Origin of the sequence: Robertmurraya sp. DFI.2.37 (assembly GCF_029211245.1) — a bacterium.
In the GTDB taxonomy this organism is placed as follows: domain Bacteria; phylum Bacillota; class Bacilli; order Bacillales; family Cytobacillaceae; genus Robertmurraya; species Robertmurraya methanolica_A.
Genome location: NZ_JARGEJ010000011.1, coordinates 1 through 57,671 on the forward strand (window position 1 = coordinate 1; position 57,671 = coordinate 57,671).

General features: G+C 39.9%; 59 protein-coding genes and 1 pseudogene (1 of these 60 running past the window's edge). 13 read left to right on the forward strand and 47 right to left on the reverse strand.

Translation table 11 applies throughout. From position 1 onward, the window contains the following. Positions 1–146 precede the first annotated feature (146 nt). The 3 genes from PZE06_RS08105 (at position 147) to PZE06_RS08110 (ending at position 1,449) form a co-directional block, all read left to right on the forward strand. A complete protein-coding gene (locus tag PZE06_RS08105; RefSeq protein WP_150914226.1) occupies positions 147–674 on the forward strand; it encodes a lanthionine synthetase C family protein in 528 nt (175 codons plus the stop codon). Further along, positions 667–786 (forward strand): class III lanthipeptide, encoded by a 120-nt coding sequence (locus PZE06_RS30080; RefSeq protein ID WP_151025744.1) that lies wholly within the window; start codon positions 667–669, stop codon positions 784–786. The genes PZE06_RS08105 and PZE06_RS30080 overlap by 8 nt, the downstream gene beginning before the upstream one ends. Before the next feature lie 228 nt (positions 787–1,014). Beyond that, a complete protein-coding gene (locus PZE06_RS08110; RefSeq protein WP_150914228.1) occupies positions 1,015–1,449 on the forward strand; it encodes a DUF5391 family protein in 435 nt (144 codons plus the stop codon). A gap of 124 nt (positions 1,450–1,573) precedes the next feature. Here PZE06_RS08110 and PZE06_RS08115 read toward each other — a convergent pair whose 3' ends face one another. After that, positions 1,574–2,029, reverse strand: a complete 456-nt coding sequence (locus tag PZE06_RS08115; protein WP_150914230.1) for a hypothetical protein — start codon at positions 2,027–2,029, stop codon at positions 1,574–1,576. 331 nt (positions 2,030–2,360) lie between these two features. Here PZE06_RS08115 and PZE06_RS08120 point away from each other — a divergent pair, with 331 nt between their 5' ends. Further along, positions 2,361–2,501 carry a helix-turn-helix domain-containing protein gene (locus PZE06_RS08120; RefSeq protein ID WP_225310594.1) on the forward strand — a complete coding sequence of 47 codons (141 nt, stop codon included), beginning with the start codon at positions 2,361–2,363 and terminating at the stop codon, positions 2,499–2,501. A gap of 306 nt (positions 2,502–2,807) precedes the next feature. Here the strand turns inward: PZE06_RS08120 and PZE06_RS08125 are convergent, their stop codons facing one another. The 6 genes and pseudogenes from PZE06_RS08125 to PZE06_RS08150 form a co-directional block, all read right to left on the reverse strand. After that, positions 2,808–3,248, reverse strand: a complete 441-nt coding sequence (locus PZE06_RS08125) for an SMI1/KNR4 family protein (protein ID WP_150914232.1) — start codon at positions 3,246–3,248, stop codon at positions 2,808–2,810. Further along, positions 3,248–3,699, reverse strand: a pseudogene (locus PZE06_RS08130) (LXG family T7SS effector ribonuclease toxin YxiD); the annotation flags it as partial. The gene PZE06_RS08125 and the pseudogene PZE06_RS08130, both read right to left, overlap by 1 nt. Before the next feature lie 326 nt (positions 3,700–4,025). Then, positions 4,026–4,475 carry an SMI1/KNR4 family protein gene (locus tag PZE06_RS08135; protein WP_150914234.1) on the reverse strand — a complete coding sequence of 150 codons (450 nt, stop codon included), beginning with the start codon at positions 4,473–4,475 and terminating at the stop codon, positions 4,026–4,028. A 14-nt stretch (positions 4,476–4,489) separates the two neighbouring features. Then, positions 4,490–6,184: a T7SS effector LXG polymorphic toxin gene (locus tag PZE06_RS08140; protein WP_150914236.1), complete on the reverse strand. Its 1,695-nt coding sequence runs from the start codon at positions 6,182–6,184 to the stop codon at positions 4,490–4,492. A gap of 334 nt (positions 6,185–6,518) precedes the next feature. Continuing rightward, complete coding sequence (locus tag PZE06_RS08145; protein WP_225310595.1) at positions 6,519–8,408, reverse strand: S8 family peptidase; 1,890 nt, start codon at positions 8,406–8,408, stop codon at positions 6,519–6,521. A 230-nt stretch (positions 8,409–8,638) separates the two neighbouring features. Beyond that, positions 8,639–10,033, reverse strand: coding sequence for an N-acetylmuramoyl-L-alanine amidase (locus PZE06_RS08150; RefSeq protein ID WP_150914240.1), 1,395 nt, complete (start codon positions 10,031–10,033; stop codon positions 8,639–8,641). 153 nt (positions 10,034–10,186) lie between these two features. Here PZE06_RS08150 and PZE06_RS08155 point away from each other — a divergent pair, with 153 nt between their 5' ends. From PZE06_RS08155 to PZE06_RS08175, 5 genes are all read left to right on the forward strand, one after another. Further along, a complete protein-coding gene (locus tag PZE06_RS08155) occupies positions 10,187–10,843 on the forward strand; it encodes a hypothetical protein (RefSeq protein ID WP_150914242.1) in 657 nt (218 codons plus the stop codon). A 230-nt stretch (positions 10,844–11,073) separates the two neighbouring features. Further along, a complete protein-coding gene (locus PZE06_RS08160) occupies positions 11,074–11,562 on the forward strand; it encodes a sigma-70 family RNA polymerase sigma factor (RefSeq protein WP_150914244.1) in 489 nt (162 codons plus the stop codon). 228 nt (positions 11,563–11,790) lie between these two features. Beyond that, a complete protein-coding gene (locus PZE06_RS08165; RefSeq protein WP_150914246.1) occupies positions 11,791–12,027 on the forward strand; it encodes a hypothetical protein in 237 nt (78 codons plus the stop codon). Positions 12,028–12,042: 15 nt separating this feature from the next. Next, positions 12,043–12,225 carry a hypothetical protein gene (locus PZE06_RS08170; RefSeq protein ID WP_150914248.1) on the forward strand — a complete coding sequence of 61 codons (183 nt, stop codon included), beginning with the start codon at positions 12,043–12,045 and terminating at the stop codon, positions 12,223–12,225. A gap of 25 nt (positions 12,226–12,250) precedes the next feature. Next, entirely contained in the window at positions 12,251–13,774 is a 1,524-nt protein-coding gene (locus PZE06_RS08175; RefSeq protein WP_191963142.1) for an ATP-binding protein, read from the forward strand. Between the two features lie 125 nt (positions 13,775–13,899). Here the strand turns inward: PZE06_RS08175 and PZE06_RS08180 are convergent, their stop codons facing one another. The 6 genes from PZE06_RS08180 to PZE06_RS08205 all read right to left on the reverse strand — a co-directional run bounded on the left by PZE06_RS08180 (position 13,900) and on the right by PZE06_RS08205 (position 20,813). Further along, positions 13,900–14,607 carry a DNA alkylation repair protein gene (locus PZE06_RS08180; protein ID WP_150914252.1) on the reverse strand — a complete coding sequence of 236 codons (708 nt, stop codon included), beginning with the start codon at positions 14,605–14,607 and terminating at the stop codon, positions 13,900–13,902. Positions 14,608–15,126: 519 nt separating this feature from the next. Beyond that, complete coding sequence (gene galU, locus PZE06_RS08185) at positions 15,127–16,023, reverse strand: UTP--glucose-1-phosphate uridylyltransferase GalU (protein ID WP_150914254.1); 897 nt, start codon at positions 16,021–16,023, stop codon at positions 15,127–15,129. 218 nt (positions 16,024–16,241) lie between these two features. After that, positions 16,242–16,799: a hypothetical protein gene (locus PZE06_RS08190; protein WP_150914256.1), complete on the reverse strand. Its 558-nt coding sequence runs from the start codon at positions 16,797–16,799 to the stop codon at positions 16,242–16,244. Between the two features lie 126 nt (positions 16,800–16,925). Continuing rightward, the gene (locus PZE06_RS08195; RefSeq protein ID WP_150914258.1) at positions 16,926–18,197 is read right to left on the reverse strand and encodes an efflux RND transporter periplasmic adaptor subunit; all 1,272 of its coding nucleotides are present in this window, start codon (positions 18,195–18,197) and stop codon (positions 16,926–16,928) included. A 14-nt stretch (positions 18,198–18,211) separates the two neighbouring features. Then, complete coding sequence (locus PZE06_RS08200; RefSeq protein ID WP_150914260.1) at positions 18,212–18,874, reverse strand: hypothetical protein; 663 nt, start codon at positions 18,872–18,874, stop codon at positions 18,212–18,214. Between the two features lie 577 nt (positions 18,875–19,451). Next, the gene (locus tag PZE06_RS08205; protein ID WP_150914262.1) at positions 19,452–20,813 is read right to left on the reverse strand and encodes a sodium/glutamate symporter; all 1,362 of its coding nucleotides are present in this window, start codon (positions 20,811–20,813) and stop codon (positions 19,452–19,454) included. Between the two features lie 871 nt (positions 20,814–21,684). Between PZE06_RS08205 and PZE06_RS08210 the strand changes: the two genes are divergently transcribed. Both PZE06_RS08210 and PZE06_RS08215 read left to right on the forward strand, forming a co-directional pair. After that, a complete protein-coding gene (locus PZE06_RS08210; RefSeq protein WP_225310597.1) occupies positions 21,685–23,316 on the forward strand; it encodes an SWIM zinc finger family protein in 1,632 nt (543 codons plus the stop codon). Beyond that, complete coding sequence (locus PZE06_RS08215) at positions 23,309–26,110, forward strand: DEAD/DEAH box helicase (protein ID WP_150914269.1); 2,802 nt, start codon at positions 23,309–23,311, stop codon at positions 26,108–26,110. Before PZE06_RS08210 ends, PZE06_RS08215 begins: the two co-directional genes overlap by 8 nt. A 102-nt stretch (positions 26,111–26,212) precedes the next feature. On the opposite strand, the gene PZE06_RS08220 is transcribed toward PZE06_RS08215, so the two are convergent. Both PZE06_RS08220 and ssb read right to left on the reverse strand, forming a co-directional pair. After that, positions 26,213–26,392 carry a hypothetical protein gene (locus tag PZE06_RS08220; protein WP_150914271.1) on the reverse strand — a complete coding sequence of 60 codons (180 nt, stop codon included), beginning with the start codon at positions 26,390–26,392 and terminating at the stop codon, positions 26,213–26,215. Next, entirely contained in the window at positions 26,389–26,748 is a 360-nt protein-coding gene (ssb, locus tag PZE06_RS08225; protein WP_150914273.1) for a single-stranded DNA-binding protein, read from the reverse strand. The genes PZE06_RS08220 and ssb overlap by 4 nt, the downstream gene beginning before the upstream one ends. Positions 26,749–27,081: 333 nt before the next feature. On the opposite strand from ssb, the gene PZE06_RS08230 reads away from it, so the two are divergent. Beyond that, a complete protein-coding gene (locus tag PZE06_RS08230; RefSeq protein ID WP_150914275.1) occupies positions 27,082–27,510 on the forward strand; it encodes a YwpF-like family protein in 429 nt (142 codons plus the stop codon). 92 nt (positions 27,511–27,602) lie between these two features. On the opposite strand, the gene PZE06_RS08235 is transcribed toward PZE06_RS08230, so the two are convergent. The 15 genes from PZE06_RS08235 to spoIIQ all read right to left on the reverse strand — a co-directional run bounded on the left by PZE06_RS08235 (position 27,603) and on the right by spoIIQ (position 40,351). After that, positions 27,603–27,776 carry a hypothetical protein gene (locus PZE06_RS08235; RefSeq protein ID WP_191963143.1) on the reverse strand — a complete coding sequence of 58 codons (174 nt, stop codon included), beginning with the start codon at positions 27,774–27,776 and terminating at the stop codon, positions 27,603–27,605. Next, a complete protein-coding gene (locus tag PZE06_RS08240) occupies positions 27,776–28,174 on the reverse strand; it encodes a hypothetical protein (RefSeq protein WP_150914277.1) in 399 nt (132 codons plus the stop codon). The genes PZE06_RS08235 and PZE06_RS08240 overlap by 1 nt, the downstream gene beginning before the upstream one ends. Positions 28,175–28,417: 243 nt before the next feature. Next, positions 28,418–28,690, reverse strand: a complete 273-nt coding sequence (locus tag PZE06_RS08245; protein ID WP_150914279.1) for a hypothetical protein — start codon at positions 28,688–28,690, stop codon at positions 28,418–28,420. A 300-nt stretch (positions 28,691–28,990) separates the two neighbouring features. Then, the gene (gene fabZ / locus PZE06_RS08250) at positions 28,991–29,425 is read right to left on the reverse strand and encodes a 3-hydroxyacyl-ACP dehydratase FabZ (protein WP_150914281.1); all 435 of its coding nucleotides are present in this window, start codon (positions 29,423–29,425) and stop codon (positions 28,991–28,993) included. Between the two features lie 301 nt (positions 29,426–29,726). After that, positions 29,727–30,014 carry a DNA-directed RNA polymerase subunit beta gene (locus PZE06_RS08255; protein WP_150914283.1) on the reverse strand — a complete coding sequence of 96 codons (288 nt, stop codon included), beginning with the start codon at positions 30,012–30,014 and terminating at the stop codon, positions 29,727–29,729. A gap of 13 nt (positions 30,015–30,027) precedes the next feature. After that, positions 30,028–30,870: a flagellar hook-basal body protein gene (locus tag PZE06_RS08260; RefSeq protein ID WP_150914285.1), complete on the reverse strand. Its 843-nt coding sequence runs from the start codon at positions 30,868–30,870 to the stop codon at positions 30,028–30,030. 41 nt (positions 30,871–30,911) lie between these two features. Continuing rightward, positions 30,912–31,751 (reverse strand): flagellar hook-basal body protein, encoded by an 840-nt coding sequence (locus PZE06_RS08265; RefSeq protein ID WP_137743476.1) that lies wholly within the window; start codon positions 31,749–31,751, stop codon positions 30,912–30,914. 237 nt (positions 31,752–31,988) lie between these two features. Continuing rightward, positions 31,989–32,990, reverse strand: a complete 1,002-nt coding sequence (mreB, locus tag PZE06_RS08270) for a rod shape-determining protein (RefSeq protein WP_150914287.1) — start codon at positions 32,988–32,990, stop codon at positions 31,989–31,991. A gap of 212 nt (positions 32,991–33,202) precedes the next feature. Then, positions 33,203–33,475, reverse strand: coding sequence for a sporulation transcriptional regulator SpoIIID (spoIIID, locus tag PZE06_RS08275; RefSeq protein WP_095312018.1), 273 nt, complete (start codon positions 33,473–33,475; stop codon positions 33,203–33,205). A 538-nt stretch (positions 33,476–34,013) separates the two neighbouring features. After that, positions 34,014–34,670: a 3'-5' exonuclease gene (locus PZE06_RS08280; RefSeq protein ID WP_150914289.1), complete on the reverse strand. Its 657-nt coding sequence runs from the start codon at positions 34,668–34,670 to the stop codon at positions 34,014–34,016. 16 nt (positions 34,671–34,686) lie between these two features. Beyond that, a complete protein-coding gene (locus tag PZE06_RS08285; RefSeq protein ID WP_150914291.1) occupies positions 34,687–36,591 on the reverse strand; it encodes a DUF294 nucleotidyltransferase-like domain-containing protein in 1,905 nt (634 codons plus the stop codon). Continuing rightward, the gene (locus tag PZE06_RS08290; RefSeq protein WP_150914293.1) at positions 36,566–38,236 is read right to left on the reverse strand and encodes a sodium:solute symporter family protein; all 1,671 of its coding nucleotides are present in this window, start codon (positions 38,234–38,236) and stop codon (positions 36,566–36,568) included. The genes PZE06_RS08285 and PZE06_RS08290 overlap by 26 nt, the downstream gene beginning before the upstream one ends. 105 nt (positions 38,237–38,341) lie before the next feature. Next, positions 38,342–38,644 carry a DUF4212 domain-containing protein gene (locus PZE06_RS08295; protein WP_150914295.1) on the reverse strand — a complete coding sequence of 101 codons (303 nt, stop codon included), beginning with the start codon at positions 38,642–38,644 and terminating at the stop codon, positions 38,342–38,344. Positions 38,645–38,969: 325 nt separating this feature from the next. Continuing rightward, positions 38,970–39,149 carry a hypothetical protein gene (locus tag PZE06_RS08300; protein WP_150914297.1) on the reverse strand — a complete coding sequence of 60 codons (180 nt, stop codon included), beginning with the start codon at positions 39,147–39,149 and terminating at the stop codon, positions 38,970–38,972. A gap of 296 nt (positions 39,150–39,445) precedes the next feature. Next, entirely contained in the window at positions 39,446–40,351 is a 906-nt protein-coding gene (gene spoIIQ / locus PZE06_RS08305) for a stage II sporulation protein SpoIIQ (RefSeq protein WP_150914299.1), read from the reverse strand. 179 nt (positions 40,352–40,530) lie between these two features. On the opposite strand from spoIIQ, the gene PZE06_RS08310 reads away from it, so the two are divergent. Next, positions 40,531–40,941 carry a VanZ family protein gene (locus PZE06_RS08310; RefSeq protein WP_150914301.1) on the forward strand — a complete coding sequence of 137 codons (411 nt, stop codon included), beginning with the start codon at positions 40,531–40,533 and terminating at the stop codon, positions 40,939–40,941. A gap of 84 nt (positions 40,942–41,025) precedes the next feature. On the opposite strand, the gene spoIID is transcribed toward PZE06_RS08310, so the two are convergent. From spoIID to atpD, 17 genes are all read right to left on the reverse strand, one after another. Continuing rightward, on the reverse strand, positions 41,026–42,042 hold the full coding sequence (gene spoIID, locus PZE06_RS08315; RefSeq protein ID WP_150914302.1) for a stage II sporulation protein D: 1,017 nt from the start codon (positions 42,040–42,042) through the stop codon (positions 41,026–41,028). A gap of 330 nt (positions 42,043–42,372) precedes the next feature. Continuing rightward, positions 42,373–43,683, reverse strand: a complete 1,311-nt coding sequence (gene murA / locus PZE06_RS08320) for a UDP-N-acetylglucosamine 1-carboxyvinyltransferase (protein ID WP_150914303.1) — start codon at positions 43,681–43,683, stop codon at positions 42,373–42,375. Positions 43,684–43,715: 32 nt separating this feature from the next. Continuing rightward, positions 43,716–44,462 (reverse strand): YwmB family TATA-box binding protein, encoded by a 747-nt coding sequence (locus PZE06_RS08325; protein WP_150914305.1) that lies wholly within the window; start codon positions 44,460–44,462, stop codon positions 43,716–43,718. A gap of 403 nt (positions 44,463–44,865) precedes the next feature. Further along, on the reverse strand, positions 44,866–45,102 hold the full coding sequence (locus PZE06_RS08330) for a DUF1146 family protein (protein ID WP_095312034.1): 237 nt from the start codon (positions 45,100–45,102) through the stop codon (positions 44,866–44,868). A gap of 871 nt (positions 45,103–45,973) precedes the next feature. Beyond that, the gene (gene nuoN, locus PZE06_RS08335) at positions 45,974–47,494 is read right to left on the reverse strand and encodes an NADH-quinone oxidoreductase subunit NuoN (RefSeq protein ID WP_150914307.1); all 1,521 of its coding nucleotides are present in this window, start codon (positions 47,492–47,494) and stop codon (positions 45,974–45,976) included. A 4-nt stretch (positions 47,495–47,498) separates the two neighbouring features. Further along, the gene (locus PZE06_RS08340) at positions 47,499–49,004 is read right to left on the reverse strand and encodes an NADH-quinone oxidoreductase subunit M (RefSeq protein ID WP_150914309.1); all 1,506 of its coding nucleotides are present in this window, start codon (positions 49,002–49,004) and stop codon (positions 47,499–47,501) included. Then, positions 49,001–50,869 carry an NADH-quinone oxidoreductase subunit L gene (gene nuoL / locus PZE06_RS08345; protein WP_150914311.1) on the reverse strand — a complete coding sequence of 623 codons (1,869 nt, stop codon included), beginning with the start codon at positions 50,867–50,869 and terminating at the stop codon, positions 49,001–49,003. Before nuoL ends, PZE06_RS08340 begins: the two co-directional genes overlap by 4 nt. 83 nt (positions 50,870–50,952) lie before the next feature. Further along, entirely contained in the window at positions 50,953–51,267 is a 315-nt protein-coding gene (nuoK, locus tag PZE06_RS08350; protein WP_150914313.1) for an NADH-quinone oxidoreductase subunit NuoK, read from the reverse strand. Next, a complete protein-coding gene (locus PZE06_RS08355; protein WP_150914315.1) occupies positions 51,264–51,785 on the reverse strand; it encodes an NADH-quinone oxidoreductase subunit J in 522 nt (173 codons plus the stop codon). The genes nuoK and PZE06_RS08355 overlap by 4 nt, the downstream gene beginning before the upstream one ends. After that, entirely contained in the window at positions 51,782–52,201 is a 420-nt protein-coding gene (gene nuoI / locus PZE06_RS08360; protein ID WP_019153948.1) for an NADH-quinone oxidoreductase subunit NuoI, read from the reverse strand. The genes PZE06_RS08355 and nuoI overlap by 4 nt, the downstream gene beginning before the upstream one ends. A gap of 36 nt (positions 52,202–52,237) precedes the next feature. Continuing rightward, entirely contained in the window at positions 52,238–53,248 is a 1,011-nt protein-coding gene (nuoH, locus tag PZE06_RS08365; protein WP_150914317.1) for an NADH-quinone oxidoreductase subunit NuoH, read from the reverse strand. Further along, a complete protein-coding gene (locus tag PZE06_RS08370) occupies positions 53,248–54,348 on the reverse strand; it encodes an NADH-quinone oxidoreductase subunit D (RefSeq protein ID WP_150914319.1) in 1,101 nt (366 codons plus the stop codon). Before PZE06_RS08370 ends, nuoH begins: the two co-directional genes overlap by 1 nt. A 2-nt stretch (positions 54,349–54,350) precedes the next feature. Further along, complete coding sequence (locus tag PZE06_RS08375) at positions 54,351–55,400, reverse strand: NADH-quinone oxidoreductase subunit C (protein WP_150914321.1); 1,050 nt, start codon at positions 55,398–55,400, stop codon at positions 54,351–54,353. 3 nt (positions 55,401–55,403) lie between these two features. Then, positions 55,404–55,880: a NuoB/complex I 20 kDa subunit family protein gene (locus PZE06_RS08380; RefSeq protein WP_373315125.1), complete on the reverse strand. Its 477-nt coding sequence runs from the start codon at positions 55,878–55,880 to the stop codon at positions 55,404–55,406. A 26-nt stretch (positions 55,881–55,906) separates the two neighbouring features. Continuing rightward, positions 55,907–56,281, reverse strand: coding sequence for an NADH-quinone oxidoreductase subunit A (locus PZE06_RS08385; RefSeq protein ID WP_019153953.1), 375 nt, complete (start codon positions 56,279–56,281; stop codon positions 55,907–55,909). Between the two features lie 530 nt (positions 56,282–56,811). Further along, positions 56,812–57,213: a F0F1 ATP synthase subunit epsilon gene (locus PZE06_RS08390; RefSeq protein ID WP_095312054.1), complete on the reverse strand. Its 402-nt coding sequence runs from the start codon at positions 57,211–57,213 to the stop codon at positions 56,812–56,814. Between the two features lie 22 nt (positions 57,214–57,235). After that, positions 57,236–57,671 carry the 3' portion of a F0F1 ATP synthase subunit beta gene (gene atpD / locus PZE06_RS08395; protein ID WP_095312056.1) on the reverse strand. 986 nt of this gene lie beyond the right edge of the window, so only the last 436 of its 1,422 coding nucleotides appear in the window; its start codon lies off the right edge, out of view; it ends in the stop codon at positions 57,236–57,238.

The following is a 57,671-nucleotide window of genomic DNA, read 5'->3' on the forward strand; positions in this document are numbered from 1 at the left end:
AGGCTTCCCAATGTTGATGATGATCAAAAAAGATCTCTTTTAGAATATTTCTGTCCATAAATAAAAAATACCACAGCCCTAATGACTGCGGTAGACCTTAAATTTTTATACTTTCTTATCTTTTAAAGAAAGATACTGACCAATGTATGCTTGAAGAATCTGGCTTGTATCAAGTAAAAGATGAAAATTCTAGATTTGTTCCATATTTATCTGGGGGCAGCGCTGGAGTTGGACTAGCTTTAATTGAATTACGGAATTTACTTAAGGATGAAAAATGGCAGGAAGAGCTTCTAGGAATCGGAAACACTGCGGTATCTCGTTGTTTCTATAGTCCTGGTTTATTCCGTGGCTTGGCCGGTCTAATCATTTGTGCAAATGCTCTCGATAAAGAATTTGGATTCATACATGATAGCTCTTATATAAATAAGGCTCTAACAACTATCAATTTATACGTGCTTGAAAAAAACAATCAATATTTTATTCCAGGAGACTTTACTTATCGACTTTCTGGTGATATTTTCTCCGGTTCCTCTGGAATGCTTCTTGCCCTTAGTGAAATAGGTGATTTGGGTTTTTCATGGCTGCCTATTCCAGAGGTCGCAAAAGTATTTCCTTCTTATAACAAAAATGTTAGCAAAGGAACTAACTTGAAAGGAGGTGAAATATATGTATAAGGTTTTATCGCTTCAATCCATGAAAGCTAAAAAAGAAATTGAATTACGTGCAGGTTCTTCTCTAAGTATCAACTGTAAAAAATATAGCACCATTAGTGCATTCATTTGTTAGGCAGCCCTATTGTGAAGAACCTATGTGAAGTATTTACATAGGTTCTTCACTTTATACCTATTGTTTTTTTCACAAAGAATATGGGACGATGAACTTTAAATCCCCATTTCCTCTTTACTTTTCTTATCGTTTATAAGGCAACAGGCTAAAATGACCGCTCCTATAATAACGGCACTTTAGCCAAAGTCCTTTTGACATAATGCTCATTCTTAAAAAGCGAGGATAAACATGAATAAAAGTGAACCGCAAAAGTGTGTGTTTATTGTGACTATCATTTCCTGTTTCCTATTCTGTAGTATGATCATAGTCATATCTCTTTCTCCACTAGCTAATTTAGGGAAAAACTCTAACCAATTCAACTCGATTGGAATGTGGTTAGCCGTTGGACTCGTTCTTGTTTTATACGTAATCCCTTTAATGATTTATTTTTTAGGGAATGAATTTATTAAATACATAATGGCTGTATTATGTCTTATTGGTTTATTGATTAGTATAGGGATTACTCTTTTTATCGTTGCTATTGACCATTTTGGAAAGGACATTTCAACGGAGCCCACCTTGTTAGGAAGTATGATTTGCTGTGGACTACTCTTTCTAACCAATATCATCTGGTTAATCGTAGCATTTGTTCCTATTTCAAAAAATATCGTTCTAAAAAATTAGCCTTACATTAGGGAGAAAGATTGACGATGCCAATCTATATGAAAGTGATACCCCTGGATTGAACTTCAGGGGTTCTTACTCACATTAATCATTGAATGACCTTCTTTGCTGTACCTTATCAGGACTAGTTTAAATTCAAATAGGCTGCAACTTCATCGGGCACTTGAAAATATAAATCAATAAAAGACACTTGAAGAGAAACATATGGAATATCTTTGTATGTGATAAGCCGAGCAACCTCCTGTAATGGCGAAGGATTGTCTTTTTTTTCACCCAATTTGATTGTCTTTGATTGCATGAAAACATATTCATATTGTTTTTTTGCACCTTTTGGTAAAGCCGTTACACTCTCCCACTTTTCTAAATTTTGTTGCGTTATGAACGTTTCGATTTCATCTTTTTCCGTATAAGTCTTTAATACCTTACCGTTATCCTCTTTTTCTATTTTTTGTGCCTTTGCAATCGTTTGAATATTTGCTTCTAAATCGTCCGCTACTTCTGACTCATCATCACCGCTCATATTACATCCACTTAATAATAACGCAGCTATCACCATCATATACCCCAGCGCTTTTTTCACCAGTTAGACACCACCTATTGTCTTAAATCTTTTTCGAACAAAGTAAACGTGTAACCTCTTTTTATTAATCTCTTCATTACCTCCTTCTTGAGAAAACAACAGATACATCCATTATATCCCAAAACCTAATTTTTCCATAATGACCTAATGATGTAATTTATTTTAAGTCTTAAGTCTGATCTTCATAATTTGTCCTCCATAATCAGCTTATTGGTCAACTTTACTTGCAAGCCTACTCCCCATGCATTTTCATTCCGCCTTGCGCTGCAAATTCCAAATCTGCATTTGAATCCGCTCCTTTTTCCTTACTTGTCTCCCATTTGCCCGTGGAGTGGAGTTCAATACAATCAGCCATCTTTGTTCAGTCAATGTGGACAGAGTTCACCTCTCAACATTAGATACAGTATGCAAAGTGTTAGACATCAACATTCAGGAGTTAATCAAGGTGGAATATCCTCTCTCAATAAAGTAATCGGTTTTTTGTACGTCAAAGTTGCGAAAAATTTAAAAGATAAGAGAGAAAGCGAAGATAAGTTGTAGGAAAATAAAAATGATGGTAATTGTGATTATTTATTTAACAAAATAAATAGTAAATAGGGCATACGTTTTTAATGTGTGTACGTACTATATAAATTGTAGAAACATAATCTAGGGCTTACAGGAGTCACTCATATTCTCCGTATACAAAATGAACTATTCGTCACTGGGTAGCCCCACCAACATAAAAGAAACCTTGAAAAGCATTTAGCTAATCAAGGTATGCGTATTATTATGTTTTTTAATCAACTAGTAACTCCAAGTAGTATTTGTCATTTTTTTCTATTTTTCTTAAAAATTCTTCAAGAGAATCCGCAATTTGAATATCATAATAGTAAACCGGACTGCTATTCTTTTCATTCAATTCAATTGACATTAAAGCTGATTCACTACCTTCAAAAAATATTAGTTTGTTATTTTCAAATTCATCATAGATTTCTATGTCAGGATAAAACTCAAAATCATTATCTCTTAATCGAAAATCTCTTACGGAATAAGGATCCATAATACGATTTATATTAAACTCTGAACCTTTAATAAACCCGTAGCCAACCTCTATATAAAAGTTAACTAACTCCTTAGGAAATTTTAAATTGAGTTCCTTTTCAACCTCTTTTATTTCATTTTCAGTTACTGGATAAAAACTATTTTCTTGATTTGCCTTCATAGATTCGTATCCCATTATTTTTTACCTCCTTTAAATAGTGTGTTTGCTGGTGAACCTGTTCCATAAATACCAGCTTGATGCTCATTTGGGAATTTTGCAGGATGCACATTCCACCATTCATGTTCTCCTCCAAATGTATTCTCAATTATATGATGAGCATCATACTTATCTCCTTTTTTCCTAATTATTTTATCTGTTTTTTTTGAAACAACATTTTCATTGTACTCAGGCCACTTTTGTCCAGTATTTTCTTCCCACTCTTTGATTACTTTATTTTATTTTTTACTTTATCAAATTCTGCTCTATGCTTAGCTGTTTCTATTGGAGACATTTTTTTATATTCTTTATTTCTTAAAGCTTCCTTCAACTTCTCTATTTGTTTTTTAGGTAACTCTCTGCCTGTTCGTCCTTCTATATCTCTAATATATTTTTTTATTGTATCTGAATCTATCTTATTACCCGCACCCTTCCCAACCCCATCCTTCACCTTCTGCGCAAAGTTCATGACGGAGTTTTTGGCACTGTTGACGGCATCGCCGATGGTGGCTTGTGGCATTTTGGCGCCGCCGGCCATCACGAATTGCGGGGTTGGAAGCGGCGTGTCGGCGATTTTCTTCATCAGTCCTGCAGCGGTGTTGCGAAGGCTGTGAACTATGAAATTCAGTAAAGCATTGTTCAATGTCGTCCAAAATTAAAACTCTTAACAAAAAAACAAAAACACCTGTTGCCTAATAAGGCAATCAAGTGCTTTATAATTCGCTGTATAATGTTCTTCATGGTTAATAGTTCTTTTTATTCTTCAGTATCTTCGTATAAATTATCTAAAAATTCATCAATACCGTTTGCTAAAAAATACATGTTACTCATATCATTAGGGTCTTCCGGTTCTTGTTCATGATCCCAAAAATAAATCTTGTCGTAATAAGGGTCCTTTGTCCCTAAACATATAACATTTCCCGAAGGATCATCTCCTATTGGAATAAATCCTACTGGTAACCTCTCATCCATTATCTCGATAAAATCTGTCAAATTATCATACATATCGCCAATTCCATAAAAAACATTCAAAACACTTGGTCCTTGCTCAGTTGATATCATAAATGTATTAGGTATCACTTTTCCCCCATTCCATTTTAGTAAAAAGTTAATATATTGTTCAGTTAGTTTAATATTATTTTCATTTTCAAATGTTTCTATTTGTTCTAATGAAAGATTATCATGTGAATCATAAATTTTCACCATATATATCCTCCTAACTAATTTCCATTAACAATACTTACTCCACCTGCATGAGTAAATTCTCTATGAACTTTTTTATCAACAAGGATCATTGTTTTTCCATCTTGATGATGATGCCAAGTATAACCTTCAGGAGCTTCATTTAATGAAGCAACTGGTGGGTCAGAGTCTTTGTTCAATCCCGCCTTTTTATTTGCGCTTTTATAATCCATTGGACGATTCGTTGGACTTGCAATTTCAATTTCTACCGGCTTAACAGTTGGGTGTGCATATTCAGTGAAGTCTGGATATCCATCAGGATACCTTACAGTCTGCCCCTTCTTATTTGTATATACCCAAGTACCATCTTCAACGATTTTCACTGTACCACCTTTCTTTGTCCATTTATCCGGTGCAGGAGAATATGATGGTTTAGTGGCAAGTTGCTCCTTTGTAAATTGGACTTTTAGATTACTTTTACCCGCACCCTTCCCAACCCCATCCTTCACCTTTTGCGCAAACTTCATGACGGAGTTCTTGGCACTATTGACAGCATCGCCGATGGTGGCTTGTGGCATTTTGGTGCCGCCGGCCATCGCGAATTGCGGGGTTGGGAGCGGCGTGTCGGCAATTTTCTTCATCAGTCCTGCGGCGGTGTTGCGAAGGCTGTTAAAGCCTTGTTTCACTTTGGCCAGAACGGCTTTACCCGTTTCCATCACTTTATCTGGGTTGAGGACATGCTTGATCTTATCGAGCTGCTTGCCGCCCCATTTGAATACTTTGACTCCGCCTTTGGCGATCGGACCGCCAAAGATGGCAGCTAAGAGGACGCCTCGCTCGAGATTACCAATGTCTCTGCCCGTAATAAAGTCTTTGCCTGTTAGCGCCTCGATTCCCGATTTAATGTTGGAAATGCCGGGAATGAAATCTAATCCACCCGATAGCCAGCCTCTCCAATTTGATTCCGTGTCCTGTACAGAGTCGTTAGCCGTTGCGGCTGGATTAGTCGTTAGTCCTTGTTCTTCCAAGTTAGTTTGAACGGAAGAAAGGCTGTAGGACAGGAATCGCTCGAGATTCGGGATGGGCAATATGCTTAGTTTTAGCGCCAGTTGACTTGGACGGTATTGCGATAAAACGAGTTCTCTTCTTTCGAAGAGGGTGCTGATTTCTTGGATCGTGCGATGTAATGTATGTAAGTCTTGGCTGGTTGCTTCCAAGCTGTACGAGCCGTGACGGTCGAATTCGTGAAGTCGTTCGATCGTTTCTTGTTCATGCTGTTCCGCCGTTTTCACCTGCTGGACAAAGGCGCTGTCGTTCAGTCTTGGCAAGGCGACGATATCGCTGACCGAATCCATAATGCTGTTGCCTTCTGCCGTTAGCTCTCTTGTGATCGTTTCGGCTTGCTTTAAGCCTTGTTCGACATCGTGCTCGAGAAAACTTTGGCGGATGAAGCCCTGCGGTGACGGTTCAAAGCCTCGCAAGGTGGAGATGAGTTGCTTCAGGGCGGTTTCATATTGCGCTAACGTGTCTTGCCAAAACCGCAAGAGTGGCAGGTGGGCTTCCTCGTAAAAGGAGCGAATCGAATGGCCCCCATCCCCTTTGAAGCTGTCTTCCAAAGCGATTAAAGCTTTGATGTTTTTTTCAATCGCCTCCAATTGCACGTTGAGCTGACTTAGCCCCTTGAGCGTCTCTTCGACGCCCGCGTGCAATTCTGCGGCATCTAATACCTTCATTATATTTCACCTCACAGCTTTTTCCCATTGAAAAGGCACCTAGCGAAGGAGAGAAGTCTATTAATCTTCTTCATACATTTCGACCTATTAGTCATCAATGACTAAACGTCTCCACTTCATTAGAAGTCCTTACATACACATGATAAATAACCAAAATATGTTAACAAGTGAAAAATATACCATTTAATACTAGTTCTTGAGATGCATTTAAGAAAAAAGAAAAGCGTCCCAGTTTAAAACAAAAAAATAAGAGGTGCCTAACACATAATTAGGACCTCTTATTCTCTAGGTTTCGTCTTTATTTTTAGTTAAGGCTGCAAATGTATCGTTCAATTCATCGAAAAAAATCGTTTTCCGCTCTTGCTAGAAAAACAGAAAAAGTAGCGCGAGTCATATACTCATACGGTCTAAAGGTGCCATCCGGATAGCCTAATGTTATCCCTGAACCGGCAATATTAGCTATTTCTTGTGCACCAGTCACATTCCCATTTACATCAGAAAAGCTTGTATTATGAGAGTTCGCGAGACCAAATCCTTTCGAAAGGAGAATCGCCATTTCCGCTCTTGTTACAGGCTGGTCTGGTCTAAAGGTGCCATCTGGGAAACCAGAGAGATACCCTTGCTCTGCCGCTGACTCAATATATCCTGATGCAAAATTATTTTTCCCTACGTCTGAAAATCTTGTTTTTCGCTGCGTCTTATTAAGTTCTAGTGCTCTGCCCATCATGGCCACTGCCTGCGCTCTTGTAACCTGTTGAGTTGGACCCATGAGCTGATCCCCAAGCCCCAATAGAATCGATTGAGAATTTAAGTAGATCATATGTCTGCTATACCAAAGAGAATTTGTTAAATCTTTAAAGTGTGGGGCCGTCAATGTAACCTCTGCCTTATACTTTTTACTCGTTTGTTCCATTCCATCTTCAACAGGGTAAACTGTATATTCTACATCCCCTTGTACCCCATAATCATAAACAGTAGGATTAGAAGAGTTTGAGACAATTAACTGATCAAAGCGATATAAATTGTAAGACGGATACTTGCTCAAAAAATCTTTAAGGTCTAGCTTAACGGAACCATCAGAGCCTATTACTGGTTCTGGCAAAAGATGTGCGGAATCAACTTGCGCCAGCCCGTATCCATAGAATCGATCTCGTCCTGGAGTCCCCAGATCAAGTGCATTTTCCCGTAACAATTCCCTTATTTCCACATTAGATAGATGGGGGTATTTCTCCATATACAATGCGGCAAGTCCGGAAACATATGGTGCTGCCATTGAGGTACCTGACATATACATATATCCACCTGGAACTGTGCTATAAACAGCATCCCCAGGCGCAGCAAGTTCAACGCTGTCTCCGGTTCCAGAAGTCGGCAAGCGCACATTGTTCTTATTTACCGCTGAAACGGCAATAACACTGTCAAATCTTGCTGGATATTGCACCGTGTCGGTGTCACCACTAGCTGTGCCTTCATTTCCTGTAGCTGCAATAACTAGTATTCCATTTTTATAGGCTTGATCGAGCAGCGTCTTCATCGCTGGATTGAGATTTGGTGTGGAAAGACTTAAGTTAATGATGTCGACTTTTTGACTAATTGCCCAATCTATTCCAGCCATAATTGTCGTTAATGTACCTTCCCCCTTCCGATCAAGCGCCTTTACGGCATAAATTTCCACTCCGGGAGCTACTCCTACTGTTCCAATATCATTATCAAGCGCTGCAATAATTCCAGCTACATGTGTACCATGACCGTTATTGTCATGGTATGAATTATAACAATCCGAACTGTCTAAAACACAGACTCCCGCTTTAATCTTTAAGTCCGGGTGTGTCGCTACTCCTGAATCAATAACGGCTACCTTGATTCCTTTTCCTGTTAGATCATTAGGATATTTATTTGTCATATTAAGATTTGTAAAAGCGTATGGTGTTACTTGGGCATTAATCTCCACAACACTTTCCTTCTCAATAATTTCAACAGCTTTGTTATCCTTTAGCGACTCTAACTTTGAATTTTCTAACTCAATGGTTGCCCCGTGAATATTTTCATATTCCCTTATCAGTTTAACCCCTGATTCTTCAATATCGGCAAAATCATGTTCGCCATTAAAAATGACCACATATCTTGATGAATCCTCCAATGGCTCTTGAGCTTCTGCATTCATTTCGATAGGAGCTACGAATAGAGAAAATGACATCATGATGACAAGCCATAAAAAATGCATCTTTTTCACTTTGTATACCCTCCATTTTCTCGATAGACTTTACCGTTTCCCTGTTTTCTTCGTAATAAAGGTTCTTTTCCGTTTCTGCGCCTCGTTCTTGAGCAAAGAAAAATCGTTTTAAACGATGTGATTATAATCAGCTATTCATTTATCATCCCAGCGAGATGAGACCTATTTGGCATCTTGATAGAAAAAATGAGTCCGTTTAATAACTGGACTCATTTTTTATTTTAGAAATTATAATAGGAATTGACGTTATAGCCCTTTTCTTTATAATAATCTAAAATTCCTAAGTAAATCGCTTCTGCTGCTCGCTGCCTCCATGTTGCAGAGGCTAATTTTTCATTATCGGATTTATTCGTGATAAACCCAAGCTCCACAAGCACTGCAGGCATCGTATTTTCACGAAGCACATGGTAGTTTCCATGTTTAACGCCTCTATTATTCAGCTTCCATGCATCTAGCATTCTACTTTGAATCTTTGTTGCCAGCAGCTTACTATCTTCCGATCTAGTATTTTGTGCGGCAGCATAATAATAGGTTTCTGTACCATTGGCAGATTCATTAGTAAATGCATTGGCATGAATACTAACGAAAATATCAGCATTTGCCCTCTTTGCAAAAGCAACTCTATCTTTCAACTCCACGAAAACATCTGTTTCACGAGTTAGCTTAACTTGAAAAGGTGTTTTCGCTAATAATGTCTTAAGCTTAAGCGATGTATCAAGAACAACATCCTTTTCCCTTAGGCCAAAACCAACAGCACCTGAATCACTACCACCATGACCCGGGTCAATGACAATGACTTGTTGAGCAATTGGACTTTGGTCTTGCGGTGGTGCAGGCAGGTTTGAGCCACTTACATAATCCTGATGAACGAAGCCTTCTAATGAACCAGAACGGAAATACAACCACGGTCCAACATTGTAGGCCACTTCGATTTTCGCGCCTTGCTGAAGCGTTCCTGTTCTTGCATAATTCGTAGATGGGCCTGAGCGGACATTTAAGCTTGAAGCTGTTACAGTTGCAGAAAACTTGAAGTCTACTGACGGACTCACTCTTAATTTATAATTGATCGTTCTCGCTAAGAAAACAGCAAAATCCGCTCTCTTAATCTGCTGATCAAATCCAAAAGTACCGTCTTGAAGCCCTTGGGCAATTCCACGTTGCAGAAGGGCATTAGCCGCTCCAGAACGAGTTCCCCCATATTCAAAGCCGAAAGCTTTGCTAATAAGAATTGCCATTTCTCCTCTTGTTACATTGGCATTCGGTCTAAACGTACCATCACTGTAACCTGAGAGGATATTTTGGTTTGCCATTGATTGTATGTACCCAGACGCAAAGTTTTGGCTGCCTACGTCTTTGAATTGCGTATTTCTTTTATTACCATCGACATTGAGCGCGCGACCAACCATAGCAGCGGCTTCTGCTCTGGTGACAATTCCGTCTACATTAAATCTACCAGACAGATCTCCATTTGCGATCTTGCCTTCTGCTAAATAATTGATTTCTTTCGCCGCCCGATATGTGGTTCCCACATCTTTAAAAGTTGCCGCTTGAGATTGAATTTCAGTAAGCGGTAGGAGTAAAAGAAATAGTAGGATCGTGAGAACTATTTTTTTCATTAAATGTATGACTCCCCTTCCTTCCTTTTTTCTACATTTTATCACAAATAATCTAGTATTAACTCCTCATTTTTGATTTTTTGTCGAATTTAACATTCTTGTAACCTTGTGTTTTTCTCTTCGTCTATAAGGGTAAGAAAGGAGGTAGTGACGTTGAAACGGAATTTGGTACGAGGTGCTTCCCTGATTGCGGCAGTTGGGCTAATGTTAAATATAAATAGTGCAGCAGCCGATTCGGAAAGCCCACTTGAAGAAATACGACTCGACGAGAAAGAAACAGGAGACGATCGAAACCATACCGAAACGATTTCAAAAATTCAGGCTTATATAGATGAACACGTTCCTGATACATTCGCAAGTCTCCATATTGATCGGGAAGAGAACCCATCTGGTAAAGTCGTCCTTTCTTTTACAGAAGAGATTTCTCCTGAAGTAAAAGAAGAGATTAAAGCTCTTGCCAATGATCCCGATGAGGTTTCCTTTAGATTGGTCCCTTATACAGAAGACGAATTATTGTTAAAACAGAGCGAAGTTGATAAAGCAATCTTTGGCGATAAGGTTTTTCAAGATGAAAGGTTCTCTGTATCCCATACCTCTACCGATATTATCAATCATAAAGTAGAAATCGGGATCTTACCTTTTAATGAAGAAGCAGCTCAACAAGTGAAGGATTATTTTGGTGACGAAATGATTCAAGTTGTTGCAGGGCATGAAGCACAAACCTTGACTGAAGAAAAAGCTGAAGACGATGAAAATACCGGATTTTGGACAAAATTTCTCTCCTTTTTGTCTAATCTCTTTGGACAGTAACCTCCCCTTACTAGTAGGGGTTTTTCTTTTTTTTGCACAAAACACCATTTTTTAAAACGCAGCCCCTATTTTTTCTCTTATTTGTTAAAAGATTTTTGATCCACTATAGCACCTCTTTCTTCATTTCCACATAAAGGAATTTATCGAATTAGACCTTCACCGATGTACTCGTTATGTTTAGGTTACCTAGGAATACAAAGGATCGTGCACTTTCCTGAAAGGGAAAAACATTGAAGGACTTTGCAGAATTAGAGAAGCAATACGGGGCGATGATTTGGCAAGTGATCCATTCACTGCATATATACAAAAACCAAGAAGAGTTTTATCAAACTGGGCTCATCGCCCTTTGGCAAGCAAGTGAACGTTATGATTTTAAGAAAGGGAGCTTTAGCAGCTTTGCTTACTCCTATATTCGCGGTCGCATTCTTACAGAGCTAACCAAACATCATAAGCATGAAAATCATTACGTCGTACCTGATGAAGATTATTGGAATATGCTCGAGGATCATTCATTATGTACTCCATTAGAAAAGGAAAGCATTCTCGCATATTGCCAAAATTTAACTACCAATCAAAAAAAGTGGGTTCTTTACACCATACTTGCCGATCTATCTATTAAGAAGATTGCAGAAATTGAGAACGTATCCATCTCTGCGGTTAAAGCATGGCGGAAGGGGGCTCGGACAAAACTGCTCGAGGAGGTGCGAAAAGAAAAATAAACTCCATTAAAAGGCAATATGAAGCGCTGCATATTGCCTTTTTCCTCAAGCTGTTTTCCTTTCAATTTTTAACTAGGTCGTTATTCCCCATAACACATTTATCAATTTACTTGCTAGTCGTTATAGACTATACTTTTTATATAATGTGGGTAAAATATAATCATTATAAATAAAATTGTTAGAATTATCATACAACTACTTAATAGTCTTGCATGTTTTTAATAATATATGAGATGGATATGTATACTTCTTCTTCAATCATATGATTACTTAGCTAAACAGCTGAGCCTGATTACGGTCGAATGGTTTGTCACTGTGCAAATGATGCGCACTTTAGATGAAATGATTCGGTCGTTCATCAAAGCAGCCCTTATTCATGATGAAGTTGTTTCCTTTTTTACAGAGGATATTGTATCAAAAAACTACCCCACTCATCATTTAGGTGGGACAAGTATCCCACCATAAGAAAGGAGAAGCTGTATGGCTGATTTTTATTCGATTAGTCAACTATTGAAGCATCCAACTCTAGAAGATAAAGGTGGACATATTTTGTATATGTTCACAGAAGAAGATAAATATATTGGGAATGCCGTCCACTATATTTATGAGGGCATCCAAAAGGAAGCCGTCATTTTTTTCATGGAAAGCGAAAAAAACCATTAGAATTATTCGAAAAAAGCTAGCTGCGATGGGTATCGATGATCAGCGGCTCAATTCGATTATATACGTTAATAGCTACGAGTTTTATTTAGAAGGCACTTCCTTTAACCACAATGGAGCCGCCGCCAAACTAATGAAGCTGATTAAGCCATTTTTAGACAAAGGCCAGCGTATCCGAACTTGGGGGCAGGTTCCTTTCCCATTAGAGGATCCACTGCAACACTTAATCACTTATGAGTGTTCCTGCGACGATTTTATTAACGAAAATAGAGTCATTTCTGTTTGTTCTTATAACGGGATCTCTACTCCAGCCTATGTACAAAATGAACTTTTAAAAACACATACACATTTCATGACCGATGATGAGCAGCAAGTATCCCCATTCTATCTTAAAAAGAATCATCAGTCCCTTTCGCTTGCAGAGGTAGAAAGAATTCAAAAAATTGAAGAACAAATGAAGCTGTTGCAGAAAAAAAATACACACTTGGCTTTCGAAAACCATTCAATAAAAGTAAAAAATGAAGCAATGAAAGAAAACGAAAGAAAGCTCCGCACGATTATTAATGAACTTCCAATCCCTATTATTATTCGAAATCGTACTCATATTCTCTTTTATAACGAAATTGCAGCGGAAAAATTATATATTCATAACCATCATTTTATTAAAGAAACCCCTTTTAAAGATTTTTTTGAAGAGTACCAATGTAAGTTTACGAAACCTTCAAGAAGTGAAATCCAAGAACACCAATTTATACATATAAACGGAAAAAAGAATTTTTATTTAGTAAAATCGATTACGATATTGTTCAAGAGAAAGCCTGCCATCCTTCATGCATTTGTTGACATTACGAAGGAAAAGGAAAATGAAAGTCTCTTAATTCGCTCTGAAAAAATGAATATTGCTGGGGAACTTGCGGCTAGCATTGCTCACGAATTGCGGAATCCATTGACTTCTGTTAAAGGCTTTTTTCGTATGCTAAAAGATTCTGGGGAAGGAAAAGAGCTATACTACACCATTATTGAAGATGAACTTTCTCGAATTGAGCAAATCTCAAGTGAATTATTAACGCTAGCAAAGCCGCATTCTGAAAATCGCAAAAGCCATAATATTGTGCAAATTATTGAAGAGGTCAAGCTACTACTTACATCCGAGGCTAATATGAAAAATATTGAATTGCTGCTCGAATGTACGAATCGAGAACTGTATGTCTGCTGTGAAGACACAAAAATCAAGCAGGTGTTCATCAATTTGATCAAAAACGCCATTGATGCGATGGAAAACGGGGGAAATATCGTTCTTCATGTTATGGAAATAAAAGAGTCCATTCAAATTCAAGTGATGGATCAAGGCTGCGGTATCCCTAAGGAGCTTCTTGATAAGATCGGTGAACCTTTTTATACAACGAAGGAAAAGGGAACAGGAATCGGTCTAATGGTTTGTTACCAAATCATCGAGAACTACGGTGGTATGATTGAAATGGATAGTACAGAGGGAATTGGCACAACATTCACCATTACGCTTCCAACTGCAGCTAAAAGCTTACCAGTGTAAAGAGCGCAAAATTAGCCCAGAGGGAGTGAGCGACATGCCCCTCACTCCCCCACGGCAACCTATCTCTTTGTTTTCAAAATGAATTTGATCAATCGTTTGATCTATCCGTTTAAACTATTGCTCCATTAGCATCGAACATACTTCCGTTTAAATCCAAGTCTCCCCCGATCCAATTCTTTTTGGATGTGTTCAGCAGCGTGTAAAATGCTACTCTTTTTTTCATCCCGCTTCATTTCAACCGGTCCTATGGCCTTGGCGATTTCAACCGCCTTTTCATGGCGAGGTAAATAGGAAATTGCAACTGTGTAAACAAAATTGTTCATAGCAGACTTAGTCCGTTCCGGGGCATCGTGGATCTCATTTTTCACTTTCTCGAGCATTGCCTCCATTTTATCCGCAGCAAATTCAGTATCTTTGCGATTTCCCAACAGCCAGCAATAACAACTCCAGCCTGCCGACATCTTTAACTCTTCACCACTTGCGATCCATTTATCAGCTACCTTTTGTGCGATTGGCGATTCTGACAAGGTCACTGCAACCACATAATCGGAAATCATATAAAAATATGCACCATCAATCCAACGTTCAAAGTCATCCTCCGTCATAAGCAACGGATCAGCGATAACACCAGCAAAATACATGGCGTCGTAATTACCCGTTGCATAAAGCTCTTCAGCCAATGGCTGATCTTTCTTAATTTTCCTCGAAAGCGGCTTCATCGCACCAGTCGCCACACCAAAAAGTGGCTCCTTCGCCCCGTTATTCATATATGATTTTTTCGTACGCTCCTTGCCAAGTGCTTCCAACTCTTGCATAACAGTTTCAAAATCCATGATTCAACACTTCCTTTCCAACATCATTACAGCAAACCTTTTTAATAGACTGATCATCCCACAACCTGGCACTCTTTTTCAACTATTATTATGTATGAATATGATCTGAAAATTTTGGAAAGGAATGGCGACGATCTTGTTGAAGCGTTGAAATTATGTAAAATGGCGTACGGTTTGTAGAAGAAACGCTGGGGCTTGCGGTGATTTGCGGTGTTATTACGCTTGATCGCGCCATTTTGAGGAGGATTGCGCCAAAATCACGATGACTTGCGCCGGTTGTGCCCGAAATTGCGCCGCCGATCAGCTTGTTGCGCATGGTTTACAGAAAATCTAAATTGAAGTTCAATATAGCCGCACTCCCATCATGGCCTTCGATCCGAAAAAAGCAAGTGAAGAAAACAGTCATACGTTTTCACTTGCCTTTTGGAGCGGAATTTTTCAGATAGTACATCTTAAATAAAAAACGTTTTTTGCAAAATAGTCATGCTATTACAAAGCCCTCTTTCACTAATAGATGACTTAGCTTTCATTGAGGCTGGAGACTTTTTCTTGCTCTACTAACGCTCTTAAGTATGTTAATAAGTCATCCCTTATTCCTTCATCTTGTAAGGCAAACTCTAAGGTTGTTTTCACAAATCCAAATTTCTCCCCGACGTCGTATCGTTTGCCCTCAAATTCATAGGCAAATACACGCTGGATTTGATTCAGTTTTTGAATAGCATCGGTTAACTGGATTTCTCCGCCTGAGCCCTTTTCTTGTTGATCCAAAAATAGAAAGATCTCTGGAGTTAAAATATATCTGCCCATTATTGCTAAATTAGAAGGGGCTGTACCTGGAGCTGGCTTTTCCACAAAGTTTTCAACTTGATATCTTCTATTTAATTGAGTCGATGGCTCGATAATACCGTAGCGGTGTGTCTCATTTTCTGGAACTGTTTGCACACCAATGACTGAAGAGTGCGTTTCATCATGTTGTTCAATCAATTGTTTTAAACATGGTTTTTCACTTTGGACGATGTCGTCCCCTAACAAAACGGCAAATGGTTCATCCCCGATAAAATTCCTTGCACACCATACGGCATGTCCAAGTCCCTTTGGTTCCTTTTGACGGATGTAGTGAATATCTGCAAGATTAGTAGCATACTGGACTTTATCTAGCAGCTCGGTCTTTCCTTTTTCCCGCAAGTTTTGCTCCAGTTCAAAAGCAAAGTCAAAATGATCCTCTATCGCTCTTTTTCCTTTACCAGTGACAATAATGATATCCTCGATGCCCGAAGCTACTGCTTCTTCAACAATATATTGAATCGTTGGTTTATCGACAATCGGCAACATTTCTTTTGGCATCGCTTTTGTCGCTGGGAGAAACCGAGTTCCTAATCCTGCTGCTGGAATAATGGCTTTCCTAACCTTTTTCACATGATCCCTTCCTTTTTAAAGTAAATTATTCCTATGCTAGTTGCTACCGTATCCCTAAGGGCGGGGAACGAGCACAAACAGATTCTCTTTATTTTCAGTATAGCATAGAGCATCTGTGAATGATTTTATGTTTTTGTAATTTTTCGGACCATCCCCAACATTAGCAAAAAAGGGAAAGGAGCAGATTCCTAACCCTTTACGTGATATTTATCCATTCGTTACTCTTTTCCTTCCCCTTGAAAAATCGTAACTTTAAAAGTCTCCTTGTAATCATAGCCATTGAGATAAATATCGAGATCATGGAAATAGCGATGAAGATTTCTCATCGCCTCTCGATCATCTTCTTTAGCAACGATTTCAGCATATTCTTTTATTCTATCAAAATCCATCTGCACAGCTGCGTCCATCACTTTAACGCTCTCAAGGGCCTGGATGATAAGTTCTGCTTTTTCCTGCTGTTGGGAGTAGCTAGTCGTATCGATTCGCCCCCACCCTAATGTTTCATTATAGAATTTATGCAGTTGACCGATAAAATCATGTCCATTTTTGAATCCCAGTTCATCATCTTTAAAAACAATTATCGATTCAGACACAGGCGTATTGACCACTTCGGTAGAAAAATCCTGCTCCACCTGTGTAACAGATGGATCCGATTCACTTGCCTCAGTACTTTTTGAATGATTTGAAGCTCCTAATACTGACCATCCGATCCATACGCTTAGACCTAACACGATAAACATTAGTGGGATCAACCATAGCCACAGCTTTAGTTTCATTTCTCCACTCCTTTTTCAAATACTTTGTCGGCGCACTCATTTATGCTTCTCTCTTTATTATAGAAACGGTTTCTATTTTTAAGAACCTAAAGCACGAAAAGGAAGAGATGTGGAACATTACAAAACTTATCTGCTTAATAGACCTCTTCCTACAGATTTAAAAATTTCTTTCTTGCCTAATTTTTTAAGATCGCCTTTTCTCATTTCACTAAATTCTAGTGGCGTAAAAAAGGTTGTATTGTTGCGGATATTCGATGGCTTATAAATAACGAGCTCGCCTTCTTCTGCCTCACTCGTAATTTCATAAACGCCATTGACCTTTATGCCGGTTTGCACTTGGCGTTTTTCAATCGTTCCGTCGCCTTTTAACACATAAATATTTCCAAGACGGTTCGTTTCATTCGGGAGGGTTAGTGCATCCTCGACCTCCTTTTTGATCATTTTCACTGAAACATGAGAACCTGTGTAAATCGCCTGTTCGCTGTCGTCCTCTTCCACTTCTCCCTCTTTCCCATTCTCTTCAGTGGTGTCTTCTTCGACATCTTCAGACTCCTCATCCAAGCCTTCTTCAAACTCGACAATATACTCATACTCACTCTTGACCCCAACCTTCGGATCCGCTTCCGGAGTGGAAGCTACCTTCGCAATCACTCCATCCTTTTTTCCAAATGATCCCGTCACAATAACCTCCATCCCCTCTTCTATTTCTAAGAGGTCTTCTTCCTCAAGAATTCCTTTTACATGCTGATCAGAGGAAATGATTGTCACAACAGGATTCTGCAGTTCATGGGAAATTTCCTTCACCGTACCGGAAATTGGACTTTCTACTGTTAATGTTCCTAAATGATTTCTAGAATTCGAGATCAACTCTTCGTACTTATCAATTTCCGCTTCTATTCTGCTTAATTGCAATTCTTTTTCATAAATTTGTGCTTCAATATTGCTGACAGTTGCCTGACTTGTAAAGTTTTCCTCTTCGTCTTTTACCGCGGTAGACAAACTCATTTCAATACTTTCTAGACTGCTAATATTGTCTTCAAGGGCCTCTTGTTCCGATTGCAGCCTCGTGATTTCCGCTTCAAATTGTTCAATCGCCGCTTCAAAGTCACGAGGTGAATAGGAAAAAAGAGGAGTGCCGGATGAAACTTCATCCCCTTTTTTTACGAAAAATTGTTCAAACTCCCCTGAACCATGCTGGAAGTATACATATTCCTCTTGCGCTGGTGTCACAACTCCCGCCCTTTCGGTTGTTAAAACAAGATTTTGCTTTTGTACCAATCTCCATTCATCAATATATTTCGATCTCGCAATTTCGCTGTCTTTTTTGAAAATCAAATAAAAGTTAACAGCAACAAAGAGTGCGATGAAGATTATAATCGTCCATTTTTTCCAGTTCATCTTTGCTGCCCCCTTTAAAATAACACTTCAAATTTTATATACGAAAACAGTGCTGTAAAAATCCAGAAAAATAATTGAATCGATACAATCAGTAATAGTATGATTCTCGGACTTTTTTCGGTTATAACACTTAAATATTTATATTGGATAAACATTACCCAGATAGAGAATAGTGAAATTTCGCCAAAAAAATGACTGAGTAACTGATAATCTGTGATATATTGTGCCAAGATCCCCAACGAAAACGGAGAGGATGCATGATCCAAACCAAAATAAAATTGCAGCGGGAAAAAGACGATTTTTTCTAGTAGCCATATCCCAGCAACAAAGAGCTGAACAACAACAAGCTTATAGTATTCGATGTCGGTAAATATCCAAAAAATTAAGGCTGGCAGGAAAATTAATATTGCCGTCGTTACGGTTGATTGTACAACTTGTCCAATCGCAAATAAGCCTTTAATCGTTTGGAATTCCGATGAAGTCGTGTCGTAGATCAGCTTTGATAGAGACTCATTTCCAATTCCTAAATAAGCGGATATTCCCGATAGAATGAGGGAAATCAGCAACAACCGCACCGTCCACTTCCAAATACCATTCAATTTCTCCGCTTTATTAATCTGATGCGCACTCACATAAGGTGAAGTAAGTCCCTTCCAAATTTGCACCTGGTAATACATGTGATATCCCCCAACTATTTGTCATATTCTGTCTCTACTATTTTACAACAATAATTGGGAATCGGCACGCAATTGCCGACACTACCAAAAAATAGTTCTATCTATTTAGTTGATTGTCATTTTTTAGCGAAAAAATAGGAGATTTAGAGTAAAATTATCTGTTTTTTTGTTAATTATAGCGCAGCAGATGAAGAGTGGTTTTCGAGCAGAACAATGTGGTTTTGGCCATGTTTTTGAACTAGAACGATTGGCCTGACAATTCGCGGACTGGGATTTTTCCTGTTACGGTAAACAGTGCACTGTTAGGTTAGGCGCGCTCAACAGCATTTCTCCTCGATTCGGAAGAAGCACTCTCATTCTGGATTTCAGAATGGCGCTTGGATTTATGGGGGAATCGACTTGGATCACGCACATTTTCGTGATGATTGCTCCGATTTTCGCCTTGATTGCGCATATATCGCAATGGATTGCGCGCAATTCTCTTAATTGCGTCAACTTGATTGCGCATGAATCGATATTGTCCATATAGAAAGAAGCACAGCTGTACGGTTTACACATGCTGAGCTCCTTTTTTAGGTTAGCTTATTTTTTTATTAGGTTCCTTCTTTGATAGACCCCATAAACCAAAGTATTTGTAAGCGGCGATGATGACGGCGGCTCCAATTAAGAGGATGATTGGGAGTATCCATGGATGTCCTGCGGTGACAAGGATTGGGCCGAATGTAATAATTAAGATTTCGACTGGGACCATGCCGATGTAGGCAAGAGCGTAGTCATCCATCGTTTTGCTTTTTAATTCAGGGTCAACGATGCGGAGGAGGGATAGCCCCATAGCAACGGTACCGGTGCTCCAGCCCCAGCCAAATAATGATTTCTCAAACCAGAAAGTTTGAAAAATATTTGGTCCGAGAACCTTAAAGATGAGGAATGCCCAGATCGCCCCAAAAACGAATAAAACGGTTAGGGGAACGGCATAATCCATGACGACGGTAATATTGATGGATGCAATTCCGATCGCTACTAAATAATCAGTTGCACTTCCACCGATTCTCTCCATCACGCGGCCATCGACATATTTATCGGCTTTAATGATTCGCAAAATAAATTGGAAAGCAAGTCCAACGACAAAGGCAATGCTCAAAAGAGGTACGGAGATACCGGGTAAAAGAGCACCAAGATTTTCTGTAACCCAATAAGCAACTCCGACAACGAAAGCCGCTATCGATAGATGCAACACCAGCGGATCGATCGAGCTTGGTGAAACAGTTTCTTTTCCCATGTTAATGCGGGCATTGCTTGGGATTAATCCAGAGCGCACTTCATCTGGCAAGCTTTTAAAGCTGGAGATAAAATGGGTATGACCTTTTTCTGTCCCTCTCTTCACAAGAACGAGGCCGCCTAAAACCGCAATTAAAATTCCAACAGTAGCAGAGGTCATGCCTAACGTCATCGCATCTTCCCACCCATATTGATTGAAAGCATCACCGATCGCTGCTGCCGTTCCATGTCCGCCAACAAAGCCTGCACCTAATATAAGACCAAAGCCACTTGGGAGATCAGTGAAAACTTGATTGATGACAGCTAAACCGAAAAAGGCACCTCCTCCCCACATTAAAAGGGTTAACAGCATAGAATACGACCACATATTACGAACGCGACTGAGAATAGCGCGAATATTTATTTTCGCTGAGCCAATTGGAATCGTTCCAAAAATAACAGCAATAAGCAAACCAGGATATGCAGAAAATTGATTGGAGAACGGGAGAATATTCACTCCACTTGGACCAAGCGCGAGTCCAATAAAACCGGCAATAATACTTGCGGGGAGAAAAAGAGCCTGAATCCATTTAACTTTTGCTCGTAAAATCGTTCCGATTAAAAGCAAACCTGAAATAATACTAATATCGACTAATAAAGACCAAATTGAAAATTCGTTCATATTTTACCCCCTCTTATCTATACAATCCCTCAATCATATAAAATCATTCACATGCTATTGCACACTATTATACATGATTTCTCGTCTTATTATTAGAATATTTAGATAAAGATCCGTATTAACGGCAAACGATTTGGAGGCTAACTCGAAGCAATATGAATGGGTGAGCATTGCACTTATCGGGGAACAGTAGCTCATTCGTCACGTTCCTCTTTCAAACCTCTTTTGATGAAAAAGCATTTCTCCCTTCCATCCAGTACCTTACTTCCTTGAGTACTAAAATATTTTTCGCGCATTCAAAATCGATTCCTTTTTCATTGGGCTTCATTTCAATAACCTTTCTGATTCAATAAAAGGAGAAAGGTTCGTTCCAAGGAATGAGAGAAATAATAAACAAAAAAAGGCACCCCAACAAACTGGAGTGCAAAATAATGGAGATTGATTGGTTATTCAATGAAATTTAATGTTCATTGAATAATGGCCGCAAACCAACGTAGATATCAGTATGCAGTTTCATAAACCCATTAAAACATATTATGATTTTATGTGAATTCCTCAAATTCGGGCATTTCATAGACCTTTTCCTATGTTTGCTCCTTTATTCTACCTCTCTTATTATGAGCTATAACAATAGGAATAAAAAAGGTATCGCATTTCGAATAAAATGATCATTCATTTCAGATTTTCTTCATTTAAATGAACTCTTCACTCGATCCTCCACTTTCCCCTCCTAACTCCATTTAAATTTTGGTATAATATAGGAATACGTTATTTTTGCATCCTTGTTGTACACTACCCGTAAATAAAGTATAAATGATGGTATGATGTTGCCATTTCTACTGAGAATTTGATTAAAGTAATCACGTTGGGGGTGTCGATCTTGTCATCGATTCCAGATAAATATAAAGAGCTTTTGCAAGCGGCAGCAAATGATTTAAAAAGCATCCTATGGTCTGAGCGGGAGGACGATGCAAAGCTCGTTCAGAAAGGACTGCTATTATACCGACAAGGCCTCGTTTCTAAAGTTCGCCTTGAGAATGATAGCATTGTTGCCAACGTTCAAGATGTAACCCGTGTCCAGGTAGAAGTGAATCTTAATTTTTTTCAAATAAGCAGTTGTAGTTGCCCTGCTGAAGGAATTTGTCGCCATCAGCTTGCTGCCTTTTTCCAAGTCTTTTCTCAAATATCCCGCGTATCGGAATGGGTCGAGCGCTGGAGACAACCGATTCAAGAAAGAAAAACAGCTAAAACTTTAGGAATTCAGCGGGCGAAGGATTTATTGAAAACAGCAAGTTCAACAAAACCTGATTATGAACAATGGGTGGAGGCTTTTCAATCTAGCTTTTCCTCCATAATGGGAGATCCAAAAGCAACAAAGCCTTATCTCGTTACAGAATTATTTCAAGTGTATTCTCGAAAAATTCGAGCGAGTGCACCTGTTGAACAGGAATGGAAACAGCTCTATCATTTGATTGCCTCCATCCATTCCTTTCAATACCTTTTGAAGTTTAGCGAAGAACAGGATTTTGCATTAGAAGATATTATGCGCTATTACGAAAATCTGTTCTACAATTTAATAGATGAAATTGAGGATTTAGTTGAAAGACTAAATGTCCACGCTCTGCCCTTTGCTTTTGACAGCTTTATGGAGAAGCTGAAGGATGATACATATATATTGATTACAGGAGAGCCGATGTTAGAATTTGAATCTGCTCATCTTTATATCATTTTATGGACAAAGTTATTTAGAAAAAAACAGTGGCATGAAGAAGAAGTGCCAAAGGTGTCTGAACTGATCCGCAAAAAAGAAACACTTCCTGCCCTCATCGCTTATATCCACCAGCATGTCATGTTAAGAAAGGACGAGGAGGCACTGCAAACATTGCCGCTTCTAAATGAGCAGGCGACGCCTTTTATGATTTACTGGTTAGAAAAATTAAGTTCCGGAAAAGAGTGGAAACGAATGGGGCTCTATGTTGACACCTTTTCTACTATGGTTAGGCCTTATATTCAAACATTACATGACCATTACGCACGAATCGATTTTACAAGGGTGGCCCTCAAAACAGTCGGTGCTTATACGAAAGAGACAAAGAAGCACGAGCTATATGAAAAAATATTAATTCAAGCCTTGCCTTATAGTTATCGGAACTATGATGAATTTCTATTTGAACAAGGTCTATATGAGAAATGGTGCGATCTTCAAGGGTATATCGGCTTTGACATCAATTCCATTCCGACGGAAAAAATTCGCTTGCTCCAAAAGGAGCGTCCCGATGTACTCCTTCCTCTTTATCATCAGTCCATTCAACAGCATATTGAGATGAAAAACCGGGGAAATTACCGTGAAGCTGTAAAACAACTGAAGAAATTAAGAACCTTGTATAAGAAATTAAAGCGCCCTGATGATTTCCAGCATTTTTTGGAGCTTCTCTTAGATAAAACAAAGCGACTCCGGGCATTTCACCAAGAGTGCGAAAGGGGAAAATTAACCCATGCTTAAAACGAATGCCTTAACAATATTGATTGAACCCGTCGAAGATGACAAGTTTTTTCTAACAGTTGAAAGCGAGGATGGTCTTCTCCCCCCCTCTGAATGGAAAGGTCTTTTATTCAACCGTCATGAGGAAAGCTATTACGGCACGTTAATCGAAGATGGGGCAAGTGGTGTAACTGTTGATGGTTGGCAATTGGTGACTCTGTTGGCAAAAGAACAATTCAATCGGCTGGTTGACTGGGATTGGGACGAATGTGGACAAATTTGTTTAGCTGCTGCCCAGCCTTTATACGATTCCATTCAAGAAAAAGATTGGTTTCCTGATTTTGAGGCACTTGCATCAAATGAGTTCAAATGGAAGCTACCTGCGAGGGTGATCAAGGAATTCGCCCCCTCCTTTTGGGAACAATCTATTGGAAGTCAACCATTGCAAGCATTCATCTCCAATTGGTTCAACGCTTCGTTAAATACTTTTTTTGAAAAAAATCGCGAATGGAAGGCAAAGGTTGGTGACAAGCTAAATGCTCTACGAACTCAATCCGTTTCTCCTCAAGCGTTGTCTGCCTACTTCGATGAAGAAACATGGAGTGAGTGGATCGGTCTGAAAGAAAACAACTGTCCGTTCACGATCGGACTGCGCTTGGAAGAGCCTGCTGATATCGATGGAACTTGGGATTTACAGATTTTTTTACGGGGAAAGAAGGAACAAGACTATATCGTCGATGTTCGTGACGAGACCAATATGCCGAAGAACTGGCTGAATTACCTTGATCAGGTTGAACGGGAAGAAGAAAGATGGAGTAAGCTTTTTCCGATGCTAAAAGGAAAAAAAGGAATCGCAAAAGAGCTTACAGAAGACGAAGCATGGATGTTTTTAACAGAGGCAAGTGAAGTTCTCCTTGCCATCGGTGTAGAAATATTACTTCCGTCATGGTGGCAAGCGATGAAAAATGCCAGCATGAAAGTGAAAGCAAAGCTAAAAGGAACAACCAATAATCGTCCTTCATTTGTTGGGCTGCAAGCAATGCTTGATTACAATTGGCGCTTTTCCATGAACGGCATTGAGCTTTCGGAAGAGGAGTTTAATCACCTCGTCGAGGAAAAACGTCGCCTCGTAAAAATTCGCGGTCGCTGGATTAAGCTCGATCACCGGTTTATTCATCAGATTCAAGATTTAATGAAACGAGCTGAAAAAGAAGGTTTGCATGTCCGCGATTTAATTGAGCAGGAGCTCCTTACGGATGGATCGGATAGAGAAGCTTCTGAAGATGATAAGGCTTTTGCTCGAGTTCAAATTGAATTGAATCGCCAGTGGAAGCAAATGATTAAACAGCTTCGCGACATTCATTCCATACCTATCGCACCGGTTCCCTCTGGCTTTAAAGGTGAACTGCGCCCATATCAAACATTGGGGATGAGCTGGCTTCTATTTTTGCGAAAATATGGCTTTGGCGCTTGTTTAGCCGATGATATGGGACTCGGAAAAACGATCCAGCTTATTTCCTACCTACTCGCTGTAAAGGCGCATGAATGTGACGGACCTGCACTTATCATTTGCCCGACGTCGGTGTTGGGGAATTGGCAGAAAGAAGTGGAGAAATTTGCTCCCGATTTAAATGTGCATTTGCATTATGGGCCTGCGAGGCTTAAGGATGAAGCCTTTATCGAAGCAGCAAACCACGCTGATATCGTCCTTACCTCTTACGGCTTAACCCACCTCGATTTGCCCCAATTTGAGGAAGTGCAGTGGAGCACGATCGCCATTGATGAGGCGCAAAATATTAAAAATGCTCATACAAAACAGTCGAGAGCCGTCCGTCAGCTAAAAGGAAAACATCATATTGCCCTTACTGGTACACCGATGGAAAATCGGCTTACGGAGCTTTGGTCAATTTTTGATTTTACGAATCACGGTTACCTTGGAAGCTTAAACCAGTTTCAAAGAAACTATGTTGTTCCAATTGAAAAAGAGGATGAAAAAGGAAAAATCGAGGAACTGCAAACTTTAATTCGACCGTTTTTATTGCGGAGAACGAAGAAGGATGAGGAGGTCGCTCTCAATTTACCTGATAAGCAGGAGCAAAAGGAGTACTGTCCGTTAACAGCGGAGCAAGCATCTCTGTATGAGCAGCTTGTCCAAGATACCTTTGCCCAAATTGAGGCGTTGACAGGTTTTGAACGAAAGGGCTTAATTCTCCAACTTTTAGGGCGACTAAAGCAACTTTGCAATCACCCTGCCCTTTATTTAAAAGAAGAAAAACCAAAGGACGTTCTCGAACGCTCGCTTAAAATGGAGAAGCTTGCTGAGCTAATTGAGTCCGTTCTCGAGCAAAACGAAAGCTGTTTAATTTTCACCCAATATATTGAAATGGGGGAAATGATCCGGACATTACTGAAGGAAACATTCGCCATTGAGGCACCTTTCTTGAACGGAAGCATCCCAAAAGGAAAACGAGATGAATTAATTTCGCGCTTCCAAAACCGTGAATTTCCGATTTTTATTTTGTCCTTAAAGGCCGGAGGAACTGGCCTAAATTTAACAGCAGCCAATCATGTCATCCACTATGATCGCTGGTGGAATCCTGCTGTTGAAAATCAAGCAACAGACCGCGCTTATCGAATCGGTCAAAAGCGCTTTGTCCACGTACACAAATTTATTAGCACAGGCACACTCGAGGAAAAAATCGATGCCATGCTTGAAAAAAAGCAGTCATTAAACGATCAAATCATCCAAAGCGACAGTTGGATCACTGAGCTTTCTACCGATGAGCTCCGCGATTTGATTCATTTGTCATCCTAAATAAATACGGCGGGTTTTCCCGCCGTAAAAATGAGGGTGCATGAGGATTTGATTGATTCTCTCTCGTGTGGATTTATGGGGGATAAAAATCAGTTTTCGGAATTAGGAAATAAAGGTTTTTTGCTCCTTTTCTCCCTGAGAGGATTCTTCTAAGAGGATGCGTTCTAGTTGAAGGACACGTTTGTGAAGATGTTCTGCTCTTTCATTCGATTTTCCAACCATCATAATCAGACGTTCAAGTAAAATTTCCAGGCTTTTCTCCCGGCTCACCATCTCGCTCAAGTCTGTAACACCTCTTTTTCCACGTTGGCCACTTGATTTCTTTTACCCTCCAGAAATCTAACGGATTCTGCGATAACTTCTGTGACATATTTGCGACCATCCTCACTTTCATAAGTCCGCGTCTGTATTCTCCCCATGAGTCCAATCAAAGTCCCTTTTTTGCAATAAAGGGAAAGATTTTCAGCATTTTTACGCCAAATCGTACACTGAACAAAGTCAGCATCAATTTCCCCCTTTTGATTGCGATAGTTGCGATTGACAGCAAGGACAATATTAACGACTGAATTGCCTTCTGTAGTCACCCTTAGCTCCGGATCCTTTGTTAACCTCCCAACTAAGGTTACTTGGTTAATCATGTTTTCATCTCCTTTCATTTGTAATGACCACATTATAATGAAAGTTTTTAGGTAGGTAAAATAAGGAAAAACGCAACTTCTGATAGAGTTTCGGGGTAAAATATTATTTTCCCATTAAAAACGGCCTTGAAGTTCACCGTTTCCTTGAAAAATAACAAGAAAAAGGAAAGTATCGACTTTCGACAGGAATCGTTCGACACTATTCGACACCTGTAAGTTTATCACATTTACCATTTACTTCATCGCTACTTTGCAAAATTTGCCAAAGGAGACATGCGCATAAAATGGGCTGTATGTTATAATTTTTTAAGGAGCTTTGATTGGAGGGTTAAGATGAAGACGTTTAAGTTGATCTCGCTGCAGCTCGTAAAGAAGGAAGAATGGCTTGATGTCCCATTGGTTGATGGGTTGATTATTAATAAGGAAGATGATCATCATTCATGGCTCATTGAAGGATATGTAGACAAGTCCTTTTATGAAATATTTCATGAGGCGAGCAAAGAAGAAAAAGAACTATTGGTACAGGTTGTCATTTCAAAAAAGGAAAATGAACCTGCCCCTTTTAAAGTAAAAGTTCGTTCATTGCAGACTTTTGACAACCACATCAGTGTACTCCTCGAAGGAACCTTGAAAAGGTCAAAAAATCAGTATGCCGAGCTTCTCTTGGATAGTCTCATTCAAAGAGGTTTGTCTGGTGATGAGCTTATGAATGAGTTTCGAAATGGCATGGTGCGTAAACCGAGATTCAACCAAACAAAATAAAAGTTTTAGCACTTCTCAGCTTACAAAAGGACAGGGCCTCTGTCCTTCTTTTTATTAAAACAAAGAAGAGGTGGGTTTTATCCCGACCTCTTTTAATGTAAATATTCCGTTTGAAAAATTTCAACATCTTCTTTAATCTTCAGCTCTAATTGCTGGATAATATAGTCTATGTCTTGTTGTGTATAGTTATTATTGGGAAGTTCTACTCCATAGATTTGGTGGTACATTAAAGAAGCTAATGTTAGCTTTTTCTCACTAGCAGGCATTAGTTGTTCTGCTTTTTTTTTAACAATTCCTTATACTTTTCAATGACATATTTAGCTTCTGTCTTACAAGAATAGTCGAATTCCTCTCCCCATTCCTTCTGCAAATCTTCAATCTCAGCCATCTGTTCCTTTGTTGGTGCTTCGGACAATATTTTATCAATCGTTTCATTGATTTTTTCGGCTAATTGTTCATGAAATGTTGGATCATTTTTCACTTCGTCGCTAATCTTATCATACCAAGATGAACTTCCCGTGATATAGTGTTTCCATTCCTGTACAAATTTTTCAATATTAAACTTTTCTTCGTTCCAGCCAATATCATTCATATATTTTTCAAATGAAGTGGTAATGGAACGCGTAATACTTATCTTAATGCCAGGTGAAAATTCTTTAAACATCTAGTAAAAGTACCTCCCAAGATTTATCTAAACCGGATTTGATTAAGCTCATCAATACATAAAAAAGCTTTTTATCCATTGATGAATTTAATCCTTACTTTTTCCACTGTATCACAATTGACATAAAACGACAAAACTTTTTATAACTCCAATATTAAATATTAACATATATTAGTCAATAACACAAAGATTACTTCTAAAAGGTGATGGAAAAAGGACAGGCACTCCCCTGTCCTTTTCTCATTATCTATCCTGATTATCCTGATCTCTTACGTCACGATCATCTTCCATGATTTCTTCATCTGGAGTGTTGTTGTCATCCACAACATCCCCATCATTATTTGTGTTGATATCGTTATTCGTAGTTCCATTATCATTTGTGATATTATCATCTACCTGATCTTCCATGTTTCCACCATTCTCTGGCGGTGGGTCCTGATTGTTATTGGCACAGCCAGCAAAGACAAATACAGATAATAGAGCACAACTAAGAAGTGCTAAAAGCTTTTTCTTCATAAGTAAAAGCCCCTTTTCAAATTTTTGGATTTTGACCTCAATTACGGTCTGATGTTAACATGCCCAAAAATTAGAAAAAACTTGCATCTTATGAGAAAAATTTCTCGATTGTACATCAAGTACTACAAAAAATGAATAAAAACTCAACAAACTTGCCCTTTAAAGCCATTTAAAAAATGATAATGATTTGATACTTTTACAGACAAATACTCCGATAAAATCGGCCATATGTTTTTACTATATCGGTCTTTGTTTCATTATATCGGCCTTAAAATAAATATATCGGTCTTTACGCAAAAATTATTCCTGTTTCGCACCGAGGGCAAACATAATTTCCGCTTCGACCGCTAGTTCTCCGTCAACCGTTGCCGTCGCCTTTCCTTTACCAAAAGAACCACGTAGTCGCGTCATTTCTACTTCTAATCGCAGTTGATCTCCTGGTTTTACTTGGCGTTTAATCCGACAATTATCAATTCCCGTAAAGAAGGCAAGACGTCCTTTGTTCTCCTCTAGCTTCAAAACAGCGACTGCACCAACTTGAGCTAATGCCTCTACAATAAGTACACCTGGCATAACGGGATAGTCAGGAAAATGGCCGTTAAAAAACTCTTCATTTGCCGTGACGTTTTTTATTCCTACTGCTCTTTTTCCTTCTTCAATCTCAATGATTTTATCAACAAGCAAAAACGGATAACGATGAGGGATTATTTCTTTGATTTCATTAATATCAAGCATTCAGTTAGTACCTCCTACTAATACTAGGTTTTATATTTATTGTATGGGAACTAGTCTATGAAAGCAAGTGTTAACTTGCCACGTAAAAATTAGACCGAGCCTTCGATAATTGGCCTTATTCGCGGCAGCTTGTCCCAAGTCTCATACTAGTTTGTAACAGCACAATAATGAAAGAATACCTTTAAATTTGTCATCATATAAGGAAAATACCACAGGATTAAGTTCTGTGGTATTTTCCTTATATGTGTCAGTTTTACACAATGAGTCAAAAAAGCCGGCAATTACGCCGGCCTTTAATCGTTTATTCGTGCTCAATCAAATCAATAATATGTGTCCATGTTGACTTTTGAAAAATGTCCGTTGCTTTTCCTTCGCCAATGACACTATAACCAAACATCGCACCAAGAATAACACATGCCACTAATGATAAGGCGATAATTAGGAGTCTAAGCCACAATGGAATAAGGCGAATGCGAATTCTTCTTCGTTTTCCTCCACTGTTTGCTTCTGCTTTCGCTTTTTCCTTCTTTTCTTGCCTTACCTGTTCTCTTGTTTCTGCTACCTTTTGGTTACTATTGTTTAACGACATGTTCTTTCTCCTTCTAACGAATTCCGTTCACAAGTCCCATCATCTGATCTGCAATGCTAACGGATCTGGATTGGAATTGATAGGCACGCTGAGTGTTAATAAGATCGGTCATTTCCTTAGCCATATCGACGTTAGATGACTCTAATGCACCTTGTTGAATCCCAATTTCAGTTCGTAGTGGCCCTACTAAGTCAGTAAGAATGTCATCGACTCCAACATTCAGTTGATCAAAGTTTGTCGGGAGGCCGTATAAATTATTGCCCTTAGCAATCAAAAATTGCGGCTTGTCTACCTGCACCACTCCAAGATTGAACATTTGCGGCAAACCGTTATTCATCGTTACTGTCATTTGCCCCATGCTATCAATGGTAAAATCTTTTGCATCCGCATTTATATAAATGGGATTATTATTTTCATCGACAATCGAATGTCCATCCGCTGTAACTAAAGCAAGCTCATTTTCACTTATTGGTGATAAGTAAAAGGCCCCATTGCGAGTGTATTGTATCTCTGCTCCCGCATCGGTTTGGACTAACACCTTGTACAATTGACCTTCTTTTGTCAAAGCCGTATCAAGAGAACGGTCCGTTGGCTTAATATTCCCCTGCGTCATAACCAATTGTATTTGGGCAAGCTTAGCACCCGTTCCTTGTCGAATCCCATTCGGAGTTAGGCGGTTCACCTCAGCTTGTTCCCTTCTCTGGTTGTTAAACTGCTGATAGATTAACTCTGTGAAAGTCGCTTCTCTCCTTTTGTATCCGTTCGTATCGATATTGGCCATGTTATGAGAGATAACATCCATTTGTTTTTGTAATTGTGCCAATGTGTTCGTTGCTGTTATCATTGTGCGATTCATATGTTTGCCTCCCCTCTTCTTACAGTTCTTCTATTGAATTGTTAGCCAATTCGGCCGACTTCATTCGCTGCTTTTTCCATGCTTTTATCATAAGCTTGCAACACCTTCTGATTAGCCTCAAATGCCCGGTATGCTGTTAACATATCAGTCATCGTCCGACTAACATCAACGTTGGAAGCCTCAAGAAAGCCTTGCTGAATAGAAAATTCTGTACCTGCTACACCTCTAACATCAACAAGCGCTGCCCCCGCTTCATTGCGCAGAAGACCATCGCCTTCCTTTACCATTTGAAAAGGATCTGCAGAATAACCGATCCCTAAAAGGGCCGTTTCACCGGCTGCTCCCTGAACAAGACCATTAGCATCAACTGTAAAATCTTCACTTGATAGTTGAATTCGATTTCCTGCCACATCAAGGACATAATTACCGCTTGCAGTCGTCAAGTAGCCTTGTCCATCCAATGTAAAATCGCCGTTTCTTGTATAGCGAGTTTCTCCAGCTGCATTTTGCACCGTAAAAAAGATTGAACCAGCATACCCTGTCTCTTCATTTTGTGGCATCACGATATCGAGTAAGGCAAGATCCGTTTTTTGCCCCGTTTCGCGTAAATCACCTTGAATAAACTTTGGCATTACCTCTTGCATATAGACACCTGTATTAATCGATCCTACTACATTGCTTCCCGGAAGGTTCAATCCTCTTTCCGTTGGAATTCTCTCCTTATCAAAACGCTGCAACAGCATCTCTGGAAAAGCACGCAGCGATGATTGATCCGCTTTAAATCCCGGAGTATTGGCATTCGCCATATTATTCGTCAACATTTCTGTCCGTCTTTGTTGAGTCAGCATTCCTGATGCAACGGTATAAAAACCTCTAAACATTCGATTCACCTCTTATGTAAGGTCGTTTCATTCACACTCTTCGTCTACATTACAATAAAACCATTCATCTTCTATTATAAAAAAAAATCGGCGAATAAACATTAAAATTTTGTAGAAAAAAGGCAAAAATACGAAAATGGTGACAAGTACCAGTCCTTCCACTGATTCTCATCACCACGTTGGATAGGCGATAGAGTTAGTTAGCTTCTAACTCCGGAAGCCCCCGTTATTTTTGATTTATGCAAAGCGGTAACCTTTGATCTTGTCGATATTGTCAAGCATAATTCCCGTTCCAATAGCGACGCAATCCATCGGATTCTCCGCTACAAGAACTGGAACCTTCAATTCTTCTGCTAACAGTAAGTCAAAACCGTGCAGAAGTGCTCCTCCACCTGTTAGAATCACACCACGGTCGATAATATCGGCTGAAAGTTCAGGAGGTGTTCTTTCGAGAACGCTTTTTGCCGCTTGTACAATGACAGACACAGATTCACGTAAGGCAAGTTCAATTTCCTCGGAATTGACTGAAATCGTTCTTGGCAATCCTGATACCATATCACGACCACGAATCTCCATTGATTCGTTCCGTGCTCCAGGGAAGACCGTACCGATTTGAATCTTAATGTTTTCAGCTGTACGCTCTCCAATTAAAAGCTTGTATTCACGTTTAATATACTGAAGAATTTCACTATCAAATTTATCTCCAGCCATTTTAATGGAAGAAGACGTGACAATATCACCCATGGACAATACAGCTACATCTGTTGTACCTCCACCGATATCTACGACCATATTTCCGCTTGGTTGAAAAATATCCATTCCAGCTCCGATCGCTGCCACTTTTGGCTCTTCTTCTAAATAAACTTTCTTTCCGCCGCTTTTTTCCGCCGCCTCTTTAATTGCCTTTTGTTCTACGCTTGTAATGTTTGTAGGGCAGCAAATTAAAATTCGGGGCTTCGAAAGGAAACCTTTCACATTGAGCTTGTTAATAAAGTGTTTAAGCATGGCCTCCGTCACATCAAAATCGGCAATGACGCCATCCTTCAATGGACGAATGGCAATGATGTTGCCCGGGGTACGCCCGACCATACGTCTTGCTTCCTCACCAACTGCTAAAACTTTATTATTGTTCTTATCAATTGCGACCACTGATGGCTCATTTAAAACGATGCCTTTCCCTTTTACGTGAATCAATACATTTGCTGTTCCTAAATCAATTCCAATATCCCTAGCAAGCATTCCCAAAAATCCTCCTTGAAAAAATGATCCATATCTATTTCTAAATGCAATTAAATCACTCATTCTCCTGATGTTATTACTTTTTTTAATGTAGTCTACCCTAATTTTCAATTCTACCATATTTGACTAAAATATCGTAGTAATTTGTCAAATTTTGAGGGATTTTTAATTTATTTGTCATTATTTCAAGGAATTGTTGAAAAAAGGATCATTTACTTAATGGGTTCACTTTCTAGCTCTTCTTTCTTATACTTCAATTTTGTAGCTTCTCCACCACGCAAATGGCGAATAGATTTATGGTAATCTAAAATTTCTTTCACTTCATTTGCAAGCTCTGGGTTTATTTCAGGTAGCCTTTCTGTTAAATCCTTATGGACTGTACTTTTGGATACGCCAAACTCTTTCGCAATTACGCGAACCGTTTTTTTCGTCTCCACGATATACTTTCCAATCTTGATAGTTCTCTCTTTGATGTAATCGTGCACACCACTCGCCCTCCCTAAATTGGATGTGAGAAGTGTGAAATGAGACTCGCTTTCTCGCTTCATCAAGTACTGCTTATCCGCATCGTGTAAAAGGATGCGTCAGAAAGCCATTTGCCCTCTGGTTATCAGGAAATATACATGACCCCAACTATATATCCAATTTTCATTCTCAAACGATTGCTCACCTCAAACACTCTCTTTGTAAGGTTTGTAACAGTTTATTAGCTTGGATAACGGAATATGCACGAAAACCGTAATAAGGACAAGATATATGCTATTTTTTTTGAAAAATTTGATAACATCAGCAGCAAAAGCGCGGGATGCTTCGAAACCATAAAGCTCAAACCATGTTTTTGCAAAGTTGTTTTCCTTTGTGTTCTCCTCCCATCCAAACTTAAAAAACATAAGGGAGACCATGTTTGTGCCAGTCATGAAAAAGTTATCTACAACGATATCTTCTTCTAACAGCTAGACTATATATGCAACCACACACGAAGCATAACGAAACCTTTCCCCGCCATTTTTGCATGTGTAAAGATTAAAGCACTTCTATTTTCTTTGTTGCATCCATCAATTCGCCCCATGTAGTATAACCACGTTGTTTAAATTGCCAAAGTAGTTCAACGAAGAGGTACGCCGTCGTTAATGCATCACCTAATGCGGTATGACGCTCGTAAATTCTTGTACCAAAAATTCTCGCATACCGTTCTAAATCTCTCATATCATAGGAAGGGGCAATAAATCCAATTAAATCAAGAGTATCAATTGTATATAAATGTTTTAAATTAAATTTTTCTCTTTTTAATTCTGTTTTTAACACAAGGGCATCAAAACTAATATAATGTCCGATGAGACAAACCGTCTCTTCCGATTCGACAAAGTCGAAAAAGCGTTCTATCGCCTGTAACGCGGTTGGCGCATTCTTTACTTTTTCGTCTGTTATCGACGTTAACTCAGTTATTTCCCGAGAAATTTGTCGCTTTGGATTCACATATGTTTGAAAAACTTTATCCTCACAAACATTAAAACCTTCAATCGTCACTGCCCCTATCTCAATTAATCGGTCTCCTGAAGATACGAGAAAACCTGTCGTCTCCGTGTCGAAGACAATAAATTTTAAGCTTTCTAACGGAGAAGCTAATGGAATATCACGATAGATTAAAGGGCAGGAAATATTTCTTCGTTGAAAAAACATATAACCTCCTTGATTATTAAAGCGAAAAATGATTGAAAACAAGAGTTTGCAGTTCTTTTAGGGTTTTAAGACTTAAAATCAATTCCTTCTTTTCACGTGAAGATAATTTTCTAAATTGAAGAACGGAAGTTGGTTCCTCACCTTTTTTCACTTGCTCCCAACGCTGCTTAACATATAGGGACAGAACCTGATTTACCGCTTCCTGTAAATCACGAGAGAAACTTTGAGAAATGACGCCCCTTTCTGTCAGCATTGCCATTTTTTCAAAGGAGGTTCCTGATGAGCCTCCATGTAATAAAACAAGAATTTGCAGGCTATGATGATAAGGGAACAAGACAGATTTTTTTATATCAAGTTGTTTTCTTTCTATCCGAAATAGTGCTCGAAATGGCTGTTCAAGTGTGGAAATCGGATGTTCTCTTTCTACTTGTGCCAACCGGTAGAGAAAGATTTTTGCTTTTTCTAGCAAATGGGTCATCATGTTGTCAAATTGACGGTGAAGCTCTCTATTGCCTTCTATGAAACGATGGGAAAAAAAGTTTTGTGCAAGCAGTAGGTTATCGCGAGTTGATTGCAAACTCCATGTTCGTAGCCGTTCCTCCCAATCCGCAATGCTTCCCCTCCACTGTGCTTCACTGCACATCATCAATCCTTGGCAACGGGCATAACCGGCCTTTTCCATATAGAGTGTAATTTCCTTCCCTAATAGTTGGTAATACTCATGTTCATCCCCTTCATAAACAAGGAAATGGTCTTGATCAGTTAAAATAAATTGCTCGCCGCGGCCACTGCTTCCCATTTGATAAAAGGCAAAGCTGCCTTTCGCCTTATAGCCCTTCTTCTCAAGCTTTTTAATGGCCAGGTCAATAAGGCGAATGACTAAGCGGTCATATAGTTTTGTGACAATATCTAAAGTTCGTTGAATCGGAATCTTCTCTCGTAAAAGAATATCCAATACAGTATAAATAGCATTTTTTATATGACCTATATTGGATTCATCTGCTTCTGTAATTTGTTTAATCGTCTTCATGACACTTTCGTTTTCTTTTCGCAGTAAATCAGATAAGGTGACAATTCCAACGACCTCATCTTCCTCTATAACTGGTAAGTGCTTTACTCCCTTTAACAGGATGAGTGAAAGAGCATCATCATAATATGCTGTTTTGGCTATCGTTATCGGATCCTTCGTCATTATCTCAGCAACCGCTTCCGTTAACGCCACTCCCTCAGCCACTACTCGTGACACCATATCTCTTTCTGTAATGATTCCTCTTAGCTTTTTGTGATCCATTACAAGGACGGAACTCGTCTTTTCTTCATGCATTTTTTTAGCGGCAGCTGCGATCGTCGTATCCGAGGGCACTGCGATCACTCGCTCCGTCATCACATCCTGAACTTTAGCCATGTAAGAGTGGTGCTCAGCGCCAGCCTGCGCTGTTTTGATTTGTTCAGCCAGTGACGCATATACATCACGTAATCGGACTGCTACCTGTGTTAATAAATAATCGCGAACATAAGGATCATCCCATCTTCGCGCAATGACAATGAATGGAATATGCAGTGCTTTAACGCTAGTGAGCGCACGTACTTCAATGGTCACCTCTTCTTTCGGCAGACGGGGAACACCAAGAAAGTCAGCTAAGCTGGAAAAGCCAATCAATTCCCCCTTTTGAACAATCTCTAAAACCTCATGCTCCTCATTAATCTCGTTCTCAATATAAACTTCCACCGTACCTTCTAAAATTAAAATTAGCCCCTCCCGATGTCGATCTTTACGGAGAAGCACTCTTTCCTTCTCATATTCCCTATACGTACAGTCTTCAATAAGAGAAAGGGCCGTGCCAACCTCCACCCCTTGAAAAAAGGGGTGGGACTGCACAGCCTCGAACAATTGCTTAACCTTGTTTTGGTTCTCCATCATGCATCCAAACCTCGCCATCTTTATAAACCATTTGCTCTGGATAACGTAAATTGATTACCTCATCCTGAAGCTTTTGCGCTGGTGCTTCAGTTGATAAGGAAACAATAATATTGGCTAAAAATCCTGCTGCTGCTCCAAAAACTCCAGCACCTGTATCAATAATTCCTAGAATCGTAAAGCCACCATATTTGGCTGCAAATATATAGCCTAAAGTAACGGCTAATCCAATTAATAAACCAGCAATAACACCTTTTGTATTAGAACGCTTCCACCAAACACCAAGCACCAGTGCTGGGAAGAAGGTTCCGGAGGCAATGGCAAAGGCCCATGCGACAATTTGCGTGATCACCCCTGGTGGATTCAATGCAATCAGTCCGGCAAATAATGTTGCCACAACAATTGACCAACGAGCCACTAATAGACGATTTTTCTCAGACGCCTGTGGCTTCCACACGCGATAGTAAATATCGTGAGCGAAGGATGAAGAGAGTGAAATCATCAAACCACCAGCAGTTGAAAGAGCAGCCGCCATTGCCCCGGCAGCTACAAGTCCGATGACAAAAACACCTAAATTAGCAATCTCCGGAGTCGCCATTACGACAATATCATTCGCAATGACAAGCTCGCTCCATTGCAAAATTCCATCGTTATTGGTATCCGCTACTTGAAGCATCCCTGTATCTACCCAAGATTTCGTCCAAGCTGGAAGCTGACTGATTTGACTGCCTGCTACTTGTGTCATGAGGATAAAACGAGAAAAAGCTGCATAAGCAGGTGCTGATAAATAAAGAAGACCGATAAACAGCAATGCCCATGCTCCAGACCAACGAGCCGCCTTCATGGTCGATACTGTATAAAAACGAACGATGACATGTGGCAATCCAGCCGTTCCAGCCATTAATGTAAACATGAGCGCAAGAAACTGCCACTTCGTTCCATTCGTAAACGGAGCAAAATATTCGGAAATACCAAGCTCACGGTCAAGTTCTCCTAACTTGCCGACCACTTCACCATAAGAAATCCACGGTATAGGGTTGCCGGATATTTGCAAGGACATGAAAATAATTGGAACTAAGTAAGCGGTGATTAAAATTAAGTATTGCGCAACCTGCGTCCACGTAATCCCCTTCATTCCGCCGAAGGCCGCATAAATTGCAATAAGCACAACCCCGATCATCGTGCCCACTTTGGCGTCAATTTCGAACAGACGGCCAATGACAACACCCGAGCCTGAAAGCTGTCCAATCGAGTACGTAAAACTGATAATTATCGTACATACTGCCGCAATCACACGAGCAGAATGGCTATCATAACGGTCGCCAATAAATTCTGGCACTGTATATCGGCCATATTTGCGCAACTGTGGAGCTAGTAAAAATGTAAGAAATAAATACCCACCGGTCCAACCCATAATATAGGCTAACCCGTCATAACCGAGTACCATAACTGTTCCGGCCATTCCAATAAAGGAAGCAGCACTCATCCAGTCTGCCCCGATCGCCATCCCGTTAAAAATTGGTGGAACACCGCGTCCTGCAACGTAAAAATCCGATGTTGCCTTTGCTGTATTATAAACAGCTATTCCAATATATAATGCAAAAGTGGCTAATATAATCGCTAACGAGACAATAAATTGTCCATCCAAATGATTTCCCCCCTACAATAGCACTAACGGCTACTTGTTGATGATTCATTTTTATATTCTTCTCCCAATCGACCATCCCCATTTGATTTGATTGGAAAAGCGCCTTTAATGCTCTAACGTTGAGCCTGAACTAATTTGCTCATTTTTGCTTTCATCAATACCATACTTTTGATCAATTTTATCTCCAAGCTTGGCATTTACAAACAGCAGGATAATAAAGGTTAAGATAGCACCTTGTGCTCCCATATAGTAATGAAGTGGGAAGCCAATAAAAGTAATCGTACTCAACGGCTCAGCGAATAAGACCACACCGTAAGAAACCATAAACCAAACGATAAAATAAATAATGATGTTGCGGTTTTTCTCTCGAAAATAACGATCGGCTACCGCCTTATCGATTTTCTTCATTTTTTCACCTCCAAGATTATTCCCCTTCAATATATACCGTAAAATGTGCCCGACTTCCCCCTGTTGTTTATCCCTCCTTCTTTTTTCATTTTGCTTTGTTAAGCAACATCGTTGAGCAACCGATCTTTGGCTCATTCCGTGTCAGTTTTGTACGTCTTTTTGTCGTGCTGAAAGGTACTCTGAATGAGGAAACAAAAATTCTCTATCTCTGTAAGGAATTCAAAGAAAATGAACCAAAAATCAACACTGGCCTTTAACAAAGCCTATATAATTCTTCAAAAGCATTTTAAAGCGCTTTCAAAGCAATTACTTTTTTTAAATACCTTTAATTCAAGCTAAAAATAAACTTCAGTGTATCGATGAATGGTAAGGGAACTAAGGCGACTTGAATAATGAAATAGACGATGATGGATAGGAATGGAATGACTAGGAAGATGGTTTTTTTCTTACGTAAAGCCAATATTAAACAAATAGCTGTCAAGGCAATGAACAAATAAAACGCCATCAAATTCCCCCTTTTCTTTCTTGAAATGATCTTTTTATTAACAGATTATTAACTAAAAGTTTAGGATAGATTAAATATTAAGAAAATTTCGTAATATCATTATCTATTTAAATGGTTTCGAGGTCAAGCAAAAACTTGTAAAAAAATTGTCAAATTTTAAAGCAGGTATTAAAACAAGGTCCTATTACGGAACCCGAAATTTTCAAGCTTGTGTAACTTGGACTTCTGGACTAATCGTAGCCCATGCGGCTAAAAGCAAAAAACCCGCCAAGGGCGGGTCAAAATGACAAATTGTCTTATGCATCAGTAGAATTTGTTGTTTCTGCTTCTTCATCATCAGAAGATGCACCATCTTCTTCTGTTGAATCATTGCTATCTTCTTCAGCTTCATCTTCTGTTGAATCATTGTTATCCTTTTTTTCATCGTTGTCAGGATTCGCTTTTTCCTCTTCAGAAGCTCCCGTCGATTCATCAGCCTTTCCGCTGTCATCAACATTCTCTGTTATGTCCGCTTCTTGTAGAGCACTTAATGGCTTATTGAAATAATCAAGAGGATTGACAGCTATTCCATCCTTGCGAATTTCGAAATGCAGATGGGTACCAGCTTCTTCGTTATACAAGCTTTTTCCTGCTTTTGCAAGCGTCTGTCCTTGGTCTACTTGGTCGCCAACCTTCACATCAATATCGGTTACAGATTGATATTGTGTTACAATACCTTTGTCATGCTCGATTTCGATTACGTTTCCTAATAAAGCATCTTCTGCAACATTGGTTACTTTACCACTTAATGCGGCTACAACATCAAACGATTCACCGTTTTCCATCGTAATGTCAATACCGGTATTCGGATGATACGTATTATTATAGAACACCAATGCCGCTTCCTGTTTGTCTTCCGAAGCATCGAAGTCATAAAATTCTTTTTGAATGACTACAGAATCCGGATCCATAACAGGCATTGCAAAATTTTCCATTGATCTGTTAACTTCCAAAGCAGGTTCATCATATTTGCTTGAAAGATCAGTAGCCTCGTAATCGATTTGATCATCTGTTGCACTATTGTTACTGTTTTGGAACCAAAGAACCGCGGTTAGAATGATTGCAGCACTTGCAATATAAACGCTTGGGTACACCCAACGCTTTTTCATGAAGCGCTTAATCTTTGAACCTTGAGAAGATTGTTTCTTTTCTTCCTCTCTCATTTATCATCACCTCAGCAATCATTCTGAACAGATCATGATAAATATATACATTTCGAAAAAAATTTTTTTAATCTTATTTTTCGACAAAGAGATTGGAATTATACAAGGAAATGAAAAAAAGTTTTAAAAAATATTTATTTTATGTGATCGAGCTAAATTTATTAAAGGGGAAATCTTTCTTGCAAAGCACTTTAAAATGGTTCATTCGTTTTTTACCTTTTGTTTACATGATGATGATTTGGATGATGTCGAGCATGCCAGCAAACGCGATTGTCGAGCTGCCACATTCATCGACAGATCGCTTTATAAAAGAGTCGCTACACTTAGTAGAATTCGCGATTCTCTATTTACTATTGGTCGCTGCACATCTAACAACGGGAAAGTTTTCGCTGCGCTGGAGCATTATTTTTGCCGTCATCGCTTCTTTATACGGTTTGGTTGACGAGATACACCAATCTTTCGTTCCTGCTCGCTCCGCAACGGTAATTGATGTAGTTAAAGATGTTATCGGAGTCATAGTCGCTGCCTATTTTGTTCACCGTTCTTATCATAAGCATAAGTTCGAACGAATCCAAAAATATTTTTCATAAGCTCCTCGGCAGCGTTAAAATCTCGAAAATTAGGAACAGACACCATAAAACCGAGCACCCTTTTCGAGTACTCGGTTTCTGCTTTTATTTACTTGCCGTGATTTTCGTGAGCAATGTTTTCGTCGTGTCAATTGTTGCTCCACTATAATAGTGTTCAACGATTTCCTTATAGGTTTTCCCCGCCTTCGCCATTTCATTGGCACCAAACTGACTCATTCCTACTCCATGCCCGAAGCCTTTCGTATTGATCACGATATTGTCGCCTTTTCTCTCCCATGTAAAATCAGATGATTTTAAATCTAGTTTAACCCTGATGTCCTTGCCCGTTAATATTTTTCCGTTGATATCGACCTTGCCAACACGGTTTCCTTTTGTCTTCTCAATAATTTTTCCTACTTCAGAAGCATCTGTTAATTGAACACCTAACTTTTTCTCAAAGTCGGCGACAGAAATAATTTTTTGTCCATTAAATTTTTCTGTATTCACGTCCCACGGACTTTCTACACTTTTTAGGTATGGAAGCGGGCTGCTCCAATAATCTTCTGAGTTTTCTGTGTAACCATTACTTGTGGAGAAAAAAGCAGCATAGATCGGTTTGCCATCGTAGGTTAATACTTGACCACTCGTTGCCGCAACGGCCTCTTTAATTTTCTTCATTCTCCATTGGTAATCCTTATTCCACTCTTTTCTTAATTCTTCATCACTTTTAAAAACCTGGTGATTCTCTGTATCTGTTACATCTGCTCCTTCAGGAACCCCTAATTTTTCACCGCTCATTAAATGATAAAGGTAATAGGTTCTTGCTGTAAGAGCCTGGGCTTTTAAAGCCTCTAATTCAAAATCAGTCGGCATTTCTGCCGCCACAACACCTGCAATATAATCCTCTAATGGGAGGTTTTCAATTTTTTCTTGGCCTACACGGTAGACAGCCACCTCAACGTCAGGCTGATCAGCAACTGCCTCTGTTTCTTTTAATGTTAGTTCTTCTCCTAATTTCCCTGTTGTTTTTTCCATAAATGGGAGGACGAGTAAAGTCGGAATCATGAGGGTGACAGCAAATAATACAGCAGCTAAAACTACGATTGGTTTCATTTTTAACATTCTTCTTGAGCCTCCATATGTAAGTTTCGTTAGAGTAGAAGTACTCTCCATTCATACATATGGGGGTGGACAAGCTAATATGTACAAATTTTTAAACCCTTATAAAAAATTAGGGGGAAAATGCATAACTTTTTCACTCATAAACCAAAATAGTCTATGTTGTTATTTAGAGCAAGGATCGCCTTCGGAACAACTCTCGCGAGAATGCTTTCCTTTGTGCTTCTGAAACTTGCGGAAAATCTCATTGGGGTTTTTCCGTTCATGGCCCAGACGTTAACTACGATAAAAAAACCGCAAAAATGGAATTCCATTTCACGGTTTTTGTTTTTATTATGCATTTAAGTCAGCAACAAACGCTTTCGGAAAGGATGGCGTTTCTTCCACTGCTGAAACTCGTTCAATATCGGCACCTAACGCAGCGAGCTTTCGATGGAAGTCAACGTACCCCCGATCAAGATGCTTTAATTCTGTCACTCGAGTCACACCGTCTGCCACTAATCCGGTCAAAATGAGAGCAGCAGCAGCACGGAGATCTGTGGCAGCTACTTCTGCACCTTGTAAATTACACGGTCCGTTTAAAATGACAGAACGACCCTCAATTTTAATATCGGCATTCATTCTGCGGAATTCCTCCACATGCATGAAGCGATTTTCAAATACGGTCTCTGTGATCATACTTGTTCCATTTGCATGTAATAGCAAAGCCATCATTTGTGATTGCATATCTGTTGGGAAGCCAGGATGCGGCATTGTCTTAATATCAACTGCCTTAAGCTTCTCAGGGCCAATAACCCTTAGGCCGTCTGCTTCCTCTTCAAACATAACACCCATCTCTTCCATTTTTGCAATAAGAGATGTTAAATGTTCTGGAACTGCACCTCTCACTAATACATCTCCTCCGGTAATAGCCGCTGCAACCATAAATGTTCCAGCTTCAATCCGATCAGGAATAATTGTGTGATCAGCACCAAATAGAACGTCAACACCTTCAATGCGAATCGTTCCAGTTCCAGCGCCACGTACTTTTGCACCCATTTTATTCAAGAAGTTAGCTAAATCAACAATTTCCGGTTCTTTGGCAACATTCTCGATGATCGTAGTACCTTGTGCTAAAGTAGCAGCCATCATAATATTTTCTGTAGCACCAACACTTGGAAAGTCCAAGTAAATCTTGGCACCTTGTAATCGGCCATTTGATTCTGCTTCAATAAAGCCATTTCCCACTTTGACCGTTGCACCCATCGCTTCGAAGCCTTTTAAATGCTGGTCAATTGGTCTCGATCCAATCGCACAACCGCCAGGAAGTGCCACACGAGCACGGCCATTTCTTGCAAGTAATGAGCCCATTACTAAAACTGAAGCACGCATTTTACGAACATATTCAAATGGTGCCTCGACTTTTAACTCTCTAGATGCATCGACAGTGACTTCATTATTTTTAAACGTCACATCGGCGTTTAAATAGCGTAATACCTCATTGATCGTGTATACATCGGAGAGAGTTGGCACATCACGAATTACGCTTTTTCCGTCACTTGCTAATAATGATGCGGCAATAACTGGCAAAACTGCATTCTTTGCTCCTTCAACTTTAACAGAACCGCTTAGCCTTCTACCGCCGCGGACGATGATTTTTTCCAAGTGTATTCCCCTCCGCGTCCAATTTCTCTATATTAATATTCAATCGTTATGATTGGTGTGCCAACTACAAGGGTAGTCTTTGCGCCCAATCCTGTAGTTCGGATTCCAAGTTGTAAATTCATATCCTGATTATTCGTTGTTAACTCATTAGTAAATTTTGGTGAATAAGCAGATGTCGAGATAAAATCTGTTTCTTTTAGTGATTCAATTTCTGTTGCCTCAAACTTGTCAAGTAGTCGATTTACAGTAAAAGGCAAAGACGTAATTATCTTATCATTGAAATCACCTTTTACACAAGTGAAAATTGTGGGTTTTTCTCGAAATATGTCAGATAAGAGTGCATTAAGGTCCTCTTTTATAAATTGCTCTGTTTTTCGCGTAAAATTCTTGCCTTGGATTTCATAAATAATGTAAGTTTGTGGGTTTTGATCTGTGAGGGTAGATAAAATCTGAATGTTCTCTTCCATTGTTTGATTCGATGTTTTGCTCGCTTTTGCTTCCCATTTTTCAGAATCAGAATTAATCTCCCATGTCCAATCTGTAAAGACGTTCTGGAGGTGTCGAACAAGATCCTGAATATCCTCTGGGCTGTTTGCCGTTATTTTTTCTCTTGCATGTAAAGACCATTCATTAATATCTATATTCTCACCCTTTAAAACTGTCACTATTGATAAAAGGTCGTGCATATTTTTGGTATTTGCGAATTTTTCCCCAGCCTGAACAAAAGTAACTCCTATGATTACAACTACGGCAATAAACGCCATCCAATTTCTCTTCATCTTTTAATTCCTCCCCTTAGTACCATTGTTACCAAGAAGAGAATAAGCATACTGAAGAGTTATCGTCACTTTTTGACAAATATGCAAGCTTTTAAAAATGACGTATGGATTATATTCCCACGAAGGTTGTTTCTTTTTTCATTCACCTAAGTATCACAGGATGGCTTAGTATGTTTAATTTATCACACAAGGAGAATTGTATCGAATAATCTCATAAATAAAAAAGGCAAGATGACCTATCTTTTGTAAGATTATTTCCCCATTTATCCAAGCTTAAAGGCCTGTTTTGAAAAATATTTTCCAATTAGGCGGTCTTCTGTCATGTTTTTTTCGAGAAAAGGTTTCCATGATTTATGTTTGATTTGCCCTGTCTAAAATTGCTCAAGTATGAACATTTTTTACATTACTGAAAAATCATTGGCAGCTGCTGGGACCATAATAGGTAATCCAGGAAAAAATTGCTTACACTAGAACCAATAATAATCGACAATAATATAAATAATACTCGTGCTTGAAAAACATGGTTTGCTCGCAAAAATTTATCAAAATTTAAGCTCTGCAAAGCCCACCAAGCTAATGCAATAAAACAAAGGTGTGAAATAATACTGATAAGTGCTTGGTGCCCAAATCCTGAAGTCATGGACTACTCCCCCTTCTTTATCAAGCTAGCATACATCGTTCACATTCGCAAACGCACCCTTCTATTTGACGTTTATGTTACAAAAAGGTTTCAGTTATTTTTATTTTTTACAAAATTTATTTTCGATCCTATTTTTACTGTTGTCCTCATATAGGAGGCAATGTTTGTCGATACTTGGCGAAAGCAAGATGGAGCAGGTACTCTTAGCCGTTCGATAATGAATAGCTTAATTATTGCAGGCTTGTTTGAGAATTGACTTTTAAGAGATGTATTCAATCGAAAGTCTTTTGGAATTCAGCTCTGTTTTTTCTTTCTATTTTTTATTGGACCGAGGAGCTTGGGAATTTTTAAGATTGTCCTGAACCATTGGGTTGGTTGGACTCCATTGCTTGAGGGTTCTGTTTTTCTGTCCGTTTAAGCACTTTATTTAAGCTCTGCTCCTCTTATATCTTCTCTTCGTTTTACCCGATTCGGACTGGAGCTCAGGGGCTTCTCAGCTCTGTTCAGAGTGGCTCAGCAAGATCTTCAGTGCTTCTTTCCTCCGTCCAAATACACACTCTGTAAGGCCTTCTGTTCTTCTTCTCTCCTCCCGGAATGCCGTACTCTGCCAGAACTCTCCTCTGACCGAACACCCCGCTCTAAAAGGACTTGAACACTTCAACTAACTATACATGAGTAGGTACCTGAACTTAACTGTATTAAAGTTTGACTCGCATAACCATTTTTCCTCTCTCCATTTTCTCTTACATCAGACAGTTGCTAATGTTCGTCAACATGAAAAAGAAGGGGCCCCCTTCCCCTTCTTTTTCGTGTTCTATTATTATAAATCCCCTTGTTCTTTTTCTGATTCCCCCAAATCAGAAAATACCCATTATTGAAAACCACCAAAATTGGTGTGGAAGAAATCAAGCGCCGTGTTTGGAAATAGTCCAAATGCAATCGTTGCGAGGACACATATTCCAATTGCTACGCCAATGCCAACCGGTATTTTCTTTTTTTCTACTTCCCCATCTACCGGAGATGGTCTAAAGAACATTTGCGTTAAAATGCCAAAATAGTAGAAATAAGAAACAACTGTTGTGGCAATCATTAGTGCTGCAAGAATATAGTGTGCCGGTTCTGATATTAACGCTCCCATGAAAATGTTTAGTTTTCCGATAAACCCTGCGGTTCCTGGAATACCTGCCAGTGAAAGGATAAATACTCCCATTGCGACAGCGAGCCATGGTGTACGTTTGTACATTCCTGCAAATTGGGCAATATCCTCGTTGTCGTTATTCGCTGTCATTAATTGAATGACAGCAAAGGCTCCTACGTTCATGAAGAGATATGCCCCTAGATAGAACCAAATGCTCTCGAACATAAAGACCGACATCGAAGTGACAGCAACTAATAGATAACCGGCGTGAGCAATACTAGAATATGCGAACAGCCGTTTAATATTGCGCTGACGCAAAGCAATAACATTTCCAACAACCATCGTGACACCTGCTAGAACAGCAATGAAATCCTGCAGCTTGAACAGCAGCGGTGTAACTGAATCAACACCAGTAGCTCCTGCCTGCGTATTGGAAAACACGATGACAACCATTCGAATTAAAATGACAAATCCTGCTGTTTTTGACACAACACTTAAGAAAGCTGTAACAGGAGTTGCCGCCCCTTGGTAAACGTCCGGTGCCCACATATGAAACGGAGCTGTGGCCAGCTTAAAGGATAAACCAACTAGAAGCATGAAAAAGGCAATCCCCATTAAATAGCTGTATTGAGAATTATTCAATTGCGGTAGAACATTTGTCATTTCCGCTAGATTCGTCGTTCCGGTAATCCCGTAAAGATAGCTCATTCCAAAAAGAGTAACGGCTGTGGCAATGCTCCCATTAATGATATATTTCATTGCTGATTCATTTGATGGCAGATGCTTCTTCCGAATTCCTGCTAAAATGTAGGAAGAAAGGGAAAGAAGCTCTAGACCAACAAACAACGTAATTAAATCACCACTTGAGGACATGATCATCGTACCAAGCAAACCAGCCAATAATAGGTAGTAAAATTCCCCTTTAAACTCTTCCATTCCTTCTTTTGGTCTGTAGCCTATCGCAAGGAGCATAATTAGAGCCGCTCCGATGAGCAAAAGAAGCTTGAATACTTTCGCAAATGCGTCTAGCTTAAATGTATCGTATAAAATGGTGACCGTATCTACGGCAAATAAATTCATTAACGCTGCAAGTGCTGCAAGTATACCCGCAAAACCAATCCAGCCAAGAATCCTTCTATCAAAGCGCTTCGGTGCGAAAAGGTCTACTATCGATAAAATGGTCGCAACTCCCAAGATGATAAATTCTGGAGCCATCGCTCCCCATTGATATGATAAAAGCGTATCTAGATCCATCTCATCAACCCCCTAACCCAAGCATGATAGTTTCAAGTGTGGAATGGAGCGGATCGCTTAGTACACTTGGGTACACACCAATCAAGATAATTAGCGCCAACAGCGCAACAACTGGAATAAATTCAACTGACTTTAAATCAGACACCGCTATAAAATCACGGTTGGCTTTTCCATAGGTCATACCAAGGACAGCTCGGAGTAAATAGACAGCCGTGATAATAATCCCGATACAGCCAATGGCAGCGAGGATTGGCATTTCCTCAAACAATCCGAGAAAGGCCATAAACTCACTAACAAAACCGGACATTCCCGGCAGACCTAACGACGCCAGAGCACCGGCTAACAAAAAGCCTGCAGTAAGCGGCATCCCCTTCGCCATCCCACCAAGATTTGCAATCGTCGATGTATGGAATCGCTCGTAAAAGACTCCTACTAAGAAGAAAAGAAGGGCGGAGATCAATCCGTGTGAGACAACTTGGAAAATGGCTCCCTGAATGCCTGCTTCATTGAGAGCTCCTAAACCAATCAGTACAATTCCCATATGGGATATAGACGAGTAAGCAAGAACCATTTTAAAATCGCTTTGCTTAAAGGCAAGAAATGCCCCGTATAAAAGGTTCACAACTCCCAGTACGGCAAGTAGTACGGCGATAGATTTGAACTGTTCCGGGAAAATCCCCATTCCGAAACGGATCAAACCGAAGGCACCAATTTTCAATAAAATTCCTGAGTGTAACATCACGATCGCTGGCGGTGCCTGAACGTGAACCCGCAGCATCCATGTATGCAACGGAAAGATTGGCAGTTTTACACCAAAAGCAATAAGAAGAGCAATGAGCAAGCCAAATTTCAACGTCTCAGAAAACGGCGCAACTGTATTTGCATTCTCTACGGCCATCAGCTGTGCCAGTGCGTCATAATTTGCTGTTCCTGTTCTTGCAAACAGAACCATGATCACGATTAAAAGGATGGCCGACCCTAAGCCGTTATAGATTAAATAACTATAGGCTGCTTTTTCCTTTTCGAAATAACCCCATTTTCCAATTAGGAAAAACATCGGGATCATCGTAATTTCAAAAAAGATGAAGAAAAGAATTAAGTTTTGTGCAGCAAATACTCCAAGCATCCCTACTTCTAATAAAAGGAATAACATGAAGTAGCCTTTCCATTCTTTTTTAATATGAACGGAGGCAATGGCGGCAAGTGTAGAAATAACTGCCGTTAAGACGATTAATACTAAGGAAAAACCATTTAAGCCTAATTCATAGTCAATTTTAAATAAGTCAAAGACCTCATAATCTCCAAAGCGAATCCACTCGATTTGAATATCATATTTCTTTAAATGATCGCTCCCACCAATAAAGGCAACAAGCGCTAGCACAAGAGCAGGGAGAGTTGCTAAGAATCCAACTGTTTTAATTGCTACTTCTTGTGTTTTTGGCATAAGAGCAAGTACAGCTATTCCTAATAGAGGGGAAAACACTAGGATAGAAAGAAAATATTCGTTCATTTTAAGTACCCCCCTGTTAAGGCAAAAATCACAATCAGGACAGCTAATCCAACAAAGGCCACTGTTCCATATGCTTGTACTTGGCCGTTTTGAATTTTCGAGCCAATGATGCCAAGCCCGTGAACGATTCCAGCCACCAGCTTCACTAGCCCTTCGACAATGAATGTTTCTATAAAGCTGAGAATTGCTGTGAGGCCTTTCGTTGCTTTCACTACGGTTAATTGATAAAACTCATCAATATAGTATTTGTTATACAGCACATTGTACGTAAGTGGCATTCTTACCGTCAGCCAGTCTCTTTGAATTGATTTTTTACCATATATGAGCCATGCTAAATAAATTCCAAGTAGTGAGACAACTGTTGCCACAATCATAATCCAGGCTGGACCTTCAATATGACCATGACCCAATGCTTCATTATCAGCAACAAGCCAGTCTCCAAGGAAGGTACCAAACCATGGCGTATTCACATAACCCGCTACAATTGCTAAAATTCCAAGAACGATCATTGGAAACGTCATGACAGATGGTGACTCGTGGACTTCCTTCTGCTTGCTGCGGGCATCCCCTGTAAAGACCATAAAGAATAGGCGGAACATGTAGAACGCGGTGAAGAATGCAGCAATGACAGCTAACCAGAACAGAAAGGTATTCCCGTGAACCCAGGTTGAAATTAAAATTTCATCCTTACTAAAGAACCCAGAGAATAACGGAACCCCGCTAATCGCTAGCGTTCCAATTAAGAATAACGGCGCCGTAAGCTTCAGTTTTTTCCAAAGACCGCCCATTTCCTCTATATTTTGCGTGTGTACCGCATGAATGACACTACCAGCAGCCAAGAACAGCAATGCTTTAAAAAAGGCATGTGTCATTAAATGAAAGACACCAGCAACATAGCCAGCTGATCCTAAGGCCAGCATCATATAGCCAAGCTGACTGACAGTGGAGTAAGCTAGTACTCTTTTAATATCCTTTTGCACTAAACCGATACTCGCTGCCAAAATAGCAGTGAATGCCCCGATGATGGCAATCGTCATTAGTGCAGCCTCACTTGCTGCAAAAAGCGGGAATAATGCCGCTACTAAATAAACACCGGCGGCAACCATTGTCGCAGCATGGATTAAAGCAGAAACTGGCGTCGGACCTTCCATTGCGTCAGGTAGCCAAGTGTGCAACGGAAATTGACCTGATTTTCCCACCGCCCCGACAAAAATCAAGATAGCAGTAAGGGTAATCATTCCTGCTGAAATCGCGCCTTCATCTACTGCTTGGAAAATCGCATCATACTCAAAGCTTCCAACTTGCCAGAATAATAGAATCATCCCGATCAGCAAGCCGACATCACCGATGCGCGTCATGATGAATGCTTTTTTGGCAGCAGCCTTTGCCTCCTCTTTATAAAAATAAAATCCGATTAAGAGGAAGGAACCTGCTCCCACTAACTCCCAGAAAATATAAGTTTGCAATAAATTAGGGGATACAACCAGCCCCAACATCGCAAATGTAAACAGCCCTAAATAGGCATAAAAAATGTGAAACCGCCCATCTCCATGCATGTAGCCCTTTGAATAAGTATGTACGAGAAAGCTAACAAGCGATACGATGACGAGCATTAACGCATTTAATTGATTGACTTCAAAACCCGCTGTTAATTGAACATCCCCTATTGTAAGCCATGTCACTTCGGCTTTATAAGTCGGGTGGTTGAAGCGCTCAAACAACACCACCAAAGAGTAGACCAAAGATGCAAGTGTGAGCACCATTCCGATGTACGCACTATTTTCCTTTAATCTCCTCCCAAATAGAAGAAGGAACAAAAATGATAAAAGCGGGAAAAGCGGTATGATCCATGCATTCTCCATCAATATCACAATCCCCTTTTTAGAACGCGTTTGTTCTCACGCGTTTGATTGAGGCCCGCATTTTACGCGGGTCGTGTAACAGATTATTAGTTTTTCATTGTATCCATTTCATCGATATTGACTGTTTTACGATTGCGGTAAAGGGCGATTAAGATCGCGAGACCAACGGCAGCTTCTGCCGCTGCAACAGCAATGGTAAATAGCGCAAAAACTTGCCCAGTTATCGATGGAATCATGCCATATTTACTAAATGCAACGAGATTAATGTTAACTGCGTTAAGCATGAGTTCAATTGAAATTAACACGATGACCGTATTTCGCTTCGTAAGTGCACCGTATAGTCCGATACAGAATAGCACTAATGCGAGCGTCAGGTAGGCAGAAATGGGAACTCCACTCATTCCTTTTTCGCCTCCTCTTCATCATCTTTTTTGGCTAAAATGATCGCCCCGATAAGCGCTACTAAAAGCACGACAGACGTTAACTCAAATGGAATAATAAACTTCGTATATAGCGCTATCCCGATTTGTTCTGTATTATTTTCATGAAGGTTCGCGGCTGGCGAATTGAAGTCTAAATTGTAAATTCCAATATAGACAGCAAAAGCAAATCCAAGCACGCCCAAAAAGAGCAGCACTTTTCTCAGCCTTCCCCCCTGCACCTCGCTTGTGTCGTTATGGCGTGTCAGCATAATGCCAAATAACATAATAATCGTAATTGCGCCGGAATAGATGAGAATTTGTACAACCGCTACAAATTCCGCTGACAGCAGGACGTAAATTCCCGCAAGACTGACAAATGTAAAGACGAGGGCGACGACCATATGCACAACCTTTGATAAATTGAGTAATAGTACGCCTCCCATAACCGCTACTATGGCTAGAATAAGGAATGCTAATAATTCACCTGAAAATGTCATGCTTTATTCACCTTCCGAACATTCTCATCATTTTCGTCTAACCATTCAAGATTTTTAAAAAGATCATCGCGGCTATACTCGGCTAGTTCAAAATTATTGGTCATGACGATTGCTTCCGTCGGACAGACTTCCGTACATAAGTCGCAGAGAATACAAATTTCAAAATTAATATCATACGTATCGATAATTTTACCCTTTTTCGTCGGATCTGGATGCTTTTTCCCCGTTAATTGAATACAATCAGTCGGGCAAATATTAGCACATTGATTGCAGACAATACATTTTTCTGGATAAAATTTCTGAATTCCACGAAACCGGTCTGGCAGCGGAATTGGTTTTTTCGGATAATCGTAGGTTGGCTTTTCTTTTGTTAAGTTTTTCAGGGTATACTTTAAACCTTTCGCTAATCCAAGCATGCTTTTTCACCCCTTGTGATAAAAGTGATGTATCCTTTAAAAAAGGCTGAGAAGCTCCTTAATAATCGCCGTTAAAAAGATGTTCGCAAGCGCCACTGGTAAAAGCACCTTCCAACCAAATTCCATTAGCTGATCCGCTTTAATCCGTGGGAACGTGCTGCGGAACCAAAGCAAAATAAACACAACTAGGCTGAACTTTAACGCAAACCATACCGCCCCTGGAATAAAGTCTAGGAATGAGAAGATTGGCAACCAACCACCTAAAAATAACACAGTTGTCAATGAAGCCATCGCAAACATATAGACATATTCTGCAAGCATGAAAAAGGCCCAGCGAAATCCTGAGTACTCAACAAAGTATCCGGCTATAAGCTCATTTTCCGCCTCTGGAAGGTCAAAAGGAATCCGATTCAGCTCTGCCACTGATGCGATAAAAAACACTAAAAAGCCAATAGGCTGAATGAGAATGTACCAAACGTTTTCTTGTGCCGCCACTATTTCATTCAAATTCATGCTTCCAGTTAATAGGATAACGCCAAGCACAGACATAACGAGCGGAATTTCATAAGAAATCATCTGCGCGGCTGCACGCATTCCCCCAAGCAAGGCGTATTTATTATTCGATGACCAACCAGCCATGACAACTCCTATCGTGGTCAACCCTGAAATGGCTATATAATAGAGTAGACCTACACCAATATCGGCAAATTGCAATTTATCCGTAAATGGAATCGTTGCAATAACGACAAAGGATGGAGCAAAGGCAATAACTGGAGCTAAAATAAATAACGGTCTGTCAGCTAATTTTGGAATCGTATCTTCTTTTAATAGAAGCTTTAAGACATCAGCCACGGTTTGCAGTAGTCCCCAAGGACCTCCTACCTGATTTGGTCCATACCGAAGCTGCATAAATCCCATTACTTTACGTTCTGCCAAAATGGCATATGTAACGAATCCTAATATGACAAGTAGCAAAACTAAGGCAAGGACGAAAAAGATTCCAAAATTTAAAATCCCTGGTTGTGAGTGCAATAAATCCTGAATCATTAACCATCCACCTCCCCTAGGATAATATCAACCGCTCCTAGAATGGCAATCAAATTGGAGATGCTTTCCCCTTCTAAAAGCTTCGGGAGAATTTGCAGATTATAGAATGATGGTCTTCTAAATTTTAAGCGGTACGGCTCCTTCTTGCCATCGCTTGCAATGTAACAGCCAATTTCACCGCGAGGAGATTCGATTCTAACAAACGCTTCTCCTTTTGGCGCTTTAATGATTTTTGGCACTTTTGCGATCACAGGACCTTCTTCTGGAAATTGCTCTACGCACTGCTCTAGTATTTTCAAAGATTCTTCAATTTCAGCAAAACGAACGTGATAACGAGAAAGAACGTCTCCCTCTTCTCTTGTTGGGATATCGAAATCGAACCGGTCATAAATGGAGTATGGTTCATTTTTACGAAGATCCCATTTCATTCCTGTACAACGAAGATTCGGGCCGCTTAATGAATAATTGAGAGCATCCTCTTTCGTATATTTGCCAATTCCTTTTACTCGATTAAGAAAGATTTCATTTCCTGTCACGAGATCATGATAACCCTTTACTTGTTCTCGCATATGAGGGATAAATTCTCGAACTTTATCTACCCATCCTTCCGGAGCATCCCATTTTACACCGCCTACACGCATGTAGTTAAAGGTTAAACGAGCACCGGAAAGTTCATTTAGAAGGTTCAAAATCATTTCTCTCTCACGAAATGCATACAGAAGTGGACTTGTAGCACCTAAATCAAGGACAAACGTTCCCCACCAAAGTAAGTGGCTGGAAACACGCCCTAACTCCATTGCCATCACGCGAAGATATTCTGCCCGTTCTGGAATTTCAATTCCCATCATCGTCTCCACCGCATGGCAGATGACATAATTATTGGTCATCGCAGAAACATAGTCCATCCGGTCCGTATAGGGAATAATTTGTGTATATTGAAGGTCTTCTGCCAGCTTCTCCGTTCCACGATGAAGATAGCCGATAACCGGTTTTGCCTCCTTAATGGTTTCTCCATCAATCTTTAAAACTAACCGAAATACACCGTGTGTACTAGGATGCTGAGGCCCTACATTCAAGAGCATTTCTTCAGTTCTAAGCATGTTCACACCTCCACATCATACGGCTCATAGTCTTTTCTTAGTGGATGACCTACCCAATCTTCACCAAGCATAATGCGGTGTAAATTCGGATGATTGATAAACTTAATTCCTAATAAATCATACGCTTCACATTCAGGCCAATTTGCTCCAGCCCAAAGCGGACATAAAGATTCTATCGTTGGTTCATCCCGGTCTAGCTTCACTTTCACAGCCACTGATTGGCTGTTTTTATAAGAATATAAGTGGACATATACTTCCATGTGGGTCTCGTAATCGACACCATGCAATTCTGATAAGTAATCAAAGCCTAACTGTTCATTATATTTAAGAAATTGGACCACTTTATAATAAGTCTCCCGTTTCGCAACAAGGGTTGGAACATCCTTGGAGAGCCTATTAATATAAGAATCTTCCAAAACATCGTTTCCAAGATGCTCTTCTATTACTTTCACATATTTATCAAGATAAGGTTGATTGGCTGAAGGCTTTTCCTCTGCAACAGGCGCTTCAGCTCCTTTTCCCCCAGCTTTTGCTCTGGCAGCTGCGGCGGCCTTTGCCTTCGCGGCAGCAATAGCCTTCGCCTTTTCATCATCGCTCGCTGCTCCACCTTCTTGTTTCCCTTTCGCAGCGGCTTTCGCTTTCGCGGCCGCTGCAGCTTTTGCTTTTGCAGCTGCGATTGCCTTCGCTTTCGCATCGTCCCCATCGGCTTCTGAACTTTCTTGTTTCGCTCTAGCGGCCTTTGCCTTGGCTGCTGCGGCGGCCTTTGCCTTCGCGGCAGCGGCTGCTTTCTTCTTCGCTAGGTCTTCCTCTTCTGGGTCCTCTGATTCTGACCCTGCCTGTTGTTCCTCTGCCTTCTTCTTTGCCAATGCCGCCGCCTTCGCTTTCGCCGCTGCGGCTGCTTTCTTCTTCGCTAGATCTTCCTCTTCCAGGGCTGCCGCTCCCGACACCTCTGATTCCTGCTGTTCTCTTGCTTTCTTCTTTGCTAGCGCCGCTGCCTTTGCTTTTTCAGCTGCTTCCTTCTTTAACTGTTCTAAATCTTTCTCTCCGCTCATCGATTAGATCACCTTCTTCCCGGTCTTCGCCTCGTAACGGATTTTCTCTTTTAATTTATTAATTCCATAAATTAGGGCTGCAGGATTCGGTGGGCATCCTGGAATATAGACATCCACTGGAACGATTTGGTCAACCCCTTTAACCACTGAATAGGACTTTACATAGGGACCCCCTGCGGTTGCACAAGAACCCATGGCAATCACCCATTTTGGTTCCGCCATTTGATCGTAAAGTCGCCTTACAATTGGTGCCATTTTTTTTGTTACCGTTCCCGAAACAATCATGACATCCGATTGACGCGGTGAGTTGCGATAAAAGGTTCCATAACGATCTAAATCATAATGCGCACTACTAGACGCCATCATTTCGATGGCACAACAAGCAAGCCCGAATGTCATTGGCCACAATGAATTACTCCGAGCCCAGCCTTTTATTTGTTCAAGTGATGCCATTAAAACCGATCGCTTTACCTCTTCCATTTCTTCTGGTGAAATATTCTCTAGTCTTAAATCCATTTTAGCACCTTCTTCTTCCATGCATAGACAAGTCCGATAAGTAGCATAAATACGAAAATAAGCATTTCTATTAAAGCAAAAATCCCAAGCTTTTCATAGGCAACTGCCCATGGATACAAAAAGACCGTTTCCACATCAAAAATGACGAATAACAGGGCAAAAATATAGTAACGAACATTAAATTGAATGAGCGAGTCATTAAATGGATCGTTACCGCTTTCGTATGTGGTATATTTTGCATCCGAAGGAACACTTGGACGTAAAAGTTTCGCTAAAAATAGCGCCACCACTGGTAATAATACCCCGAGACATAGAAACACTACTACAATCAGATAGTTATTCTGATATAAGTTTAAAAGTTCCATACCCCTTCCCCTCCAAAGTAGTATAACTTTTCAAAACTTTATAACTTGTAACCGAATTCATTATAACATTGTTACAAACTTGTGTCGATAAAGCCTAGACACTTTTAAAATGACATTCTTCCATTTTTTTGATAGTAAATATTTTCCTCCACGTCATCAAAAAGCACCTCTCTATCCAGTCTATGCACAGCTTCATTTTTTATTTAAAACTAGTTCCATAAACTTGTCTGTGAGAATTGTCAATAATTGTTCACTTTTTAACGATCTATTTTAGTAGGATGATTGTAGCCATGGAATAATGAGGTTTTTAAGAGGATCTCGTTACGGCAGTTGGTGGAGATTACGCTTTTTAGTGATTGTGCTTGTTTTGTTGATCATCGAACGTTGTTTCATTTTTTACCGATCACTTCACTTATTCCTGTTATTTGGATAAATATGGAACGAACAAGATGCAGACACGATTCCCTTTAATATCAGCTCTGTAATCACGATAAAAAACACCTTCCGACTAATCGTCGAAAGGTGTTTATTTATTTGCCTGCTACGCTGATACGGTTAAGAGCTCTTTGCAGAGCAAGTTCAGCACGTTTGTAATCAATGTTTTCTTGCTTTTGTGCATGCAGGCGTTGTTCGGCACGTTCTTTTGCCTTTAATGCACGATCTACATCAATGCTATCAGCGACTTCTGCTGCCTCTGCCAAGATCGACACTTGGTCAGGTCTGACTTCAAGCAGACCACCACTGACCGCAATATATTTTGTATTTCCACCCGTGATTAAACGGACAGCTCCTATTTGTAACGGTGCAACCATTGGAATGTGTCCTGGTAAGATCCCAAGCTCACCGCTTAGAGCCTTTGTGCTGACCATTTCCACATCTGATTCATACACCGGGCCATCGGGAGTAACAACACTGACTTTAATCGTCTTCATTTTTTACCCTCCTGGTCCTAGTTTAGACCTCTACGCCCATTTTCTTCGCGTTCTCGATTGCGTCTTCAATTCGACCTACGAGACGGAAAGCATCTTCTGGAAGGTGGTCCCATTTACCTTCAAGAATTTCTTTGAAACCTTTAACAGTTTCTTTAACAGGTACGTATGAACCTGGCTGACCAGTGAACTGTTCAGCAACGTGGAAGTTTTGTGATAAGAATACTTGAATACGACGCGCACGTTGTACGACAAGCTTATCCTCTTCAGAAAGCTCATCCATACCTAACATCGCGATAATATCTTGTAATTCTTTATATTTTTGTAATGTGGATTGCACTTCACGAGCCACTTGGTAGTGCTCTTCACCAACAATTTCCGGTGACAATGCACGAGAAGTTGATGCAAGTGGATCCACCGCTGGGTAAATACCCATTTCAGAAAGTTTACGCTCAAGGTTC

What these genes read in the sequence shown, in the direction of transcription:
- PZE06_RS08330 (WP_095312034.1), bottom strand. Translation starts at nt 45,102, where the DNA reads ATGACTTCAGGATTTGGGCACCAAGCACTTATCAGTATTATTTCACAC.
- PZE06_RS08385 (WP_019153953.1), bottom strand. Translation starts at nt 56,281, where the DNA reads ATGGAACTTTTAAACTTATATCAGAATAACTATCTGATTGTAGTAGTG.
- mreB (WP_150914287.1), bottom strand. Translation starts at nt 32,990, where the DNA reads ATGCTTGCTAGGGATATTGGAATTGATTTAGGAACAGCAAATGTATTG.
- PZE06_RS08255 (WP_150914283.1), bottom strand. Translation starts at nt 30,014, where the DNA reads ATGTCGTTAAACAATAGTAACCAAAAGGTAGCAGAAACAAGAGAACAG.
- PZE06_RS08170 (WP_150914248.1), top strand. Translation starts at nt 12,043, where the DNA reads ATGGCTGATTTTTATTCGATTAGTCAACTATTGAAGCATCCAACTCTA.
- PZE06_RS08260 (WP_150914285.1), bottom strand. Translation starts at nt 30,870, where the DNA reads ATGAATCGCACAATGATAACAGCAACGAACACATTGGCACAATTACAA.
- PZE06_RS08200 (WP_150914260.1), bottom strand. Translation starts at nt 18,874, where the DNA reads ATGTATTACCAGGTGCAAATTTGGAAGGGACTTACTTCACCTTATGTG.
- PZE06_RS08280 (WP_150914289.1), bottom strand. Translation starts at nt 34,670, where the DNA reads ATGTTTTTTCAACGAAGAAATATTTCCTGCCCTTTAATCTATCGTGAT.
- spoIIQ (WP_150914299.1), bottom strand. Translation starts at nt 40,351, where the DNA reads ATGAGAGAGGAAGAAAAGAAACAATCTTCTCAAGGTTCAAAGATTAAG.
- PZE06_RS08135 (WP_150914234.1), bottom strand. Translation starts at nt 4,475, where the DNA reads ATGGTGAAAATTTATGATTCACATGATAATCTTTCATTAGAACAAATA.
- PZE06_RS08205 (WP_150914262.1), bottom strand. Translation starts at nt 20,813, where the DNA reads ATGAACGAATTTTCAATTTGGTCTTTATTAGTCGATATTAGTATTATT.
- PZE06_RS08230 (WP_150914275.1), top strand. Translation starts at nt 27,082, where the DNA reads ATGAAGACGTTTAAGTTGATCTCGCTGCAGCTCGTAAAGAAGGAAGAA.
- PZE06_RS08165 (WP_150914246.1), top strand. Translation starts at nt 11,791, where the DNA reads ATGAGATGGATATGTATACTTCTTCTTCAATCATATGATTACTTAGCT.
- PZE06_RS08215 (WP_150914269.1), top strand. Translation starts at nt 23,309, where the DNA reads ATGCTTAAAACGAATGCCTTAACAATATTGATTGAACCCGTCGAAGAT.
- nuoK (WP_150914313.1), bottom strand. Translation starts at nt 51,267, where the DNA reads ATGAGTGGAGTTCCCATTTCTGCCTACCTGACGCTCGCATTAGTGCTA.
- PZE06_RS08145 (WP_225310595.1), bottom strand. Translation starts at nt 8,408, where the DNA reads ATGCATTTTTTATGGCTTGTCATCATGATGTCATTTTCTCTATTCGTA.
- PZE06_RS08140 (WP_150914236.1), bottom strand. Translation starts at nt 6,184, where the DNA reads ATGAAGGTATTAGATGCCGCAGAATTGCACGCGGGCGTCGAAGAGACG.
- PZE06_RS08325 (WP_150914305.1), bottom strand. Translation starts at nt 44,462, where the DNA reads ATGAAGAGAAATTGGATGGCGTTTATTGCCGTAGTTGTAATCATAGGA.
- PZE06_RS08110 (WP_150914228.1), top strand. Translation starts at nt 1,015, where the DNA reads ATGAATAAAAGTGAACCGCAAAAGTGTGTGTTTATTGTGACTATCATT.
- PZE06_RS08295 (WP_150914295.1), bottom strand. Translation starts at nt 38,644, where the DNA reads ATGAAGAAAATCGATAAGGCGGTAGCCGATCGTTATTTTCGAGAGAAA.
- PZE06_RS08190 (WP_150914256.1), bottom strand. Translation starts at nt 16,799, where the DNA reads ATGAAACTAAAGCTGTGGCTATGGTTGATCCCACTAATGTTTATCGTG.
- PZE06_RS30080 (WP_151025744.1), top strand. Translation starts at nt 667, where the DNA reads ATGTATAAGGTTTTATCGCTTCAATCCATGAAAGCTAAAAAAGAAATT.
- PZE06_RS08150 (WP_150914240.1), bottom strand. Translation starts at nt 10,033, where the DNA reads ATGAAAAAAATAGTTCTCACGATCCTACTATTTCTTTTACTCCTACCG.
- PZE06_RS08300 (WP_150914297.1), bottom strand. Translation starts at nt 39,149, where the DNA reads ATGGCGTTTTATTTGTTCATTGCCTTGACAGCTATTTGTTTAATATTG.
- nuoH (WP_150914317.1), bottom strand. Translation starts at nt 53,248, where the DNA reads ATGATTCAGGATTTATTGCACTCACAACCAGGGATTTTAAATTTTGGA.
- PZE06_RS08175 (WP_191963142.1), top strand. Translation starts at nt 12,251, where the DNA reads ATGGGTATCGATGATCAGCGGCTCAATTCGATTATATACGTTAATAGC.
- PZE06_RS08125 (WP_150914232.1), bottom strand. Translation starts at nt 3,248, where the DNA reads ATGGGATACGAATCTATGAAGGCAAATCAAGAAAATAGTTTTTATCCA.
- PZE06_RS08105 (WP_150914226.1), top strand. Translation starts at nt 147, where the DNA reads ATGCTTGAAGAATCTGGCTTGTATCAAGTAAAAGATGAAAATTCTAGA.
- spoIID (WP_150914302.1), bottom strand. Translation starts at nt 42,042, where the DNA reads ATGTTAAAAATGAAACCAATCGTAGTTTTAGCTGCTGTATTATTTGCT.
- PZE06_RS08340 (WP_150914309.1), bottom strand. Translation starts at nt 49,004, where the DNA reads ATGAACGAATATTTTCTTTCTATCCTAGTGTTTTCCCCTCTATTAGGA.
- PZE06_RS08380 (WP_373315125.1), bottom strand. Translation starts at nt 55,880, where the DNA reads ATGGAAGAGGTAAAGCGATCGGTTTTAATGGCATCACTTGAACAAATA.
- PZE06_RS08355 (WP_150914315.1), bottom strand. Translation starts at nt 51,785, where the DNA reads ATGACATTTTCAGGTGAATTATTAGCATTCCTTATTCTAGCCATAGTA.
- PZE06_RS08285 (WP_150914291.1), bottom strand. Translation starts at nt 36,591, where the DNA reads ATGATGGAGAACCAAAACAAGGTTAAGCAATTGTTCGAGGCTGTGCAG.
- PZE06_RS08265 (WP_137743476.1), bottom strand. Translation starts at nt 31,751, where the DNA reads ATGTTTAGAGGTTTTTATACCGTTGCATCAGGAATGCTGACTCAACAA.
- PZE06_RS08240 (WP_150914277.1), bottom strand. Translation starts at nt 28,174, where the DNA reads ATGTTTAAAGAATTTTCACCTGGCATTAAGATAAGTATTACGCGTTCC.
- nuoN (WP_150914307.1), bottom strand. Translation starts at nt 47,494, where the DNA reads ATGGATCTAGATACGCTTTTATCATATCAATGGGGAGCGATGGCTCCA.
- PZE06_RS08390 (WP_095312054.1), bottom strand. Translation starts at nt 57,213, where the DNA reads ATGAAGACGATTAAAGTCAGTGTTGTTACTCCCGATGGCCCGGTGTAT.
- PZE06_RS08195 (WP_150914258.1), bottom strand. Translation starts at nt 18,197, where the DNA reads ATGAACTGGAAAAAATGGACGATTATAATCTTCATCGCACTCTTTGTT.
- fabZ (WP_150914281.1), bottom strand. Translation starts at nt 29,425, where the DNA reads ATGCTTGATATTAATGAAATCAAAGAAATAATCCCTCATCGTTATCCG.
- PZE06_RS08235 (WP_191963143.1), bottom strand. Translation starts at nt 27,776, where the DNA reads ATGCCTGCTAGTGAGAAAAAGCTAACATTAGCTTCTTTAATGTACCAC.
- PZE06_RS08370 (WP_150914319.1), bottom strand. Translation starts at nt 54,348, where the DNA reads ATGCTTAGAACTGAAGAAATGCTCTTGAATGTAGGGCCTCAGCATCCT.
- nuoI (WP_019153948.1), bottom strand. Translation starts at nt 52,201, where the DNA reads ATGCTTGGATTAGCGAAAGGTTTAAAGTATACCCTGAAAAACTTAACA.
- PZE06_RS08245 (WP_150914279.1), bottom strand. Translation starts at nt 28,690, where the DNA reads ATGAAGAAAAAGCTTTTAGCACTTCTTAGTTGTGCTCTATTATCTGTA.
- PZE06_RS08180 (WP_150914252.1), bottom strand. Translation starts at nt 14,607, where the DNA reads ATGGATTTTGAAACTGTTATGCAAGAGTTGGAAGCACTTGGCAAGGAG.
- ssb (WP_150914273.1), bottom strand. Translation starts at nt 26,748, where the DNA reads ATGATTAACCAAGTAACCTTAGTTGGGAGGTTAACAAAGGATCCGGAG.
- PZE06_RS08375 (WP_150914321.1), bottom strand. Translation starts at nt 55,400, where the DNA reads ATGAGCGGAGAGAAAGATTTAGAACAGTTAAAGAAGGAAGCAGCTGAA.